Here is a 57,341-nt window from a genome sequence, read left to right on the forward strand (position 1 = left end):
AGTTCTGAGCCGCTCCGACAGCATTGCTGCCGGGGCGGCTTTCCCCATGATCCGGATCAGCGGAATGGCGGTTCGTTAAAGGCGCGCAACTTGCGGCTGTGAAGGCGGTCGCCTTCCGAGCGCAGCAGGTCGCAGGCCTCAAGGCCGATCTTGAGGTGACCGGCGATGGCTTCCTCGTAGAAGCGGTTGGCCTGTCCCGGCAGTTTCAGTTCGCCGTGCAACGGCTTGTCGGACACGCACAGCAACGTGCCGTAAGGGACGCGGAAGCGGTAGCCTTGCGCACTGATCGTGGCACTTTCCATGTCGATGCCGATGGCCCGCGAAAGGCTGAAACGATGCGCCGATGCGGCGTAGCGCAATTCCCAGTTGCGATCGTCGGTCGTGACGATGGTGCCAGTGCGCATGCGCTTCTTCAGGTTCGATCCGCCTTCGCCGCTGACCGTCTCGGCTGCCGTGGCCAGCGCCTGCTGGACTTCTGCAATGGCCGGGAGGGGAATCTCGGGCGGCAGTACCGGGTCGAGCACGTGATCGTCGCGCAAGTAGGCATGGGCCAGCACGTAGTCGCCGATGCGCTGGCTTTCGCGCAGGCCGCCGCAGTGGCCGATCATCAGCCAGGCTTCGGGGCGCAGTACGGCCAGGTGGTCGGTGATCGTCTTGGCGTTCGAAGGGCCGACGCCGATGTTGACGAGCGTGATGCCCGAGCGGTCCTCGCGGATCAGGTGATAGGCCGGCATCTGGTGGCGACGCCATGCCGTGTCCGACAGGCGCTGGCGGGCATTGTCCACCGCCGCGTCAAGATAGAGCCCGCCGGCTCCCGAAAGGGCGACATAGCCGTCGCTCCCGATCATCCGACCTGCCCAATCAACGAATTCATCGACATAGCGGTGGTAGTTGGTGAAGAGGATGAAGCGCTGGCAGTGTTCCGGGCTGGTGCCGGTATAGTGTGCCAGGCGTGCCAGGCTGAAGTCTGTGCGCAGACCGTCGAACAGCGCGAGCGGAAGCGGATCCTCGGGCGCGAAGAAGTCGATGCCGTCGGCGATCTCGTCACCGATCATCGCCAGATCGGTGCTCGGGAAGTGGCAGGCCAGTTCCTGCGGCGTGACCTGCCCGACCGAAATCCCGTCGAGGACATAAGGGAAAGGGATTTCCTGTGCCGAGCGCGAGACTTCGACCTCGATCTCGTACTCGCCGTCCAGCAGTGAGAGCTGTGTCGAAAGATAGTCGCGGAACAGGTGGGGCCGGGTGATCGTGGTAACGTAAGTGCCGGGCTGTGCAAGACGGCCGAACGCCCGTGAATAGACGGCGCCGCGTTCCTTGCCGCCATAGGTGATCCGCAGTTCCGGATAGCACCATTGCCGGTCAGCACGGCGCTCCGGCGGGGGCAGGGTTCCGGTCTTGACGAAGGCTTCGATGTCGGATCGGAGGCAGGCGATGGCGGCCTCGTAAGTGCGATTCAGGTGTTCAAGGGTCTGTTTTATCTTGTCCATTGCCCAAAATTACGCCGTTGGTGTTGCAGCACAAGGGCACTTGGACAGGTCCGCCATGCATAATGGCTGCGCGCAAAAGGAAAGGCCCCCGCTTCGTTGCCGAAGCGAGGGCCTTCAAACCTTGTGACGCGTAGTCGTCGAAGGTCAGGCTCAGGCCTGCTCTTCGCCTTCTGCCGCAGCCGCCTCTTCGGCTTCCTCGGTCACGATCTCGCCGGGCTCGGCATTCGGATCGTAAGCCTCGGTGAAGCCTGCGGTGTCCTGTTCGAACATCGCAGCCATGACGTCGACGCCCTGCGACTGCAGTTCGGCTTCGTCCGGCGAGCGGGCAACGTTCACCTTGACGTTGACAGCGACTTCCGGGTGGAGGCTGACGCGAACGTCGAAGATGCCGAGCGTCTTGATCGGGCGTTCGAGCACGATCATCTGCTTGCTGACTTCGGCGCCGTCGGCGTTGAGGGCTTCGACGATGTCACGCACCGAGACCGAACCGTAGAGCTGGCCCGAGTTCGACGAGGCGCGGATCAGGACGACCTGCTTGCCTTCGACGTTCGACGAGTGCTGTTCGGCGGCCGAACGCTTTTCGGCGTTCTCGGCTTCGATCTTCGCGCGGTTGGCTTCGAAGACCTTCTTGTTGGCGTCGTTGGCGCGCAGCGCCTTCTTGTTCGGCAGCAGGTAGTTGCGCGCGAAGCCGTCCTTGACGGAAACGACGTCGCCGATGTTGCCGAGCTTTTCGACGCGTTCGAGGAGGATGATATCCATGGGGCTAACCTCCCTTACTTGACGATGAAGGGCAGCAGGCCGATGTGCCGGGCGCGCTTGATCGCCTGGCTCAGTTCACGCTGCTTCTTGGCGGAAACCGCAGTGATGCGGCTCGGAACGATCTTGCCACGCTCGGACATGAAGCCCTGGAGCAGACGGACGTCCTTGTAATCGATCTTCGGCGCGTTCTTGCCCGAGAAGGGGCAGGACTTGCGGCGACGGAAAAATGCACGTGCCATGGATCAGTTCCCCTCGCGTTCGCGGCGGCGACGGTTGTCGCGGTCCGACTTGCGCATCATGACCGACGGACCAGCTTCATGCTCGTCGACGCGGATGGTCATGTAGCGGATGACGTCTTCGTTGATGGCGGTCTGACGCTCGAGCTCGGCGACGGTGTCGCCGTTGGCTTCGATGTTCAGCATCACGAAGTGAGCCTTGCGGTTACGCTTGATCTTGTACGCGAGGTTCTTGAGGCCCCAGGTCTCGGTCTTGGTGACCTTGCCCTGGTTCGACTCGACGATCTCGGTAGCGGCGGCGGCCAGCGCATCAACCTGCGACTGGCTGAGATCCTGGCGCGCCAGGAAAATGTGCTCGTAAAGCGGCACAGCAGCGTCCTTTATCTGTCCTAACCGATCGCTGGCTTGTCCGCGGGATTGCGGGGCCCCTCCGGCTTTCTTCAAACTTCCACGCGATCCTTGGCGGAATGGCGCGGAAGCGGGGCCCTTAGCCGATCTGCGGGCAATTGCAAGCGCAATAGGCAAAATCCGCCTCATCATGCCGGCGTCTTCGCGGCAATGCCTGTCGGCTCAGCTCATTGCCAGCACGAGGTTCCTGACCTGGGGATAGACCTGCCGTTCCCAGCGCGAACCGGAAAAGATGCCGTAGTGGCCGACGCCGGGCTGCAGGTGATGGCGCTTGAGGTGCGGGCGTAGGCTGGAGCACAGGAAATGCGCGGCGGCGGTCTGGCCGACGGCGCAGATGTCGTCACGCTCTCCCTCCACGGTCAGCAGGGCGGTCTTGCGGATGGCTGAACAGTCGACGAGGCGGCCGCGGTGTTCCAGTTCACCTTTCGCGAGCAGGGCTCGCTGGAAGACCTTGTCGATGGTTTCGAGATAGAATTCGGCGGTGAGATCCAGCACGGCGAGATATTCGTCGTAGAATTCGACGATCTTGTCCGCTTCCAACTGCTCCAGGTCGGCGATGTGCTGGTAGAGCTTGCGGAACTGTCCGAAGTGGCGGTCCTGGTTCATCGCCATGAACGCCGAGAGCTGGACGAAGCCGGGATAGACCTTGCGCCCGGCACCCTTGTAGCGCCACGGGACCGGGTAGATCAGGTTGTCCTCGAACCAGGAATAGGGGTGGCCGGTCGCCAGTTCGTTGACGACCGTCGGCGATTCGCGGGTGTCGATCGGGCCGCCCATCAGCGACATCGAGCGGGGCTGGCAGGGGTCGTCGTTCTGGGCCATCACCGCCACGGCGGCGAGAACCGGGACGCAGGGCTGGCAGACGGCAAGGACATGCGCGCCCTGGCCCAGTTCCTGAAGGAAGCGGATCACGTAGTCGACATATTCGTCGAAGCCGAACGCGCCATCGCTTACCGGAACGTCGCGGGCATTCTTCCAGTCGGTGATGTAGACGTCGTGATCGCGCAGCAGGGTTTCGATCGTGCTGCGCAGAAGCGTAGCGAAGTGGCCGGACAGCGGCGCGACGACGAGGATCTTGGGTTGCGGCGCGACGACTTCGTCCTTGGCGAAGTGCAGCAGGTTTCCGAAGGGCAAGTCCAGAGCCACTTCCTCGCGCACCGACACCTCGCGATTGCCGGAGATAATTCGGCTGATGCCGTAAGGCGGTCGATGATGGGTAATCGCGGTCGTGTTGAACACTTCCGCAAGTGCGAAGAGGCGCCGCGTCATCGGTTCGGCTGACGCATGTCCGAGGAACCTGTTGCGGAAGCTGGTGGCCAGCAGCGAACCCATGCGCGCCGGTGCAAGAATGTCGCAATACGCCTGGTAAGCATGGTAAAGCATTGCTTGCGTCTACCCCCTTTAGCGATGCCCGGACCCTTTCTGGCTCCGGAATCGCATTCGCGCTGGATTCATGCTGCGCTGCATCATAAACATATGCAAGCGAAAGCAGGCATTGGAGGCGGCGACCATGAACGAGACAGCCCCGACGACAGCGAAACTCACTATCTCCAGCAAGACCTATTCGGCATGGTCGTTGCGCGGTTGGCTTCTTTGCCGACTGGCCGGTCTGGAGGTGGAGGAACGCAAGGTCGCAAACGATGCGGCGAACCGCGCGGAACTGCTGCTTCTGTCACCCTCGGTGCTGGTGCCCCGGCTCAATTACAATGGTGCAAGTGTCTGGGATACCCTGGCAATTGCGGAGTTCCTGAACGAGCAGTTCCCCGACGCGGGGCTCTTGCCGGAGGACCCGATCGCAAGAGCCCTGTGTCGCTCGATCTCGGGTGAAATCCATTCGGGGTTCAGCAATCTTCGCTCTGCCTTGCCGATGAACCTGAAGGTCAGGCACGAGAGCTTCCCGGTGTTTTCGGGGGCGAGGCCGGACATCGAGCGAATCGAATCGATCTGGCTGGATTGCCTAGAACGTTTCGGCGGTCCGTTCCTGTTCGGCGAGCATCCGACCATGGCCGATGCGATGTACGCGCCCGTCGCGACACGCTTCATCACTTACGCCGTCCCGCTCGCGCCCGAGTGCGAGGCTTACTGCCGCACGATCGCGGAGTGGGCGCCCATGCAGGAATGGATCGCGGCAGCGAAGGCCGAGCCGGAGGAAATGGAAGAACTCGAAGTCGAGTTCTGAGGCCGCAGGCAGTACGCGCGGATTGCACCGGCACTGCGCCCTTCAAATGCCAATTGGCCCGACGGACGTCATTTCCGCCGGGCCTCTTGGGGACCGTGAATATGGTCTTGTTCTTAGCCCTTGAGCAGCGACATCACGCTCTGCTGGGCCTGGTTGGCCTGGGCGATCATCGCGGTCGAAGCCTGCGAGAGGATCTGCGCCTTGGCCATCGCGGTGGTTTCGGCCGAGTAGTCGGCGTCTTCGATCCGCGAACGGGCGTCGGAGAGGTTGGTGACGTTGGCGGTCATCGTGTTGACGGCCGATTCAAGGCGGTTCTGCGAGGCACCGAGGTTGGCGCGGTAGGTCGAGACTTCGTCCATCGCGGTGTCGAGGCTTGCGAGTTCGGTGCCGGCCAGCGTAGTCACGTTGACGGTGAGGGCGGCGGTCATGCCGGCGCCGGCGTTGACGTTGCCGAACGTCAGGTTGATCGTGTCAGTGGCATTGGCGCCGGTCTGGATCGTGACTACACCGGCGGTTCCTGCGGTGCCGTCGAACAGCTTGTTGCCGTTGAATTCGGTGTTGGTCAGGACTCCGGTAATCTGGCCCTGAAGCTGCGTGACTTCGGTCTGGATGCGGGTGCGGTCGTCGGCCGAATAGGTTCCGTTCGAAGACTGGACCGTCAGTTCGCGGACACGCTGCAGCATGTTGGTGACTTCTGAAAGAGCGCCGTCAGCGGTCTGTGCCATCGAGATGCCGTCGTTCGCGTTGCGGATGCCCTGGTTCATGCCCTTGATCTGCGACGTCATCGAGGTCGAGATCGCGAGGCCGGCGGCGTCGTCCTTGGCGGAATTGATGCGCTTGCCGGTCGACAGGCGTTCCATGGCGGTGCCGAGCATCTTGTTGGCGGAATTCGAAGCATTGGTAGCGCGAATGGCGCTGATATTGGTGTTGATGACAGACATGACGTTTTCCCCAGATTGTGTCGTATCGGGTCCGCCTCAGTGGCGCTCCCTGGACATGGGGAAGGACGGTCGTTTCCATTGGACATTAAGGGGGCGTGGCAAGATTTCTGTCACAAGCGCAGTCCTCGAGCGCGACCGGGTCTTCAAAAAGCCCATGGTTCCGTGGCTTGCGCGCCTTTTTCTTGATCCTTGCAGCTTCTGCGGACATGCACGCGTTCTCATGCTGGAAGCAGCGACACGAAGGAAATAATCCAAGATGGCTACTGGCCTGGTTGCCCTGCTCGACGATGTATCGGTCATTGCCCGCGCTGCGGCAGCCTCGCTCGACGATGTCGGGGCAGGGGTCGCCAAGGCCGGCAGCAAGGCGGCGGGCGTCGTCATCGACGATGCGGCCGTGACGCCGGGCTATGTCACCGAGTTCACGCCTGACCGGGAATTGCCGATCATCTGGCAGATCACCAAAGGCAGCCTGCGCAACAAGCTGTTGATCCTGCTGCCGATCGCACTGCTGCTCAGTGCGTTCCTGCCGTGGGCGATCACGCCGATCCTGATGTTGGGTGGTCTCTACCTCTCCTTCGAAGGTGCCGAGAAGGTGATCGAGAAGCTGGGCGGGATGCAGTATGGCGAGACGCTGGAGACCCCGGTCGAGGATATCGCAGCCTTCGAAAAGGCGCGTGTCTCCGGCGCGATCCGCACCGACCTGATCCTGTCGGCAGAGATCATGGCCATTGCTCTCTCGGAAGTGGCGGACAACACGTTTCTCACCCGCGCAGCCGCGCTGGCGGTCGTGGGCGTGGTGATCACGGCTGTCGTCTATGGTGCCGTCGCCCTGATCGTGAAGATGGATGACATCGGCCTGCACCTCGCGCGCAAGGACAGCAGCGCGGCGCAGAGCGTCGGAAGCGTGCTCCTCAAGGCCATGCCCAAGGTACTGGCTTTGCTCAGCACGGTAGGGACGCTGGCAATGTTGTGGGTCGGCGGGGGAATCGTTCTGCATGGCCTCGAAGAGCTCGGCCTTGGTTATCCCGCGCATCTGGCTCACGGGCTGCAGCACAGCGTCCAGGCCGCGAGCGGTGCGCTCGGTGGGGCACTGGGCTGGGTCAGCTATGCCCTTGCGTCATCGGTGGTCGGCCTTGTCCTCGGCACGGTGATTGCCGTGGTCCTGCACCTGATCGCAAAGGCGCGCGGTACCGCGCACTGACTTGCGACGCCGCTTGCCCCTGTCAGGGCAGGCGGTTGAGAATGTCGCGCGCGAAAGCGGTCAGGGTATCGTCGCGCGCGCCCATCACGACGATGCGGTCGCCCGGGCGGGCCATTCCGACGATGCGATCCGCACAATCGCTGCGGGCCGGGACGTGCTCTGCCTTTCCGCCGGCTTCGCCGATCAGCCGCACGATGCGCTCGCTGCCCTGCGAGCGGTCGACGGTTCCGCCGAAATAGACCGGATCGCACAGGATCGACACGTCGTCAGGGCCGAGCTTGGCCGCGAGCACTTCGGCCAGTTCCGCGCCCATCTGGCGCAAGGGGCCGTAGCCATGCGGCTGGAAGAAGGCGATTACACGGCCCGTGTGCGCCTTGAGCGTTGCCAGCGTGGCCGAAACCTTGTCCGGATTGTGCCCGAAGTCGTCGATGACGGTGATCCCGGAAGGGGAGGTACCGACGATGTCGAACCGGCGCGCCAGCCCCTCGAACGATCCGAGTGCTGCCACGGCCTGTGCCATCGGCACCCCGCAGGCATTCGCAGCGGCTATCGCGGCCAGCGCGTTGTAGAGATTGTGGCGTCCCGGCACCTTGAGCCTGAGCGCATGGGCAGACCCGTCGCGGCGGTCGGTGATCGTGGCGGAAAGCGCGGTCGCATCCTCGACGATGCCTTCTGCAAGGATCTGCGCTTCAGGTGAGGTGATCCCGAAGGTCACCGACTGGCGGGCCCGTGGTGCCAGCGCGGCAGTCTCGGCATCGTCGAGATTGATCGCGGCGGTCTCGGCATGGGCAAGGAAATCGCCGAAGAGCTGGCGCAGCTCATCGAGGCTCTTGTGGTCGAGGCTGACATTGCCGAGCACCGCGACCTTGGGCCGATATAGTGCGATCGAGCCGTCGCTTTCGTCGACTTCGGAGACGAAGACATCGCCCTGACCCACTCGGGCGCTGGCAAAGGGCGCGTCGGGCGAGGCGAAGTTCTTCATGACCGCGCCGTTCATGATCGTCGGGTCTCTGCCGGCCTCGGTCAGGATCCACCCGGTCATGCCGGTGACGGTCGACTTGCCGCTGGTCCCCCCGATTGCGATTCCCGCCGGAGCAGCGTTGAACAATGTCGCCAGCAGTTCGGCCCGGCTCATGCGCGCGCAGCCCAGTTCTTTGGATCGCACGACTTCGGGAACGGTATCCTCGACCGCGGCGGAGGCAACGAGAGTCTGCGTGCTGGATCGCATGCCGCTGCCGTCCTGCGGGAACAGGATGAAGCCCAGTTCTTCCAGCCACGCGAATTTCTCCGGCGTGCGTCCCTGGTCGCGGCTGCGGTCCGAGCCTTCGACCTCGGCGCCAAGACCCTTGAGAATCAGGGCCAGCGGAAGCATGCCCGACCCGCCGATGCCGCAGAAAAACCAGGGATGGGCCGTGAGGGCGTTCGTGTCTGTCATGTGCGCTTCGGTATGCGGCCTTGCCCGTCCTGACAACCTCGATAGGAAGGGGACATGACCCGCATCGCAGTTTGTGCACCGTCCACCCCGATCACCCACGAGGACGCAGAACGCGTCGCGGCTCTGGCTGCCGTGGAATTCCCCGATGTGGAACTGCATGTGCACCCGCAGTGCTTCGAAGTCGAAGGCCATTTCGCCGGCAGCGACTCGCGGCGTCTCGATGTCCTGGTGGAATGCGCGAACGATCCGGGATTCGATGCCGTCTGGTTCGCGCGCGGCGGATACGGGGCGTGCCGGATTGCCGAAGATGCGATCGCCCGCTTCACCCATGTCGCCGAGGCCAAGACCTGGTTGGGATATTCCGATGCCGGCTACCTGCTGGGCGCGCTCTATCGCGAGAAGATAGGGAGGCCCGTGCACGCGCCGATGCTTGCCGACATCCGGCGGGAAGGGGGCGAGGATGCGGTCCGCCGCACGCTCGGCTTCCTGGGGGGAGACGCATCGGGGCTCGAACCTTCGCTGGAGAGCCATCCGACCGTAGCCTTCAATCTCATGACTTTATCCATGCTGTGCGGCACGCGGCTGATGCCGGGCTTGGCCCGCCATATCGTGATGGTCGAGGAGGTTTCCGAGTATCTCTATGCCGTCGACCGGCTGTTCTTTCACCTCACGGCGCATATGGGCGGCATCGCGGGCCTTCGCCTCGGGCGGGTAAGCGACGTTCCCGAGAACGACCGGCCCTTCGGTTGCGATGCAGAGGCGATTGCCCGGCACTGGTGCGAACGCCATGCGATCCCGTTCCTGGGAGCGGCCGACATCGGACACGACGCAGCCAATAAGATAGTTCCCTTCGGTTGAAGAGAAGCGCAGCATCGCTCCCGACAAGAATACCGAGGAGAGACGATGCCGAACCTTCCGATCCGCCAGATCGCCTATTTCGTGCCCGATATCCGTGCCGCCGCCCTGGCACACAGCCAGACCTTCGGTTCCGGGCCCTACTTCGTTGCCGATCACATCCCGCTGACCCGGGCCGTACACCGCGGTGTCGAGCGCGAGCTCGATCATTCCAGTGCCTACGGCCAGTGGGGCGAAGTGATGATCGAGTTCTGCCAGCAGAACAATCCGGGGCCTTCGGCCTTTCACGACGTCTATCCCGAAGGGTCGGGACAGGGCGGCATGCACCACGTCGCGCTGTTCGTGGACGACGTTGCGCAGGCGGCGGCCGAATTTCAGGCGCAGGGCCATGAAATCGCCCTCGACGCCGCGATGACCGATGGCTTCCGCTATGTCTTCGTCGATACCGTCGAGCGTTATGGCCACATGCTCGAACTTTATCAGCCGGTAGCGTCGCTTACGGGTTTCTATGACTACGTTCGCAAGTGCGCCGGAGACATGGCGAAGGGCGTGATCCGCGAGATTTCCTTCAACTGATGTGAGCCACAAGGGGGTTGCCCTCAGGGCCCTGTGACAATAAGCGCTGCCGCTTTCCTCGTCAGGACAGCTTCCACGCAGGAGCCTTGGCCGCAAACCCGCGAGGATGGAGGACACTGAAGATGCGTGCTTTTGTTTTTCCGGGGCAGGGCAGCCAGAAAGTCGGCATGGGCGCAGAGCTCGCCGAAGCCAGCGCGATTGCCCGCGAGGTTTTCGAAGAAGTCGACGACGCGCTCGGCCAGGGCCTGTTCAAGATCATGACGCAGGGCCCCGAAGAGGAACTGACCCTCACCGAAAATGCCCAGCCGGCGATCATGGCCAATGCCATTGCCGTGCTGCGCGTGCTGGAAAAGGAAGGCGGGATCACGCTGGCGGACAAGGCGGACTTCGTCGCCGGTCACTCGCTCGGTGAATATACCGCGCTCTGCGCTGCCGGGGCGTTCAGCCTTGCCGACACCGCGCGCCTGCTCAAGCTGCGCGGACAGTCGATGCAGGCTGCCGTGCCGGTCGGCGTGGGCGCCATGGCCGCGCTGCTTGGCGCTGACATCGAGAAGGCGACCGCACTGGCCGAAGCCGCTGCCGAAGGCGAAGTCTGCGCCGTTGCCAACGACAACGATCCGACCCAGGTCGTGATCTCGGGCCACAAGGGTGCGATCGAGCGCGCTATCGGCCTCGTCAAGGATTTCGGCATCAAGCGCGGTATCGCGCTGCCGGTTTCCGCGCCGTTCCACTGTCCGCTGATGCAGCCGGCTGCCGATGCCATGGCCGAAGCCCTGGAAAAGACCGCGCCGGGCACCCTGAAGGTCGCGCTCTTCGCCAACGTCACGGCCGGTGTCGTCACCGATCCCGCTGAAGTGCGCCGCCTGCTCGTCGAGCAGGTCACCGGTCGCGTGCGCTGGCGCGAAAGCGCGATTGCGATGAAGGAAGCCGGCGTCGAGAATTTCGTCGAAATCGGCGGCAAGGTCGTCGGCCCGATGATCAAGCGTTCGGCCGGTGAAGTCGAAGTTGCCTCGGCCACCTCGATGGCCGAGATCGAAGAACTGGCAAAGGTATTGTGAAATCGTCGTCCCGGGCTTGACCCGGGACCGCTGGCGGTTCGAAGAGACTACGGTCTGCCGAATGCGCCGGCGATGCCGGTCCCGCGCCCGAACGCAGGGGCGGGACGACGTCTCAAGGAGTTTCATCAATGTTCGATCTTCACGGTATGACTGCTCTTGTAACCGGCGCCTCGGGGGGCATCGGTTCCTCGATCGCCCGCGCGCTGGCCTCGCAGGGCGCCCGCCTCGTGATTTCCGGCTCCAATGCCGAAAAGCTGCGCGTTTTCCGCGATGAGCTGGACGAGCATACCCCGCAGCACCTGCAGGAAGTCGACCACGTCGCCATCGCCTGCAACCTGTCGAACCCCGAAGACGTCGAGAAGCTGGTTCCGGCCGCGCTCGACACGCTCGGCAAGATCGACATCCTCGTCAACAATGCGGGCATTACGCGCGACAATCTCGCGATGCGCATGAAGGACGAGGAGTGGGATGCGGTGATCAAGGTCAACCTCGAATCCACCTTCCGCCTGATGCGCGCGGTGACCAAGCCGATGATGAAGGCCCGCTTCGGCCGCATCATCAACGTCACTTCGGTCGTCGGCACCACCGGCAATCCGGGGCAGATGAACTATTGCGCGGCGAAGGGCGGCATCACCGCCATGTCGAAGAGCCTCGCGCAGGAACTTGCCAGCCGCAACGTGACCGTGAACTGCATCGCGCCGGGCTTCATCCGCACCGCAATGACCGACGTTCTGCCCGATGCGCAGAAGGAAGCGCTCAACGCAAAGATCCCGATGGGCCGCATGGGCGAGGGCGACGACATCGCCGCCGCGACCGTGTTCCTGGCTTCGAAGGAAGCGGGCTACGTCACCGGCCAGACACTGCACGTCAACGGCGGCATGGTGATGGTCTGATGAATGATCGGGCGATGAAGGGGGCGTGTCAGACTTCCCCGTCGTCGCCCACGATCCTGGCCTCGAGCTGACCGGCCAGGGCGCGCGCGGCGACCAGCAGCGGGTCGTCGCTGCTTTCCGGTGCGGTGAAGTGGATCGACCCGTGCGGAGACCACCACAGGACCCGCAGCCAGCGGTTGCAGTCCTTGCGGAAGATCTCGGCATCCCCGCCCCGGTTGGGGATGGTCACGTTTTCCTTGGTCAGTGGATTGCGCACAGAGGCATCGCCCACGCACAGGCGCACGCCATCGACATTGTCGATGGCCTCGGTCCATTCCTTCAGAGTGATCGGGTGCGCTTCCCCGTCTGGTGCCTCGCGTTCGATGCGCAGGAAGTTGGCCAAGTCACTCCTTTCCCGGTTGCCCGGTTCGCTCTCGATGCGGTGTGAGTGGTACATGTGACCTATTGGATGCCGGGGCAACCCCGTCCTGCATCGGGACCAGGGATCGGAGTAAAGCGGCCAAGGTCCGAAAATCGCGGGAAAACTCCGCATTTATCCCCAGATTCGCCGGAATGCCCGCACTTGATGCTTGCCGCTTCGCTGCGGTGCGTTAGAGATATTCGTCCTGAAATTCGGGATCACCCGATCCCTAGGCCTAGCAAGGGGGACCTGAGGCTATCATGAAGGCCACGATCGAACGTTCCACGCTCCTGCGTTGCCTGTCCCACGTGCAGTCAGTCGTTGAGCGGCGCAATACCATTCCCATTCTCTCGAACGTGCTGATCGAGGCAGCCGCGGGTGGTTCACTGCGGATCATGGCGACCGACCTGGACATCCAGGTGGTTGAGAACCTGAACGCGGTCTCGGTCGACACGCCGGGAGCGATCACGGTTTCCGCGCACCTTCTTTTCGACATCGCGCGCAAGCTGCCCGAAGGCAGCCAGGTGAGCCTCGACGCTGCCGACAACCGCATGGTGGTGAAGGCCGGGCGCAGCCGCTTCCAGTTGCCGACCCTGCCGCGCGACGACTTCCCGGTCATCGCCGAAGGCGAATTGCCGACGAGCTTCGAGATCCCTGCGGCAACGCTGGCGCAGATGATCGACCGGACCCGTTTCGCGATCTCGACCGAGGAAACGCGCTACTACCTGAACGGCATCTTCCTGCATGTCTCGGACGAGGAACTGAAGGCCGCGGCAACCGACGGTCACCGTCTCGCCCGCTTCACGATCAAGCGTCCCGACGGCGCAGAGGGCATGCCGGACGTGATCGTGCCGCGCAAATGCGTGGCCGAACTGCGCAAGCTGCTGGAAGAGGCGCTGGACACCAATGTCCTGATCGACCTTTCGGCCTCGAAGATCCGCTTCACACTGGGCGGTGAGAACGGCGTCGTCCTGACCAGCAAGCTGATCGACGGCACTTTCCCGGACTACACGCGGGTCATCCCGACCGGGAACGACAAGCTGCTCCGGGTCGATCCGCGCACCTTCTTCGAAGGTGTGGACCGCGTGGCAACCATTGCCACCGAAAAGACCCGAGCGGTGAAGATGGCTCTGGAACCCGATCGCGTGACGCTTTCGGTGACCTCGCCCGACAACGGCACCGCGGCCGAAGAAGTGCCGGCCGAATATGCGTCGGAAGGCTTCGAGATCGGCTTCAACGCCAATTACCTCAAGGACATCCTCGGCCAGATCGAAGGTGACAGCGTCGAAATGCATCTGGCCGATGCCGGTGCGCCGACGCTGATCCGTCAGGACGAAAAGAGCCCGGCGCTCTACGTCCTGATGCCGATGCGTGTCTGACCGCAGGGTTCATGAACAAGACAAGAGGGCCGGAGCGAAAGCTTCCGGCCCTTTTCCTTTTCGGGCATTTGACAGGATCGCTCTCGGGCCACAGCCACCCTGCGACACGGTAGCTGGAGATGAATGGGGAAGATGGGGAGGGAAGCGAAGCCCGGTGAAGCGATCGACCGGCGGGCATGGCGTCTCATTCCGGTCGTGCTCCTGCTTGTTATCTTTGCCATCACAGTCTTTCGTTCCACTGCGGGTGCAGCGCTGCTACCGGGCCTCGATCGGGGCGCAACCTCCAGTCCGACGCCACCTGCGACAGCGGATCGGATGAGCGGATCGCGAGGCGTATCGAAAGGATTTTCGCGGCCGTGCCGCCCCCGGTGACGCCCGAGCACGCCGCGCCGGACGACGAGATGATTGCAAAGAAGCGCAGTGCCGGGCGCGAGGCGGAAAAGGACCTGCGCGATTCGAGGAGGCCCGTGGAATAGCTCCACGGATCTCCTGCGCATTAGAACCTACGGCTTGCTGGCTGCTGCGATCATCTTCTCGACCGCTACGAACTTCTCGCGCGGTGAACCGTCGCGGGCATTGGCGACTTCGGCCTCGTCGATCTTCTGCCAGTCGGTGAACTTCATGTAATTGATGCCGCGCTGGGCAGCGAGCGCGTCGAAACCGGGACGCCCTGCCTTGCCGGTGCCTTCGCCGATGTCCTCGGCGACTTTCTCGATGATGGCAAAGCCGTCGGGGCGATTGGTGCCGATCGTCCCGGTCGGCCCGCGCCGCGCCCAGCCTACGCAGTAGAGGCCGGGGGAAATCCGTCCCTCCTCGTTCGCGAAGCGACCGTTGCGCTCATCGAAGGGCACGTCTGGGATCTTGGAGGTCTGGTAGCCGATGCAGGCGACTACCAGTCCGGCAGGAATGCGATAGGTTTCGCCGGTTCCGATGGCCTTGTCGCCATCGAGGCGGGTGCGCTCCACCTCGATCTCCTCGGCGCGTTCGGTCCCGATGATCGCCTTGGGCGAGGCGAAGAAGTCGAACTCGACACGCACCTGATCGGGCTTGCACTCCCCCTGGTCGGTGCCGGCGAAGCTGCGCAGGTGCCCCACCGACTTGCGCTGGCCGGGCTCGAGGGTGGCGTCCTCGCTCTCGTCGGGAAGGTCGGCGGCTTCGACCCGCGGGCATGCCCGTTCGAGGTGGCCCAACTCGCCCAGTTCCTTGGGCGTCATCGCGATTTGGTGCGGTCCGCGCCGACCGAGAATGACGATGCGTCGGATCTTCGAGGCGTCGAGCGCAGTCAGGGCATGGGAGACGATGTCGCTTCCCGCGAACTCCGCCTGCGACTTGGCGAGAATGCGCGCAACGTCGAGCGCGACATTGCCGTTGCCGATGATGACGGCGGTGTCGTGCGATAGGGCGGGGTCGAGATCGGCAAAGTCGGGGTGGCCGTTGTACCAGCCGACGAAAGAGGCGCTGCCGAAGACGTTGGGCAGGTTTTCGCCCTCGATTCCCAGCTTGCGGTCATTGGGTGCGCCAGTGGCGAGGATGACTGCGTCGTAAAGCGCCTGCAGTTCGCTGATCGTCAGATCGCGTCCGATCATCACGTTGCCGACGAAGCGCACGTTGTCGGTCAGCGCTGTCGCCTCGTAGCGGCGCGATACACCCTTGATCGACTGGTGATCGGGCGCAACGCCGCTGCGGATCAGACCGAAAGGAACGGGCAGGGTGTCGAAAATGTCGACCCTGACGTCTTCTCCCCACTGCTTGAGCGCCGCTTCCGCTGTGTAGTAGCCGGCAGGCCCGGAACCGACGATCGCAATATGCCGCATGAATGAGTCTCCCAGGGTGTGCGGAAGCTGTCCCGCTGCTTTGTGCCGAAGCAAGCATGCCCGGGGGGCAATCGGCAAGAGAAATCGCCAAGAAACCCCGCTTTTGAGCGCCTGATTTGCCGCAATAATGCAACGGTTTGGCCGGTGGGTCGGACCTGCGCCTACGGGTGATGACTTAACCGTTTCGCAATGCCCCTCACGGCATAGACTCATCATGGCATCCAAGGGGCTTCCGACATCGCTGGAAAAGGTGCGGTCCAGTGCGCGCGCGGTGCGTTCGCAGGGCGCCGATGGCGGATTCGCGAAGCGACCCGATTCGCCGCAGCCGGTCGAAAAGACGGAAGCAGGCAACTTCGCGCTATTCCGATCCGACTTGCCGAGCAGCGATCCCCTGCATTTCTTCATCGCGGCCCGCTGGGAGCTGATGGGCCCGGTCATGCTGATGATGATGGTGGCGATGGGGCTGCTGTCAGCCAGCTACCCCGGCCTGTTGCCATCTGCGTGTGGCCTTGTAGCCATACTGCTCTGCCTAGCCTCGCCGATCTTCGCGCGCTGGGAGCAGGCCCTGCATCACACGGCCTGGCAGCGTTACCCGCTGATGCTCCTCGCCGTGGCCGCGCCCATGGGCATCTTCGGTTTCGGAACGGTCCGCTGGAGCCAGTACAGTCCGGACTTCGATCTGGCGCTCATGGTCAATTCGTTCGTCATTCTCATGCTTGTGGCGGCCGCCCTGCTGCAAGGGCGGACGACTTCGATCATCGGTGCGACGCTGGCCCTGTGGAGCAGCGGGACTTTCGTCTCACGCTCGTTCGGCGCCGTCCTCCTCCTCGCATTGGGCGGTTGCCTGGCCCTCTATCTCGGCATTCGCCAGAGTCGCATCGCAAGGCGTGAAGCCGACAGGCTGGCCGAGCGGGAAAAGGAGCAGCGCCGCGCCGAGGAACTGCTCAACGAATACGAACAGACCGGGCAGGGCTGGTTCTGGGAAACCGACCGGCGCGGGCAGATCGTTTATGTATCTCCGCGCATCGCCCAGCTCGTGGACAAGCCGTTGGAGGAACTGGAAGGTCGACCCTTTACCAGTCTCTTCCTGCTCCAAGGACAGCAACAGGAAAGCGAGCGCACGCTTGTTTTCCACCTCTCCACCCGGTCCTCGTTCCAGGACCTGTCGGTGCGCGCTGCGACCGATGAGGAGGAAGAACGCTGGTGGTCGATCAGCGGGCGGCCGGTGCTCGACCAGTTCAACAATTTCATGGGCTTTCGCGGATCGGGCACCGACCTGACCGAGACGCGCAAGTCGCAGCAGCACGTGACCCAGCTGGCCCGATTCGATTCGCTGACCAAGCTGGCGAACCGCTTCCAGATGTCCGAGTGGCTGGAGAAGCTGCTCAATTCGCCGCGCATCGACAGCCGCAGCTGCGCGGTCTTCCTGCTCGATCTCGACCGTTTCAAGCAGGTCAACGATACCATGGGCCACCCCGCCGGCGACGCCCTTCTGGTGCAGGTGGCGGACCGCCTGCGCTCGACCGTCGCGAACATGGGCCGCGTCGGCCGTCTCGGCGGCGATGAGTTCCAGGTCCTGCTTCCCGGCCATCACCAGCGCGAGGGTCTGGCGCATCTGGCCCGGCGGATCATCGAGAACCTGTCACAGCCCTATTCGATCGAGGGCAGCCGTGTCGTCATCGGCGCATCCTTAGGCATTTCCGTATGTCCGGACGACGGCACGACATCGGAGGCGATCATCCGCAATGCGGACCTCGCCCTCTATGCCGCGAAGGGCGGCGGGCGCGGGCGGCATCACTTTTACGACGAGGACCTGCACAGCGACGCGCAGGAGCGCCAGCAGCTTGAGCAGGACTTGCGCGACGCCATTGCCGAAGGCGCACTGGAACTGCACTACCAGCCACAAGTGCGCACGACGACCGAACAGATCACCGGGTTCGAGGCGCTGCTGCGCTGGAATCATCCCAAGCATGGCTACATGTCCCCGGCCAAGTTCGTGCCGATCGCCGAGGAAACCGGCCTTGTCGCCCAGATCGGCGAGTGGGCCCTGCGCACGGCCTGCCGCGATCTGGCTACCTGGCCCGATGACGTGCGCGTCGCCGTCAATGTGTCGCCGCTCCAGTTCGCCAATCCCGCGCTGCCGGCCATCGTCACCAGCGCCATCGCTTCCTCCGGCATCGCGCCGGGGCGCCTCGAACTCGAGATCACCGAAAGCGTCTTCCTGGGCGACGACAAGTCGACCGAGGCGATGTTCTCATCGCTCAAGGGCGTTGGCGTGCGGCTTGCGCTGGATGACTTCGGTACCGGCTATTCCTCGCTCGGCTATCTGAAGAAGGCGCCTTTCGACAAGATCAAGATCGACCAGAGCTTCGTGCGCGGTGCCACTGTCCCTGGAAGCCGCAACGGGGCGATCATTGCTTCGATCGTCAGCCTTGCCGAAGCGCTCGGCATGGAAACGACGGCTGAAGGGGTCGAAACGCTCGACGAACTGGAACTCGTGCGCGAGCTGGGCTGCAGCCATGTACAGGGCTACATCTACGAACGCAGCCTGACCGCCGAGGAGGCCACCCGCCGCCTCGAAGAAGGTCTCATCGCCGTGGCCAAAGGCCCGCGCTCGGCGCGTGCCGCGCGCCAGACGATGCTGCGCAAGGTCGTGCTCGACCACGATTCCCACAGCTACCACGCGACGATCCGCAATATCTCGCGCACCGGCGCGCTGGTGGAGGGGCTGTGGAACGTTCCGGCAGGCACGCGCTTTGCGATTCACCTTGCCGATAACTGCATCGTCGTGGCCGAAGCGCAGTGGTGCAAGGAAGACCGGATGGGCGTGAAATTCGCCCGTCCGCTGGAAATAGATGCCAAGGGAGCCGTCGTGTTTACCCCGCCGCGCCTGCCGCGCGACAAGAAGGAAACGGGAGTCCTGCGCAAGGCAGGCTGACAGGTGCGAAAAGCGCTGCTAACGGCGCACTCATGACCGAACTCTCGCAGATCCGAAATTTCTCGATTATCGCGCATATCGACCATGGCAAGTCGACGCTTGCCGACCGGCTGATTCAGTTCACCGGGGGCCTGACCGAGCGCGAAATGTCCGCCCAGGTGCTGGACAACATGGACATCGAGAAAGAGCGCGGCATCACCATCAAGGCGCAGACGGTGCGTCTCAACTACACCGCCAAGGACGGCGTGACCTATGAGCTGAACCTCATGGACACCCCGGGCCACGTCGACTTTGCCTATGAGGTCAGCCGCAGTCTTGCCGCCTGCGAGGGCGCGTTGCTGGTCGTCGATGCCGCGCAGGGGGTAGAGGCGCAGACGCTTGCCAACGTCTATCAGTCGATCGAGCACGACCACGAGATCGTCCCCGTCATCAACAAGATCGACCTTCCCGCGGCAGAGCCCGACAAGGTCCGTGCCGAGATCGAGGACATCATCGGCATCGACGCGTCGGAAGCGGTGCTCGCCAGCGCCAAGTCCGGCATCGGTGTGGAAGAAACGCTCGAGGCCATCGTCCAGCGCATTCCCGCCCCGCAGGGCGACCGTGACGCGCCGCTCAAGGCTCTCCTGGTCGATTCCTGGTACGATCCCTACCTCGGTGTCGTCATCCTCGTGCGCGTCATGGACGGCTCGATCCGCAAGGGACAGCAAGTCAAGTTCATGCAGGGCGGCACCGAGCACCTGATCGACCGTGTCGGCTGCTTCACCCCCAAGCGCATCGACCTGCCCGAACTCGGCCCCGGCGAGATCGGCTTCATCACCGCGCAGATCAAGGAAGTGGAGCAGGCCAAGGTCGGCGACACCATCACCACGGTGAAAAACGGTGCGACCAAGGCGCTGCCCGGCTACAAGGAAGTCCAGTCGGTCGTCTTCTGCGGCCTGTTCCCGGTTGACGCGGCGGACTTCGAGAAGCTCCGCGAATCGATCGGCAAGCTGCGCCTCAACGACGCCAGCTTTACTTACGAGATGGAAACGAGCGCGGCGCTTGGCTTCGGCTTCCGCTGCGGCTTCCTCGGCCTGCTGCACCTGGAGATCATCCAGGAACGCCTTAGCCGCGAATACGACCTCGACCTCATCACCACGGCGCCCAGCGTCGTCTACCGTATCCAGCTGTCGCATTCGAAGAACGAAGATGCGCAGACGATCGAACTGCACAACCCGGCCGACTATCCCGATCCCAACCGGATCGAGGAAATCGAGGAGCCGTGGATCAAGGCGGTAATCTATACTCCTGACGAATACCTGGGGCCGATCCTCAAGCTGTGCCAGGACCGTCGCGGCATCCAGAAGGACCTCACTTACGTCGGCGGCCGCGCGCAGGTGACGTACGAGCTTCCGCTCAACGAAGTTGTGTTCGACTTCTACGACCGCCTCAAGTCGATCAGCCGCGGCTATGCGAGCTTCGACTACGAGCAGATCGGCCTGCGCCCCGGCGACCTTGTGAAGATGAACATCCTGGTCAACAACGAGCCGGTCGACGCGCTCAGCATGATCGTCCACCGCTCGGTCGCCGAGGAACGCGGCCGCGGCATGTGCGAGCGGCTGAAGGACCTGATCCCGCGCCACCTTTTCAAGATCCCGATCCAGGCCGCGATCGGTGGTAAGGTGATCGCCCGCGAAACCATCGCCGCGCTGCGCAAGGACGTTACCGCCAAATGCTATGGCGGCGACATCAGCCGCAAGAAGAAGCTTCTGGAAAAGCAGAAGAAGGGCAAGGCCCGCATGCGCGAATACGGCAATGTGAGCATCCCGCAGGAAGCCTTCATCGCCGCGCTGCGCATGGGCGAGGAGTAAGAAGACCGGGTCTCGTCCAAAGGAGGAGACCCCGAGCTTCGCCGGGATGGCTGCAAGGTCTCGACCCCGGCTCTGTTGCAGCGTTGAGGCCATTGTCCTTGCAGTGACGCATGTACCGCTTCGCGCCGTGCACCGCTTCTGATAGAGAACGTCTATCTGAAGCGATCGGAACGGACGAATGCAGTTGAGGGCATTGCGCTATTTCGTGACGCTGGCGCGCGAAGGGCACTTTGCGCGGGCGGCGGAGGCTTGCGGGGTGACGCAGCCGACGCTTTCGTCGGCTCTGGCTGCGCTTGAGGACCAGCTTGGCAAGCGTCTCGTAGAGCGCGACCGGCGCTTCATCGGTCTGACCCAGGAGGGCCGCGCGATGTTGCCCTGGGCGCAACAGTTGCTCGCCGCGCACGAAGGCATGGTCCATGCGGTCGAGGCGCTCGACGGGCCGTTGCATGGTGAGTTCCGCCTGGGCGTGATACCGGCAGCAACGCCCAGCGTCGGTGCGTTTTCCGAGGCGTTGCTGCGCTTGCATCCGGGCATGACGATCTCGGTGCGCTCGCAGACTTCGCGTGAGATCGTGCGCGCCATCGAAGCCTATGAGATCGACGCCGGGATCACTTATCTCGACCATGAAAGTCCGGCCAATGTCATCAGCGTGCCGCTCTATGCCGAACGCTATGTATTCGTAACCGCGGCCGGTGAACGCAGCCCCGCGCCCGGGCCGGTCTCATGGGGGCAGATCGAGGGCTATCCCCTCTGCCTGCTACACCAGGGCATGCAGAATCGGCGTATTCTCGACACGCTCATGAGCGGGCAGGGCGTCTCGGTGCGGCCGCGGGCGACGGCGGACGGTTATGTTGCACTGCTGGCGATGGTGCGTTCCGGCGGCCTCGCGACGGTCATGCCCGAGCGCTATGTCGGGCTGATCGAAGGAGCCGGCTGGGCCAGTGTCCATCCACTGGCGATGGATGCTGCGGTCAGCCGGATCGGGGTGATCGTCGGAGATCGCGCGCCGCTCGATCCGGTGGCGAATGCCGCGCTGGGCTGCGCACGGTCCATTGCAGGAGTGGACGGAGTTTGATTGATATTGTCTATCAGGCATTGCTCTAATCAATTTGACCGGCTTTGCCCGATGTCGCAGCGTGGCGGCAAAGAGAAAGATGCCATGACAGATATTGCCGGGATACAGACCGCTATCGACCGCTTCATGCAGTCGGATATGCGCGGCGCTCTGCTGCCGCTGCTGCACGCGCTGCAGGAGGAGTTCGGCCATGTCGATCCGGCCGCCGTGCCGTTGATCGCCGATGCTCTCAACCTCAGCCGCGCCGAAGTGCATGGCGTGATCAGCTTCTACCACGATTTCCGGACCGAGCCGCCGGCGCGCCATGTCGTCAAGTTGTGCCGCGCGGAAAGCTGCCAGTCGCGCGGCGGTGCGGCCATCGAGGCGCAGCTGTCGCACCAGCTCGGCGTCGCCATGGGCCATTCCCGCAAGGACGGACAGGTCGCGCTTGAGCCGGTCTACTGTCTCGGCCTGTGCGCCATCGGCCCCAATGCGCTCGTCGACGACCGGCCGGTTGCCCGGATCGACAGTGCCCGTGTCGTGGCCATTGCCAACGAGGTGGAAGCATGACCCGCGTCTTCATCAGCAAGGACATGGCCTCCGTGGCGCTCGGCGCAGACGCTGTGGCGCAGGCGTTCGCCAAGGCAGGCTGCGAGGTTGTGCGCACCGGCTCGCACGGTCTCTTTGCCATTGAGCCGCTCGTCGAGGTAGAGACGTCAGAGGGTCGCGTGGCCTATGGTCCGGTCGGCCCCGATGACGTCGCTGCCGTTCTGGATGGCAGCCATGGAACGCGCATCGGTGCCATTGCCGATCATCCCTTCTTCGTGCGCCAGCAGCGCTTCACTTTCGCGCGCTGCGGCGTGACCGATCCGCTGAGCCTTTCCGACTATGGCGTCCATGGCGGCTGGAAGGGGCTCGAGGCGGCCACTGCGCTTTCTGCGCAGGATGTCGTCGATGCCGTCAAGGCTTCGGGCCTGCGCGGCAGGGGCGGCGCAGGCTTTCCCACCGGCATCAAGTGGCAGACCGTTCTCGATACCCCGGCGGACGAGAAGTTCATCGTCTGCAACGCGGACGAGGGGGACAGTGGCACCTTTGCCGACCGCATGCTCATGGAAGGCGATCCCTATTGCCTGATCGAGGGCATGGCTATTGCCGGACACGCGGTCGGCGCAGGGCGCGGCTACATCTACATCCGTAGCGAGTATCCCTTCGCGATCGAAGCCATGCGCGAAGCCATTGCCCGTTCCGCATCCAGGATCGCGCCGTTCACGCTGGAAGTGCGCGTCGGCGCGGGGGCCTATGTCTGCGGCGAGGAGACCGCGCTGCTCGATTCCATCGAGGGCAAGCGCGGGCAGGTGCGAGCCAAGCCACCTTTGCCCGCTATCGAAGGACTCTGGGGCAAGCCCACGGTCATCAACAATGTCCTGAGCCTTGCCGCCGTGCCCTTCATCCTCGCCGAAGGGGCGCAGTCCTATGCCGATGTCGGCTTCGGCAGGTCGCGCGGCACGATGCCGATCCAGATCGCCGGAAACGTCAGGAACGGCGGGCTCTACGAAGTCGGCTTCGGCGTGACGCTGGGCGAGCTGGTGAATGGGATCGGCGGCGGCACGGCCAGTGGTCGTCCGGTCCGCGCGGTGCAGGTCGGCGGACCGCTGGGCGCCTATTTCCCGCCCTCGATGTTCCATCTGCCCTTCGACTACGAGGCTTTCGCGCAGGCGGGCGGGTTGATCGGCCATGCCGGGATCACCGTTTTCGACGACAGCGTCGACATGGCGCACATGGCGCGGTTCGCCATGGAGTTCTGCGCAGTCGAAAGCTGCGGCAAGTGCACGCCCTGCCGCATCGGCTCCACCCGCGGCGTCGAACTGATCGACCGCATCGTCGCCAAGGCTCCGCGCGCGGCAGGCGCGCTGGAAACCATGCCGCAGATCCGCAACGCCAGCCGCGCGGCCCGCACGCACGACGAGGAAGTCGAACTGTTGCGCGACCTTTGCGACACCATGAAGCACGGTTCGCTCTGCGCACTGGGCGGCTTTACGCCCTACCCGGTCCTGAGTGCGCTAGACCATTTCCCCGAAGACTTCGGCGGCGGCGATGCGCTGCGCGAAGCGGCGGAGTAAGACCTGATGACGTTTACCCGCGAAAAGGATTTCGGCACTCCGGCTGCAAGCGGTGAGGCGGTATCGCTCACCATCGACGGCCAGGAACTCACCGTTCCCGCTGGCACCTCGATCATGCGCGCGGCCGCCATGGTTGAGACCGACATTCCCAAGCTCTGTGCCACTGACAGCCTCGAAAGCTTCGGCTCTTGCCGCCTTTGCCTGGTCGAGATCGAGGGGCGCAACGGTTACCCGGCTTCGTGCACGACCCCGGTTGCGCCCGGCATGGTCGTGCGCACGGAGACCGACAAGCTGCGCAAGCTGCGGCGCGGGGTGATGGAACTCTACATCTCGGACCACCCACTCGATTGCCTGACCTGCAGCGCCAACGGCGATTGCGAGTTGCAGGACCAGGCAGGTGCGGTCGGCCTGCGCGACGTGCGCTTCGGGTACGAGGGTGAAAACCACCTCGAAGGCTGTAAGGACGAGAGCAACCCCTATTTTACCTTCGATCCGGCCAAGTGCATCGTCTGTTCACGCTGCGTGCGCGCCTGCGACGAGACACAGGGAACCCTGGCGCTCACGGTCGACGGGCGCGGTTTCGCCAGCAAGATCGCGGCAAGTCAGGACGAGGATTTCCTGTCGTCCGAATGCGTCTCCTGCGGTGCCTGCGTGCAGGCCTGCCCGACGTCGGCACTGATCGAAAACACCGTGATCGAGAAGGGTACGCCTGATCGGGCGGTGGTGACGACCTGCGCCTATTGCGGCGTGGGCTGCACCTTCCGCGCCGAGATGCGCGGTGAGGAACTGGTGCGTATGGTGCCGTGGAAGGACGGCAAGGCGAACCACGGTCACTCCTGCGTCAAGGGCCGCTTCGCCTGGGGCTATGCCCGCCACAACGACCGCATCGTCAATCCCATGGTGCGCGGTTCGGTCGACGAGCCATGGCGCGAGGTGTCCTGGGAAGAGGCGATCGGCCACGTCGCCCGCGAATTCCGCCGCATCCAGAATGCCTACGGCACCCGCTCGATCGGCGGCATAACCTCCAGCCGCTGCACCAACGAGGAAACGTTCCTCGTCCAGAAACTGGTGCGACAGGGCTTCGGCAACAACAATGTCGATACCTGCGCGCGCGTCTGCCATTCGCCGACCGGCTATGGCCTGAAGACGACTTTCGGCACTTCGGCGGGCACGCAGGATTTCGACAGCGTGCAGCATGCCGATGTGATCCTGGTGATCGGTGCGAACCCGACGGACGGCCATCCGGTCTTCGCCAGCCACATGAAGCGGCGCCTGCGCCAGGGGGCGAAGCTGATCGTCATAGATCCGCGCCGCATCGATCTTGTCCGCTCGCCGCATATCGAGGCTTCGCATCACCTGCCGTTGCGGCCGGGCACCAATGTCGCGATGCTCACGGCGATGGCGCATGTCATCGTCACCGAGGGCCTCGTCGACGAAGCCTATGTGCACGAGCGGTGCGACCGCGATGCCTATGCCGAATGGGCCGAATTCGTCTCCGATCCTTCGCGTTCGCCCGAAGCGATCGAGGAACTGACCGGCGTTCCCGCGCAGGAAGTGCGCGCGGCTGCCAGGCTCTATGCCACCGGCGGCAATGCCGCGATCTACTATGGCCTTGGCGTTACCGAGCACAGCCAGGGCTCCTCGACGGTCATGGCCATCGCCAACCTCGCCATGGCGACGGGCAATGTCGGCAAGGAAGGCGCCGGCGTGAACCCGCTGCGCGGCCAGAACAACGTGCAGGGCGCCTGCGACATGGGCAGCTTCCCGCATGAGCTTTCCGGCTACCGCCACATCTCGGATGCAGAAACCCGGGCGCTGTTCGAAAAGGACTGGGGCGCCACCCTCGATCCCGAGCCGGGCCTGCGCATTCCCAACATGCTCGATGCCGCGACCGACGGCACCTTCAAGGGGATCTTCATCCAGGGTGAGGACATCCTCCAGTCCGATCCCAACACCAGGCATGTTGCAGCGGGCCTTGCGGCAATGGAATGCGTCGTCGTGCAGGACCTCTTCCTCAACGAAACGGCGAACTACGCGCATGTCTTCCTGCCCGGCTCGACCTTCCTCGAGAAAGACGGGACCTTCACCAATGCGGAGCGCCGCATCCAGCTGGTGCGCAAGGTGATGGAGCCGCTCAACGGCTATGCCGACTGGGAAGTCGTGCAGCTTGTCGCCAATGCCATGGGGCTGGGTTGGGGCTACACGCACCCATCGCAGATCATGGACGAGATCGCGCGCCTGACGCCGACTTTCGCGGGCGTGAACTATGACGCGCTGGAGCAGCGCGGATCGGTACAGTGGCCGATGAACGAGGCCGCGCCGGATGGCACGCCGATGATGCACATCGATCACTTCGTGCGCGGCAAGGGCATGTTCGTCGTCACCGATTATGTGCCGACCGACGAGCGTACCGGACCACGTTTCCCTCTGCTACTGACCACGGGGCGCATCCTCAGCCAGTACAACGTCGGCGCGCAGACACGGCGTACCGCCAATGTCGACTGGCATGCCGAGGACAGGCTGGAAATCCACCCGCACGATGCCGAGAACCGCGGCGTGCGCGACGGGGACTGGGTTTCGCTGCGCAGCCGCGCGGGGGAGACGACCCTGCGCGCCAAGATCACCGACCGCGTGGCCCCGGGCGTGGTCTATACCACGTTCCACCATCCTGACACGCAGGCCAACGTCATCACCACCGACTTCTCCGACTGGGCGACCAATTGCCCCGAATACAAGGTGACCGCGGTGCAGGTCACGCCATCGAACGGTCCGTCGGACTGGCAGAAGAGCTATCGCGAGCTGGCAGAAGCGAGCCGCCGCATCGAAACCGCCGAGCCTGCGGAGTGACCCGGCGATGATGAACACGCGCGAACACCTGATCTACATGGCAGGCCAGATCTTCCGCAACTTCGCCTCCAGGGGCGAGGAGGCAGCAGTCTCGGCGACCGCAGAGCATCTCGTGCTCTACTGGGACCCGCACATGAAAGCGCAGGCGCTGGACATACTGGACGACCCGGAGATCGATCTTCCCGAGCCGGTGCGTGCGGTCTTCGGGAAACTGCGCGTCGCGGCCTGAAGTTTCACTGGACAGGGATTGGTAAGAGACCGCACGCGGTGCCTGTACCGGCACCCCGCCAATCAGCCTTCCACGCGTTCGACCGGGATGATCCGGTCTGCCAGACGTTCCACTTCGGGCCGGTCGTGGCTCACATAGAGGATCGGCAGCGCCAGTTCGTCGCGGACGCGTTCGATCAGCCGAAGGATCTCCCCGCGCCGTTCGGCATCGACCGATGCCAGGGGCTCGTCGAGCAGCAGGAAGCGTGGGCCGGACAGCAGGGCTCGGCCGATCGCCACGCGCTGCGCTTCGCCTCCGGATAGCGTCGCGGGCATGCGGTCGAGCAGGTGGCCGATGCCCAGAAAGTCCAGTGCGGTTTCGAACGAGAGCCAGCGTTCGTGGTACGCGGCGAGCTTCCAGCCGAACTCGAGGTTTGCTCGAACCGATTTGTGCGGGAAGAGACGCAGGTCCTGAAACACATAGCCGCAGCGGCGCTGCTCGGGGTGCAGGTTGATCCGCTCTGCCTTGTCGAACAGGACTGTCCCGGAGACCGCTATCCGGCCTGAGAGCGGTCGCACGAGACCTGCTATCGCATCGAGCAGGCTCGTCTTGCCCGCGCCGGAGGGGCCGAACAGGGCCGTCAGTCCCTTGCCGGTCTTGAACGTGTAGGACAGCCGCGAAGAACCCCGCCGGATAGTGACGTCGACGTCAAAGGACATGGCGCACCTTTCCCTGGCCGCTGCGCCGCGCGAGCCATTCGGACAGGACCAGTGCGCCGACCGACAGCAGGACCGACAGGACCGCCAGGCGCACGACCTGCAGTTCCGAACCCGGGATCTGCAATGCGCTGTAAATGGCAAGCGGAAGCGTCTGCGTCTCGCCGGGAATGTTCGAGGCGAATGTGATCGTCGCGCCGAACTCGCCCACCGAGCGGGCGAGGCCAAGGACAAGGCCGGCCAGAATGCCGGAGGAGGCAAGGGGCAGGGTGATCGATGCGAACGTGCGCAGGCGACTGGCTCCCAATGTCCGCGCGGCGCTTTCGAGGCGGGTGTCCACGGCTTCGAGCGAGAGGCGCATCGCGCGCACCATCAGCGGCAGGGCCATCACCGCGGCGGCGAGCGCCGCGCCAGTCCAGCGGAACAGGAAGGTAAGTCCCAGATACTCGGAAAAGAACCGGCCAAGCGGCGCATTGGTGCCGAAGGCCAGGAGCAGCAGCCAGCCCGTCACCACCGGCGGCAGGACCAACGGGAGGTGGACGAGGGCATCGACGAGGACCTTTCCGGGGAAGCGCCAGCGCGCCAGCATCCAGGCCAGCGCGAAGGCCAGCGGCAAAACGGCCAGTATCGCCACCGTGCTGACTTTCAGGGAAAGCAGCAGGACTTCCCACTCCTGCGGGCTGAGTGAAGTCATGACCCGGATGGCTTACTGCGTGCCGAAACCGAAGCGGCGAAAGATGGTCTTGCCTTCGCTGGACAGAAGGAACCGGCGGAAATTCTCGGCATCGGGATTGCGCGAAGCCTTGAGGACCGCGACCGGGTAGCTGATCGGATCATGCGACGTTATCGGGAAAGTGCCCACGGCGCGTACCTTGGGGTCGGCCTGCACGTCGGTTGCATAGACAATGCCCAGCGGGGCAGCTCCCCGGCTGACGAGGGCAAGGGCCGCGCGCACATTTTCTGCCGGGGCGAGCTTGCCCGAAACCGAATTCCAGACGCCGAGATTGGTCAGCGCCTGCCTGGCATAGATACCTGCCGGAACCCCGCGCGGGTCGGCCAGGGCCAGACGGCCGTTTCCGAGCGCCTTGTCCAGCGCAAAGCCGGGTGCGACCGCGATCTTGAGCGAACTGCTGCGCGGCGCTGCGATGACGAGGACATTGCGCAGGAAGGAAACCCGCGTGCGCGGACGCAGAAAGCCCTTCTGTTCCACCTCGTCCATCCATGCCTCATCTGCAGAGATGAAAAGGTCCGCGTTTGCGCCGGCCTCGATCTGGCGAGCAAGGGCCGAAGACCCGGCGAACGAGATCCGCGGGCGGGCATGCCCCTTGGCCGCCCAGCCGTCTGCGGCGGCGTTCATGGCTTCCTGCAGGCTGGCTGCGGCGAGCACGAGTGGCCCGGTCCTGGCACCTGCTGCATGGGCAAGCGGTGCGGCCACAAGCAGGGCGAAAGAAAGGATCAGGCCGATCAGGCGAGAGAAGACAGTCAATTCAGGGATCTCCGCGAGTGCTATATACGATGATATATGGCGTGTCCCGAATGGCAAGTGCGTCCTGGTGATCGGGGCTGGGCGCAGACGGATAGTGAAGTGATTCTCGCGAGGACACGCTGTCCCGGCAGGTCGGAAGGAAAATTATCGGGAGAGACTTGGAAAAGCGTTTCTCGAGAACCTGCATCTGCGGCTGATCGACTTTGCCCGTTCGGAATTATTGCCGTGCGGCACCGGGGCGAAGTTGGCGGAGGTGACTAGACGCAAGATGCAGCCAATTCGGCCATGCTCTGGCGATGCTGCATCGCGTTAACGCAGGTTAGCGCATCGCAGGATTGTGTGGCGATGGCGGCACGAAATGTCCGATCCCGGGAATGTCCTTTGCCTCGAGCCTTTCTATGTGAAACGTCAAGGCTACAATCGGCAAGTTCTGGTAAATTCCCGGCGTATCTGTTATAAGTGAAATGTCGCTTGGGAACGAACCAACAAGAACAACAAGGTCCAAGTGCATTTGGGGGCAATATCGATCCGTTCAGTCCAATGACGGATCGCAAGGTCGGCAAATTGGAAACGCCGACCGTTTGAGTGGGGATGCTGAATGAAGGTCGCAGACGAAAGATTTATGGGATTCGAAGCCGGGAACGACCGCAAGAGCGGGCGAGCCAGCCGCTTTGCGTGTTCCGCGCCTGAAGACATGGAAGGCGAGAGTGAACACGATGCACGCGGATTGGTACTTGCCATAGCGCTCTGCGTAGCTTGCTGGGCCGCGCTGGGATATTTCCTGCTGGGCTGATCGGCAGCCGGTCAAGACCGGTTTCGGATCGAAGAGGCGCCAACGGCGATCAGCCGGTTGGCGCCTCTGTGCTTTTGGGGGCTTCGGACGTGTCGGGCAGCCAGCCGCCGGCCGTCGCAGCATAGAGCCGCGCCACGTTCTGGTACTGGCTGGTCCGAGCCTCCAGCAACGCAAGATTGGCCCGCTGAAACGTGCGGTTGGCGTCGAGAACCTGAAGCACGCCGCTGTTGCCTACTTCAAAACTGCGCCGTGACAGGTAGAGCGAACGGTCTGCGACTTGCGCTGCATCCACGCGCGCGGCCAGTTCGCGGCTGTCATTGCCCAAGGCGGACAGGAGGCCGGACACCTGGCCGAAGGCTTCGGTTACGACTTCGCGATACTGGGCGGCTGCTGCCTGTGCCTCGGCCTCGGCGCCGCGCTTGTTGGCCTTCAGGGTGCCGCCGTGGAAGATCGGCGCGGTCAGCCCGGCGAAGATGTCGAAGGCATTGAACTTGCTGCTGGTGATCCGGTCGGGCTGCGAGGTCGACTGCGTGATCGATGCACCCAGGGTGATGTCTGGGTAGAGATCGGCGGTGGCGACGCCGACGGCAGCAACCGCGGCGTGAAGCCGCGCTTCCGCTTCCAGGATATCGGGGCGCTTTCGTACCAGGGCGGAGGGCATGGCTACCGGGATCTTGCCCGGCAGGACAAAGTCGTCGAGGCTGAAATCGGTCGGCCCGAGCTGCGCCGGAGAGATTCCCAGCAATGTCGCCAGCATGGCGCGTCCTTGCGCCAGTTCCTGTTCGAGCGAGGGCAGGCTTGCCCGGTCGCCGGCAAGCTGGCCTTGCGCGCTGAGCACTTCGACAAGCGTTCCCGAACCGGCGTTCTGGCGCTTGCGGGTCAGGTCGAGATTGCGTTCGTCTTCTGCCAGCAGGCGGTTCTGCGTGGCGATCGTATCGTTGAGCGCAGCGATCGCCAGGACCTGGGTGACGACGCGTCCGGCGATCACCAGGTGCGCTGCCTCGGTGGCGCGTTCCTGCGCCTCGGCCTGCGCAGCGGCTTGCTCCAGTGCGCGGCGGTTGCGCCCGAACAGGTCGAGGTCGTACCGCACGCCTGCGCCGAGCGTATAGAGGTCGAATTCCGGATTCTTGATACCGCCCGAACCGAAGCGATCGGAAAGGCCGAACGCTGCCAGATTGACCTTCTGGTATTCGGCGCGGGCATTGGCATCGACCTGCGGCAGAGACCGCCCTGCGACGGCAGCGATGCGCTGGCGTGCCTTTTCCAGTGTCGCCCGGCTGGCGGCAAGGCTGTGATTTCCGCTCATGGCCTGCGCGACGAGCGCGTCGAGGCGCGCCGACTGGAAAGCCTTCCACCACTGCAGCTGCGGCCCGGCAGCGAGTTCGGCGTGTCCTTTGCCATCGCTGGCATAGCCAACTTCGGCCGACGGCGCTGGGGGGCGCGCGAAATCGGGGCCCACGCTCGTGCAGGCGCTGGCGAGGAGGAGCGGAAGCAGCGCCACGGTCTTGCGTTTCATGTCATTCCCCATGCGGTAGCGTTGCCGCGTCAACTTTGCCTGTCTGGCGGCCGCGCAGGAGCAGCACGAGTGGCATCGTGACAACGGTGGCCAGAAATATCAGGTGATAGACAGAGATGTCGCCGACCATGGCGGCCTGCCGCATGATCTGGGCTTTTATGCCCGCCAGGGCCTCTACCGAATTGAAATCGAAGTCGGGCCTCATGTACTGCATGATCGGATTGTCGGGCCTGACGCCCTGGACGAGGCTGTTCTGCGATTGCGCGGCGAAGTGGCTGTATTGAAACTGCAGCAGCGAAATGCCCGCTGCATTGCCGATATTGCGGGTCAAGGCATACATCGCCGTGCCTTCGTTGCGGAGCCGCGGCTGCAGCGTTGAGAACGCAACGACCGAGAGCGGTACGAACAGCAGGCCACTTCCCAGCCCCAGCACGAAGCCGGTCACCACCAGCGTACGCTCATCGACGAAGAGGTCTAAGTTCGAATACATCAGCATGCCGATGCTCATGATGATCATGCCCGTCAGCAGCAGGAACCGGGCTTCGATCAAAGCGACCAGTCGCGTTACCGCGATCATCGCGATCATGGCGCCCAAAGTGCGCGGCAGGCTGACCAGACCGGTCTGCATGGCCGAATAGCCGAGGAGCGACTGTGTCATGACCACGATCATCGGCATCGATGCGAAGGTCACCATGCCAAGGAGGGTGTTGACCAGGGTGCTGACGGCGAAATTGCGATCCTTGAACAGTTCGGGGCGAATGAACGGGTTCGCACTCGTCGCAAGATGGATTGTCGCAAGATATAGCGCGATGACGAGGATGAGGCCGTAGATCCTGATCTCGTTGGAATCGAACCAGTCGAGATGTTCGCCGCGGTCGAGCAGGAGCTGAAGTGCTGCCAGGGCAATGGATATCGTCAGAAATCCGAACTTGTCGAACGGCGGGCATTCCCGATTTTGACGGCGAACCAGGAAAACGAGCATGCCGATAAAGGCCAGAATGCCGAAAGGGACATTGATGAAGAACACCCAGCGCCAGCTCAGGGTGTCGGTAAGATAGCCGCCCAGCGTTGGACCGATGATCGGACCGGCCAGAGAGCCAATCGTGAATATCGCCATGGCCTTGGCGTGATCTTTGGGCGGATTGATATCGAGGAGGATGGCCTGACTGAGGGGCACGAGAGCCGCTCCGCAGCTGCCTTGCAGGAACCGGGCGAAGACGATCGTGCCAAGGTCCGTCGAAATTCCGCACAGCATCGAAGCCAGCGTGAAGCCGCCGACTGAAAAGAGCATGACGTTCTTGCGGCCCACGCGGCCGGCGAGCCATCCGCTGAGCGGCGTCGCGATTGCGCCCGCCACGAGATAGGAAGTCAGCACCCACAGCACCTGCTCCTGAGAAGCGGACAGGCTGGCCTGCATGTGCGGAAGGGCAACGTTGGCGATCGTGATGTCGACGAAGACCATCGTCGAGGCAATCATCGAGGGGATCGTGATGAGGATGCGCCGCGCCGGCGAAGGGTACTGGATGGGCTGTTCGGAGCTCACGACGGGGCCGGTCCTTCGCTGCGCTTACTGCTTGGCAGCAGGAGAGTTGGGCGGGCTGTCGGCCCTGAAAAGGTGGCGTTCGTGGCCGGTGTCGACTTCGACGCTGGCGCTCAGCCCGGCTCCGAGCGGCAGGCCATCGGGCAGGTGATCGATGGCGATCTGGACGGGCAGGCGCTGGACCACCTTGATCCAGTTGCCTGTCGCATTGTCGGCCGGGAGGACGGAAAAGCTCGATCCGGTGCCCGGGCTGAAGCTTTCGACGCGACCGTGCAATTCCAGGTCGGGATAGGCGTCGATCGTGATCGTGGCCGGCTGTCCCATGCGCATGTAGCGCAGTTGATCTTCCTTGAAGTTCGCCTGGACCCAATAGTGCAGCCCGGTCATCATGAAGACAGGACGACCCGGCGAGACGTAGTTGCCGGCCTGAAGCTGGTTTACCCGGGTGACCACACCGTCCTGCGGTGCACGCACGACGGCATCGTTGAGATTGATCCTGGCCTGAGCGAGTTGTGCAGCCGCCTTGCGCACGTCGGGCTGGCTGTCGATCGGGCCTTCCACCTGACCGGACAGCTCGGCGCGCAGGCTGTCCGCCTTGGCCTTAGCAGCGGCAATCGCATCGCGCGCGGTGCGCATGGCAGTCGTCGCCTGGTCGTACTGCGCCTTGGAAGAAATCCCTTCCGCCACGAGCGATTTCTGACGGGCGGCCTCGCTGGTTGCAAAATCGTAGCGCGCCTGCGCTGCGCTGACCTGCGAAAGTGCCTCGCGGTAATCGGCCCGGAGCGACTGCACATCGGTGCGCGCGGTAGCGAGGGTTGCTTCGGCTTCGGCGACTGCGGACTTGAAGCTGTTGGCTTCGATCCGGAACAGGACGTCGCCCTTACTGACGCGCTGGTTCTCCTTCACCTCCACCGAGATGACCTTGCCCGAAATGCTCGGGCTGATGGCGACCATGCCGGTTTGCAGCGAAGCGTTGTCGGTCGATTCGTAGCGGCCGCTCCAGAAATAGCCGACCAGAGCAATAAGCAGGACGATTGCCGGTCCGGCGATCATCAGGATCGTACGACGGCTGCGCTTGCGAGGCGGGACGACCGGCTCGGCTGCGCTGTCGGCTGATATGGTGCTCTGCGCGTTCATGCGACTTCCTGTCTCAATTTGCAGCAGGCTTATACTAAGCATGGATAGTATCTGCAACAGGAAGATCGGGCGATCCATGCGCCGTTGTCAGTGTCAGGGCTGGACCGGCTCCGTCGCTTCGCGGGCAGGCAGGCGCGATCGGGTCGGAAAATCGCCCGACCCGGTGATTTGCTTCGCTAATCCGTCAGGGCGGCAAATGGCCGCAAGCCGAGCTCAGCCGGCGAAGAAAGCCTTCACATCGTTCATGAACCGATCGAACTGGTCATGATGCAACCAGTGTCCGGCATCTTCGTACTCGATCAGGCGCGCAGTCGGGAAATGGTCCATGCGGCCATCGAGGGCGGGACTGGAAGCGAAGCTGTCCTTACCCCACAGCATCAGGATCGGACAGGTGATCGCTTCCCACAGGGAGATCACGTGCTCTCCCGGAAGGTCCACAACCGGCCAGATATTGAGGTAGTTGTCGAACTTCCAGCTCCAGGTACCATCCTCGTTCCGGCTCGCGCCATGAATGGTAAGGTGCCGGGCCTGCTCGACGGTAAGGAAGGAATTCTCCGCCTTCATCCGTTCGTAGGCATCGCGCAGCGTCAGGTACTTGCGCGGAGTGCGCCCGGCAGCCTGTCGCTTCTTGGAAATCCAGTCTCGCAGCCGTTCGGACGAGCAGTCACCCAGCATTTGGCGGCGTTCTTCAAGGTTCGGGCCAAGGCCCTCGATGTTGACCAGTCTCTCGACTTTCTCGGGATAGAGGCCGGTGAAACGCGTGGCGATGTTGCCGCCAAGCGAATGGGCCATGATCGTCACCTTGTCGTAGCCCAGCGTGTGGACGAGCTGGGCGAAGTCGTAGACATAGGCGTCCATCGCATAGTTGCCCTCGGACGACCAATCGCTGTCACCATGCCCGCGCAGGTCCGGGCAGATCACGTGCCAGTCGCGACGCAGTTCCTCGGCCACCCAGTCCCAGCTGCGACAATGATCGCGCCCGCCGTGCTGGAGAATCAGCGGCGGTGCCTCGGGATTGCCCCAGTCCACGTAATGCAGACGCAGGCGTTGTGAGACGAAGCGGTTCGATGTCGGTCCGAGTAGGCGTTCCATGGCTTTCAAGTGGAACCTCCAGGGCGCAAGGTCAATCGCGCTTCCGTTGCCCCCGGAGTTAGGGGCGCAGGTGTGCATTTGCGGGGATGAAACTAATCCTTGCGACGCTCAAGCTTGGCAAACCGGCCCCCTTGCTCCTATCTCCGGCAGCGAAAAGCTTTCCGCACAGGTTTCACACAAGAGGTTAGACGTGGCGACGACGCACAAGACCCGCATGCTCATTATCGGTTCCGGCCCGGCCGGACTTTCTGCCGCGATCTACGGTGCCCGTGCAGGCATGGAGCCGATCGTCGTGCAGGGCCTCCAGCCGGGCGGCCAGCTCACCATTACCACCGATGTCGAGAATTACCCCGGTTTCCGAGAGGTTATCCAGGGCCCCTGGCTGATGCAGGAAATGCAGGCCCAGGCTGAACATGTCGGCACCCGCATGATGTGGGACACGATCACGTCGGTCGATCTGTCGGGCGAGAAGTTCACGGCGCAGGGCGACAGCGGCGACGTTTACGAGGGCGACACGCTGGTCATCGCCACCGGCGCGCAGGCGCGCTGGCTCGGCGTTCCGGGCGAGCAGGAACTCTCGGGCAAGGGCGTCTCCGCCTGCGCCACCTGCGATGGCTTCTTTTATCGCGGCAAGAAGGTCGTGGTCATCGGCGGCGGCAACACCGCCGTTGAAGAAGCCCTCTACCTCACCAACCATTCAGAGGACGTCACCCTGATCCACCGCCGCGATTCCCTTCGCGCCGAGAAGATCCTGCAGGACCGCCTCTTTGCGCACCCCAAGATCAACGTCGTGTGGAACAAGCGCGTCGACAGCTTCCTGGGCGGCGGCGAGGGCGGTGGCCTGCGGGCGCTCAAGCTGATCGACACGGTGACCGGCGAGGAAAGCGAGATCGAGACCGAAGGTGCCTTCGTCGCCATCGGCCACGCCCCCGCGACCGAACTGTTCAAGGGGCAACTCGCCATGGACGATACGGGCTACCTGCTCGTCGAGCCGGGTACGCCCAAGACCGACGTCCCGGGCGTATTCGCCTGCGGCGACGTGATGGACCACGTCTACCGCCAGGCGATCACCGCTGCCGGCACCGGCTGCATGGCCGCGCTCGACGCCGAGCGCTTCCTCGCCGAAAAGGAATTCGCCGAGGCGGCCAAGGTCGAAGCCTGAGCCATTTCTGATTGCCTCCCCGTTTCCCATGAGGAAGCGGGGAGTGCCGGCAGGCGGTTCGGCACGTTCGGCCGCCTGCAATTGCACGCCCCGCCAGACCGCTGATCGTCTGAGGTCGTTCGGGGTGAGGGCGGTCGAAGGCGCTACTGTGCCTCCAGCACCGCGATAACCTGTTCCACCAGCCAGTCTTGCGCATGAAGCTCTACGTAGCTGTGGGTCGCATCGGGGCAGATCCGGATGCGGGTGTCGCTCTTGTTCCACTTTGCAAGGAACGCCTGTCCGGTCCGGTCGCGCGCGGCGACCAGAAAGCGGATGCAGCCCCGATAGGTCGCAATGCCCTCGGCCATCTCGGCGGCAAGACCGGATAGCCCGGCCGATGCAGGGCGCGCGGCCGACAGGAGACTGCGCAGGAGCTTGCCGATCGAGACCTTGCCGGTCAGCAGGCGGCGGATTGCGGCAGGATCGGTGAGGCGGCGGCGATAGTGGTCGCGGACCACTTCGGCGGGTTCGTCGCGCGCATCGTTGTCGATCGTCCACGGGTTGGACAGCACCATCGCATCGATCCCCGCGCCGCGCGTCAGCATCAGCGCACTGGCGGCATCGCAGTTGCCGAAGGCGACGATCTTGATGACCTGCGGGCATTCGCGGCGCAATGCTGCGAGGGCCGCGGCTATGTCTGGCGCACTGGAGCGGAATTCGCCATTCACTCCCTCGCTGTCCCCGACGCCACGGCGATCGAAGCGCATGACGGGGTAACCGCGGCCAGCAATCCGGGCAGCGAATTTGGCCTGTCCGTTCCATGCCCCGGCGCGCACTTCGTTGCCGCCGCTGACGAGGAGCAGGGCGACGGTGCCGGGCGCATCGTCCAGCGTTGCGGCCAGCCGGGCGCCTTCGCATTCGAACAGGAAATGGCGTCGGTTCATTCCGTGGCGCCCCAGGTCAGGATCGCGGCGAGGGCGTCGGCCTGATCGGGGTCTTCACCCGGTTCCGCGCGCAGCCACAGACCGCTACCGCCGATTTCGGCCTGTTCGATCAGTCTTGCCGTATCCGTGGCGATCGTGGGCTCGAATTCCCGCCAGAATTCTGGCGAGAGGGGATAACCGGCAAGCTCGATGCCCTGCTCCCTGGCGCGCTTGGCCAGATCTTCTCGGCTTTCCTCGCGTCCAGCCTCACGGCTCGCGAGAATTCGCGCACGCAGCATCTGGCGCAGGATCGAGGCGGCCTTCACCGGGGCATAGTGCCAGGTTGGAAGGCCGTCCGGCGTGAACATGCAGCCACCGCGAATGCCCAGAACGTGGGTCGCGCGAAACTGCTTTGCAGCAGCGTCCATTGCGCTGCGCCAGGCTGTGGGCACCTGCCGGTCGAGCTGTTGCAGGCTCTCGTTGCAACCGGGAAGGTCCGGCAGAATGCAGTCGATCCCGGCCGAGTCGAGGCGGCGCATCGTCTCCACCGTCAGGCGACGCAGCTTGTTGCCTTCATCGAACAGCGCCGGGACTATCAGCAACCGCGTTTTGCGATTGCGATCGAAGCTGAGGGCATGTTCGTCGACGAAGCCACCGGCGGGCAGCGGACAGGGCCAACTCGCCGGTGTCACCGCCGGATCAGGCCTCGGCGCGCTTGGACTTGGTGAATTCGAGCAGGCCGCCGAAGGTTTCGAGCATTTCGCCGTCGATCTCGTCGTCTTCGATCACGATGTCTAGGCGGTCCTCGATCTCGGTCAGGAGCCCGGCAACCGCCATCGAATCGAGTTCGGGCAGGTGACCGAACAGGCCCGTTTCGGCATCGAACGTGTCGGCCTGTCCCTGCGCGAGTCCGAGGACATCCGTCAGGATGCGACGCAGCAGCAGGTCGGTATCGTCTTGCATGGCCCCCTCAACAAAGCGTTGTACTTTGGCCAGCGGCTCTAGCCGCCCTTCGCACTTGCGGCAAGACGTCGCAGGCCGATCCGCGCGACGATGAGCCAGTTGTGCGGATCGAAGGGGCGAAACATGTCCAGTCGGTAGCGGGGCCGCACCTGTTCCATCCAGTCGCGCTTGTAGGGATCGTCGCCGGTACCGAAGTCTACCAGCGTCACCCGGTCGACGTCGATGACGTGCCGGAACAGCGCCGCGCTCAGGATGGAGCCGGGCGAAAGCGGCTTGGCGCTCTCGCGGTGGGCCAGCTTGTGAATGAAAGCTGTCTTGCCTTCGACCGTCCACATCTGCGCGGCGATGGCCGGGCCTTCGGGATCTTCGGCGGCCCGGGCGATGCCGAGACGCAGGCGACCTGCTTCGCCTTCGGCCTGTGCAAAGGCGCGCAGGAAGGTCGGAGATCCTTCTTCGGGCTTCCAGCTTTCGGCATAGATCGCCTCGTATTGCTCCCAGGCCAGCGCATCGAAGCGGGTGAGAACCTCGACGGCAACTTTCTTCGTCTTGCGCTTGAGCGTCGTGCGGAGCTTGCCGGGGCGCCCGGCGATATAGTCGTCGTAGCTGCGGCCCGAGATTGCGAGGACATGATTTGTGTCGCTGGCCTCGCGCATGACCAGCCAGCCGGCCTTGCGGAAGGCGGATTCGACGCGCGATGCAGAGTCGTCCTCGTCTGGCAGTCCGGAGAGCGTCAGGCGGCGCGCCTTTCCGGCCAGATCGTGGGCGATTTGGGTGAGCAAGCCTTCAGCCTGCGGTACCGGCGAAAGCACCGGTCGGAACCGGAAAGTGTACCAGTTCGCCAGTGCCGAGAGGTGGCCGCCATTGCCGGTGAGCGGCAGGACGGCCACCGCATCGCCTTCGCGCGCTACGGCGATCGTCGGTGCGATGGCGCAATGCTTGCCAAGCGCTTCCCACCATGCAAGGCGATCGAAGGGCGCGGACTGGCATTCCGGCGAGAGCAGCCTTGCAAGCTGTGCGTCGGATTGCAGTTCCTTAAGATCGGAGTGATATTCGATCTTTACCACGATACCTTCCAGAACCTCGCGGGAGCAGTTCCACCAAAATGCGCGGCAAGAGCGAAAATCCGGTCCTTCCGCTCGACCATCTCGTCCTTCGCGGGGACGATGCGGCCGATGCTCTCGTGCTGCGCGAGGGCGTTCTTAACTACAAGGACTTAAGAACGCGTGTCTCTCGTCTTGCTGCCTGGCTGGCGCAGGAAGTGCCGCAGCAAGGCGCGCGCGTGGCGAGCTGGGCGGCCAAGGGCGAACTGACCTGCCTGCTGCCGCTTGCTGCAGCGCGTGCCGGACTGGTTCACGTGCCGGTCAATCCGCTGCTCAAGCATGCGCAAGTCGCGCATATCCTTGCGGACAGCGGCGCGGCCATGTTGATCGGAACGCCTGCGCGCCTCAAGACGCTGGGTGAGGGCGATGTCCCTCACGAATGCCGCGTTATCGAGGAGCCTGCGGCCTTGGCCGCGGCGGCGGACCTTGGGGGGCACATGGGGCCCTCGAGCGTCGATCCGCAGGCGCTGGCTGCAATCCTCTACACCAGCGGATCGACCGGGCGACCCAAGGGCGTCATGCTCAGCCATGCCAACATGTGGCTGGGGGCAGAGGCCGTGGCCGATTATCTGGGGCTGGCAGGCGATGACCGCACCCTGGCGGTGCTGCCGCTCTCGTTCGACTACGGGCAGAACCAGCTGTTCTCGACATGGTATGCGGGCGGCTGCGTCATCCCGCTCGATTACCTGCTCCCACGCGACCTGGTGAAAGCGGTCGAGCGCCACGGCATCACGACGCTCGCGGCGGTCCCGCCCCTCTGGGTGCAGGTCAGCGAACTCGATTGGCCGGCAGAGACCGCCGGAAAGCTGCGCCGCCTGACCAACAGCGGCGGTGCGCTTACCGTCGATCTGGTCCGCCACTTGCGTGCGCTGTTCCCGCAGGCCCGGCTTTTCCCGATGTACGGGCTGACCGAGGCGTTCCGCTCGACCTATCTCGATCCTGCGCTTGTCGACACGCACCCCACCTCGATGGGCACGGCGATTCCCCATGCCGAGATCCTCGTCATCAACGATGCGGGCGAACTGGCCGCTGATGGCGAGGAGGGGGAGCTGGTCCATTGCGGGCCGCTCGTCGCGCAGGGTTACTGGCAGGATCCGAAGCGCACGGCCGAGCGCTACAAGCCGGCGCCCGCAAGCTCTTCCTATGGCGGCACCGCCGTCTGGTCGGGCGACCGGGTACGGCGCGAAGCGGACGGACTGCTCTATTTCGTCGGGCGCCGCGATGCGATGATCAAGAGCGCGGGCAACCGCATCAGTCCGCAGGAGATCGAGGAAGCCGCGCTCGCCACCGGCCTCGTTGCCGAGGCGGTGGCGCTCGGCCTTGCCGACGAACGGCTGGGTCAGGCGGTCCACCTGATCGTCAGGGCGGCCCCCGGCGCTGAAAACCCCGAACAGGAATTGCCCCGTAAACTCATGCAGGAACTGCCGAATTTCATGCAGCCCAAAGTCATTCACTGGCGCGCGGCCATGCCGATCGGCCCCAATGGCAAGATCGACCGCACCGGTCTGCAGACGGAGCTGGCGGCATGAAGGCGCTCGGTCCGATTCCCGCCGGGTTCACTTCCATCGACGGCGTGCTGGCTGTGGGCGGCAAACCGGTGACGCATTGGGTTGACCAAGCCGGCGGAACCCCGCTGTTCCTTTATTCGGCCGACCGCGTGCGCGACCGGGCTGCGGCGCTGCGTGCGGCGATGCCCGAGCGGCTGTCGCTGCATTACGCGGTGAAGGCCAATCCCTTTGCGCCGCTGCTTTCGGCAATGGCCGGCCTTGTCGATGGCTTCGACATTGCCTCTGGCGGAGAGCTGGAGATCGTGCGACGTGCCGGGATCGCGCTCGACAGGGTCAGTTTTGCAGGGCCGGGCAAGCGCGATGCGGAACTGGAAGCGGCGATCCGGGCCGGGGTGACGCTCAATCTCGAATCCGAGGGCGAGGCGGCGCGGGCACTGGCGATCGCAGGTCGGCTGGGCGTCACGTCGCGACTGGCGATCCGGGTGAACCCCGATTTCGACCTCAAGGGCTCGGGCATGAAGATGGGCGGCGGCGCCAAGCCGTTCGGCATCGATGCCGAGCGTGTGCCCGCTCTCGTGCGCGAAGTGATCGCCAGCGGTGCCGAATGGCGCGGGTTCCACATATTCGCAGGCAGCCAGGCGCTCTCCGCCGAGGCCATTGCCGAGACCCAGGGCCAGACCCTCGATCTGGCGGCGCGCCTTGCGCAGGAGAGTGGAGCGCCACTGCCGCACTGCAATCTGGGCGGAGGCTTCGGCATTCCCTATTTCCCGGGCGACGAACCGCTCGACCTGTCTTTTGTCGGCGCCCGGCTGGCCGAGCGCTTCGAGAAGCTGCCCGACAGCCTGCGCGAAACCCGTTTCTGCATCGAGCTGGGGCGCTATCTCGTCGGCGAATCAGGTGTTTACATCACGCGCATCGTCGACCGGAAAGTCAGCCACGGCGAAGTTTTTCTGATCACCGACGGGGGGTTGCATCATCAGCTCGCCGCCTCAGGAAACTTCGGAACCGTTGTGCGCCGCAACTATCCCTCGGCCATTGCCACGCGCTTCGGTGCAGAGGTCGAGGAGGAGGCTTCCATCGTCGGCTGCCTGTGCACACCGCTCGACAAACTGGCGGACAAGGGCGGGTTCCCTCGCGCTGACGTCGGTGATCTCGTGGCGGTGTTCTGTGCCGGGGCCTATGGTGCCAGCGCCAGCCCGGCCAGTTTCCTGGGGCAGGGACCGGCCCGCGAGCTGCTGGTCTGAAAAAGCCGTAAGGATTTAGGTATTTGCGCGTCCCTTTTTGGGACCTGCTGCCAATTGGCCTCTCAAGGCTAACGCTATGTTCACCCTTTTGACCGATAGCGGAAGCCGGATTTCGCCAGGTCCGCCGCTCTCGTGAGGATTGCGGCGGGTTGGCGCAGTGAGGGAAGTGCCCATGCCGTATCGCCGTCTGACCCGCCTGCTCGCCGTTTGCGCGCTTGCCGGCGTGACTCTCAGCGGATGTGCAGGCGGCGGTGCCGCGCCCGAGCTTCCCCCGGCCTCCTTTGTTGCAATGCAGGAAGGGCCGGGCGAGGAATATGTCATCGGCCCTCTGGATGAACTGACCATTTTCGTATGGCGCAATCCCGAACTGGGCGCGAAAGTGCAGGTCCGTCCCGACGGGCGCATCACCACGCCACTGATCACCGACATGCCTGCCGTGGGCAAGACCCCCTCGATGCTGGCGCAGGACATCCGCCTGCAGCTTTCCCAGTACATCGAGGACCCGCTGGTCTCGGTTATCGTCAACAAGTTCGCGGGAACCTTCAGCCAGCAGATCCGCATTGTCGGCGCGACCGAGAAGCCGGCGTCTATTCCCTACCGTGCCAACATGACCGTGCTGGACGCGATGATCGCGGTGGGCGGCCTGTCCGAATATGCGGCGGGCAACAAGGCGCACCTGATCCGCTTCGACAAGTCGACCGGCAAGCAGAAGGAATATGCCCTGAGGCTGGGCGATCTGCTGAAGAAGGGGGACAGCAAGGCCAACGTCATGCTCAGCCCCGGTGACGTCATCATCATCCCCGAAAGCATGTTCTAAGAGGGGCCGGCGCACGCGATGAACTCTCTCTACGAAGAGCTGCTGGCCGCAATCCACAGCGTCTGGCACCGGCGCTGGATTGCCCTGGGCATTGCCTGGGGCATCTGCCTGTTGGGTTGGCTGGTCGTGGCGCTGATCCCCAACAGCTACGAATCGCGCGCGCGCATCTTCATCCAGCTCGACGACGCGCTGGCCGAACAGGTGGGCATCGGCGTTGCCGACAAGAAGCGTGACATCGAACGCATCCGCCAGACCCTCACAAGCGCGGTGAACCTTGAAAAGGTCGTGCGTTCGACCCGCATCGGCGACACGATCGAAGCACCCAAGCAGATGGAAGCGGCGGTCCTCGCCCTGGCCAAGAACGTCAAGGTTATCAGTCAGCAGGACAACCTCTTCGAGATCACCGCGACCGCCAATTATTCGTCGTTCTCCGATGCGGAAAACGCCAAGCTTGCCCAGAATATCGCCCAGAAGCTGATCGATATCTTCCGCGAGGAAAACCTGTCGGGCAATCGCGGCGAGATGGTCGAGACGCTGGAGTTCGTGAACCAGCAACTCGCCCAGCGCGAGAAGGAACTCGAATCGGCCGAGCAGAAGCGCACAGCGTTCGAGGCCGAGCATCCCGAATTCGCTCTTGGCGGGGCGGCCAGCGCACAGCGCCTTGAATCCTCGCGCGCCGAACTGCGCGGCGTGGAGGCCGATCTCGCCGCCGCACAGGCCGCGCTTGCCGCCATCGACGGCCAGCTTGCCGGTACGCCCAGGACCATCCCCGGGGGTAGCGCCGGCGGTGCATCGGCGGCTCTGGCACAGGCCCAGTCGAACCTTGCAGCCCTGCGCGCCCGTGGCCTTACCGAAGAGCATCCCGACGTGATTGCCGCGCGCAACCAGATCGCCTCGCTCAAGGGACCGGCGGCGCAGGAAGCGGCCAACGGGGTCGGTACGCCGAACCCGGCCTTTACCTCGCTGCAGTCGATCCGCGCCGAACGCCAGGCCAATGTGCAGGCGCTGATTTCCCGCAAGGCCGCATTGCAGTCCGATCTCGCCGGGCTGACCGCGCAGGCGATCCAGAACCCGGAATTCGCCAGCCAGGCCCAGCGGATCAACCGCGACTATGACGTCCTGCGCTCGCAGTACGACAAGCTCCTGCAGGACCGCGAGGAACTGCGCCTGCGCGGCGAAGTGAAGACCGAGCGCGAGGCCGTGAAGTTCGAAGTCGTCGATCCGCCGACGACGCCGCGCGCCCCGGTGGCGCCCAACCGCCCGATCCTGCTGCTGGGCGTGCTGGTCGTCGGCATCGGCGGCGGCTGCGCGGGTGCCTTCGCGCTCAGCAAGGTGCGCTCCGTCTATGCGACGGCAGCGGGTCTGGAGCGTTCGATCGGCCTGCCGGTGCTCGGCGCGATCTCTCAGAACCTGACCGATGCGGCCCGTGCGCTGCGCAAGCGCCGCCTCAAGTATTTCTACGGCGCCAGTGCCGCGCTCTGCGGGCTCTTCGTCGTGCTGCTCGCAGTCGAATTCATCCAGCGCGGCATGGTGGCCTGAAGGGAACGAGCGATGACCGAGCACTCCCGCATCCCGCTTCCCGGCAAGGCCGCTCCCGGTGGATCGCTGATCGAGCGCGCCACCGGTGGCCTCGCTCTCAACAGCCTGATCGCCAAGCCCGCGCCGATCCCGCCCGAGGTGGCGAGCAGGATCCCCAAGCCGGCGCCGCCCGCAGTCGAGCAGCCTGCAGTACAGCCGCCAGCAGAACGGTCGCCTGCCGCGCAGGCTGCGCAACCAGACCCTGCCGTCGAGGTACCTCAACCAGCCGCGCAAGTGGCTGCTGCCCCGCAATCGCCTCCCGCTTCGCAGGAACGCACCGAATTCCGCGGCGTTCATCATCCCGTCGACCGCAATCGCCTGCGCGATCAGGGCCTGATCGTGCCCGAAGGGGCGGTGACCGCGAGCCTTGAGGAGTTCCGCATCGTCAAGCGGCAGCTGCTCCTCCAGTGCGCCGACTTGCGCCGCCAGAACGCAGGACCCGTCGCACAGCGCCTGCTCATCAGTTCTCCGCACCCGGGCGAGGGCAAGACCTACTGCGCGCTCAACCTCGCGCTTTCCATCGCGGCCGAAAAGGAAAGCGAAGTCCTTCTCGTCGATGCCGATTTCGCCAAGCCGTCGATTCTTTCCGCGCTCGGACTGCCCGGCGGTCCGGGGCTGATGGATGCGCTGATGGACGAGAGTATCGACGTTGCCGATTGCGTGCTGGGCACGGATATCCCGGGCCTCTGGGTGCTGCCGGCTGGTGACACCTCGAACACCGACAGCGAATACCTTTCCAGCTCGCGAACCCGCCGTGTGCTCGATCGCCTGACGCAAGGCGCACCGAACCGCGTGGTGATCTTCGATTCGCCGCCCGCGCTGGCAGCTTCGCCCGCCGCGGAGCTGGCCAAATACGTCGGTCAGGTCGTGGTGATCGTACGCGCGGATCGAACCGGGCAGGGGGCGCTAGAAGATGCGATCTCGCTCCTCGGTGCCTGCCCCAATGTGCAGCTTCTTCTGAACGCGGCGCAATTCAGCCCGAGCGGCCGTCGTTTCGGCACTTACTACGGATATCAGGGATGACGGCGAAGCGACGCCTCCGGACCGGCTTGACCGGCCTGGCGACGATGGCGGCGCTGGCGGCCCTGTCGCTGCCTGCCGCAGTGCACGCGCAGACGCTTGGCTACGAAGGCGTCGGCGGGGGCGGGATGGACGGCGACCAGGCATCGGACGGTGCAGGCTCAGACACGTATTCCCCGCCAAAGGCGAAGGCGCGTGGCGGTCGGGGAGGCGGCCAGCGCCGCTATGCGATTCAGCCCTATATCCAGGTCGATCAGATCGTCGACGCGGAGCTTTCGCCGGGCGATGACGTGCTCACTTACACGCAGGTTGCGGTCGGGGTCGATGCCAGCATCGTCGGGCAGCGCAATGCGGTTTCCGCCTCCGTGCGTTACGCGCGTCAGATCGGCTGGAGTGGCAAGGCGCGCGATGGCGATACCATCAGTGGACTCGTAAGCGGTTATGCCACGGTAACGCCAGGCGTGACGCTGGAGGCAGGTGCGCTTGCGACCCGGGTCAGCGTTGAAAACGGCGGCTCTGCGCTGGGCAGCAGTCTGGTTGGCGGCGACTCCTCGTCCAACATCTATTCTGTCTATGGCGGACCTTCGGTGGCAACCCGGGCCGGTGACGTTTCGATCAATGCCAACTACCGCGCCGGTTACACCAAGGTCGACCGGCCCAATGCCTACATTGGCGACGCTGGCGGCGCATCGGGCGATATTTTCGACGAGAGCGTCTCGCACGTTGCCGATGTCGAGGCGGGCGTGGCGCCTTACGAGATCCTGCCCGTTGGCTTGGCCGTCGCGGGCAGCTTCTATCAGGAGGACATCTCCAACCTCGATCAGCGCGTGCGTGACATGCAGGCGCGCGCCATGGTTACGGTGCCGGTCAGCCGCACGGTCCAGGCCGTCGGTGCGATCGGGTACGAAGACGTCGAGGTGTCCAGCCGCGATGCCGTGCGCGATGCAGACGGCAACCCGGTGATCGGCAGGAACGGTCGCTTCAGGACAGACAAGAGCGCGCCGCGCCAGATCGCCTATGACGTGGAGGGCCTGATCTGGGATGTTGCGGTGATGTGGCGTCCCAGCCGGCGCACGTCGCTTTCGGCCCATGTCGGGCGACGTTACGGGGCGACCAGCTTCGGCGGTACTCTCGCCTATGCGCCGAACGACCGCAGCCAACTGAGCGTGGCAGTCTATGACAACGTCGCCGGCTTCGGTGGCCAGCTCAACCGCTTCCTCAACGATCTGCCCGATGATTTCGAGGCGGTGCGCGATCCGATCACGGGAGAACTGCGCGGCTGTGTCGATTCGCTCGAAGGCAGCAATTGCCTTGCCGGTGCACTCGGTTCGGTGCGGTCGGCCACGTTCCGGTCGCGCGGGGTGACGGCAAGTTATGCGATGAAGCTGGGACGCCTCAATGCAGGCGTGGGTGCCGGTTACGATCGCCGCAAGTTCATCGCCGCCGAGGGGACGGTTCTGGCCTCGGCCAACGGCCTCATCGACGAAAATTACTGGTTGGCGGCCTATTTGAGCGGTCGGCTCGGCCCCGATGCCGGCTGGAGCACGAATGTCTATGCCAACTGGCTTTCGAGTTCCGGCCCGCTGGGCGGCGACGTTGCCGGTTATGGCGCCACGGCGGCCTACTACCGCCTGCTGACGCAGCGCTTGCGGGCTACCGCGGCGCTCGGGATCGACGGGACGACCCGCAACGATCCCTCCATTGACGATATCTGGACCGCATCGGCCCTCGTCGGCCTGCGGTACAATTTCTGAAGTCCTAAGGAGGACGAGAGATGTTCGACGATTTCTACGGGTTCGAAAGCCGCCCGTTCCAGCTTACGCCCGACCCGGCGTTCTATTTCGAGAGCCGGACGCACCGCAAGGCGCTGTCCTACCTCGGCTATGGCCTCGCCCAGGGGGAAGGCTTCGTTGTCATCACCGGTGAAGTGGGTGCGGGCAAGTCGACGCTGGTCGCGCATCTCATGGCGACGATCGATCCCAGTCGCCTGACGGCGGCGCAGGTCGTCACCAGCGCGCTCGATGGTGAGGAGATCGTCCATGTCGTCGCACAGGCGTTCGGCCTGCCGGTTGCCGGGCACGACAAGGCCTCGGCGCTGGGTGCTATCGAGGGTTTCCTGCATGAAGAGGCGCGCCACGGTCGCCGCTGCCTGCTGATCGTCGACGAGGCGCAGAACCTTTCCGTCTCCGCGCTAGAAGAACTGCGCATGCTTTCGAACTTCCAGCTCGGATCGCATCCGCTGTTGCAGACGCTGTTGCTGGGCCAGCCGGAATTCCGCGCGACCCTGCTCGATAGCAGGGAACTGGAACAGCTGCGTCAGCGTGTCATCGCCACGCACCACCTCGAAGCGATGCAGGCAGACGAAGTGCAGGCCTATATCGAGCACCGCCTTGGTTGCGTGGGCTGGCAGGGCAATCCGCAGTTCGATGCGGAAGTTTTTGCCGGGATCTTCGAAGCGACGGGTGGCGTGCCGCGGCGGATCAACCAGTTGGTCAATCGCCTGCTGCTGCTGGGTGCGGTCGAGCAGCGTTCCGTGATCGATTTCGACGTCTTGTCACAGGTCCTTGCCGAACTGGATGCCGATGGGTCGATCTCGCTGGTAAGCCGCAAGGCTCCCGAGCCGGAAGTCGAGCGCAAGGGGCCTGCCATGCAGGTCGAGGCTGCCGAAACGGAGGGGGGCGAACGCGAAGTCCAGGTACAGGCCGAGCCCGTTCAGGCAGGCATCGATACCGAGGAAGTCGCCGCGGTGATCGAATCGGCGCTGGCTGATCGGGACGCGCAGATCACCGAACTGCAGCAGGCCGTGCTTGAACTCGCGACCGCAGCCGAAGCGCGCGAGCAGGAAGCTGCCGTCGCCAGTGAGGCGCGGGTCGCGGCTCTCGAAACGCAGCTTCAGGCGATGACCGGCCATGTTTCGGATCTCGAGGCGCGCCTTGCCGAGCATGACCGCATGCTGCGTCATACCCTGACGATGCTGATCGAGTGGATCGAAGGCGGCGAGGGCCAGCGCCGCGCCGCCTGATAGCCCCAGCCTTCGTTCGCGTCTGACCGGAGTGAGCCCGATGCCTGCCAGTCTCCCGATCAACGGTCTCTCGGTCGACGTCGAGGACTGGTTCCAGGTCGGCGCCTTCGAAACCGTCATTGCCCGCGAAAACTGGTCCACGCTGGCGGACCGCGTCGAGCGCAATTGCGATGCGATCCTTGCGATGTTCGCCGATGCCGGGGTGAAGGGCACCTTCTTCACGTTGGGCTGGGTGGCCGAGCGTCACGGTCCGCTGATGCGCCGCATCGCGGGTGAGGGGCATGAAGTAGCAAGCCACGGCTGGGACCATGAGCGCGTCTTCCGCCTTGGTGCTGAAGGTTTCGCACGCGATCTCGAACGCAGCCGCAAGGCCATCGAGGACGCCGCCGGTGTGGCCGTAACCGGCTACCGGGCACCGAGCTTCTCCATCGATGCGCGCACGCCCTGGGCCTTCGAAGTTCTGGCCGGACAGGGCTATGCCTATAGCTCCAGCGTCGCGCCGATCGCTCACGATCACTACGGCTGGCGCGAGGCGCCGCGCTTTACCTTCCATCCGCTGGCAGGCAGCGATTTCGTCGAGATTCCGGTCACGACGGCCACTTTCGCCGGCCGCCGTCTTGCCGCGGGCGGGGGCGGTTTCTTCCGCGTTCTGCCCTATGGCTTTTCGCGTTGGGCGATCCGGCAGGTGAACCGCGTCGAGGGCCGTCCGGCGGTCTTCTATTTCCACCCTTGGGAAATCGATCCGAACCAGCCGCGAGTCGAGAACGCTCCGCTTCGCTCGCGTCTGCGGCACTACACCAATCTCGATGTCATGGCGGCCAAGCTGCGCCAGCTCATCGACGAGTTCAGCTGGGGCCGCATGGACGAACTGGCCGCGCGCGAAGCTGGCAGGGCTTTGGCGCTGGCGGCATGAACGCGCCTTTCGCCCCGACCCGCGCGCAAGTGCGGCTGGCCGATCTGGCCGATCCGGATGAGGTCGCCCGGCTCGAAGGCTATGTCGCGGCGCATCCGCAAGGCACGCCTTTTCACCGTCCCGCCTGGTTCGTGGCGACTGCCCGTGCGACCGGCAACCGGTCATTCGCGCTGGTGCAGGAGCGGCACGGCGAACTCGTTGCCTTCCTTCCCTTGAGCGCGATCCATTCGCCCATCTTCGGGGATATGCTGGCCTCCAGCGGTTTTGCGGTCGGCGGCGGCTTGCTGGCGGATGAAGGCTCCGAACCCGGTGAAGTGCTGCGCGCCGCAGAGGAACTGGCGCTGCGTCTGTCCTGCCCGACTGTCGAGCTGCGCGGCGGCGTGCTTCCCGATGCGGGGCAGGGCTGGGCGCTCAAGACCGAATCGCACTGCAATTTCGCACGGCCTCTGGCGGCGGACGATGAGGCGGAACTGCTTGCGATCCCGCGCAAGCAGCGCGCCGAGGTGCGCAAGGCTCTGGCGAACGACCTGTCCGTCGAGATCGGCACGTCCGAGCGTGACCGGGCTGCGCATTATGCGGTCTTTGCCGAAAGCTACCGCAATCTCGGCACGCCGGTATTTTCGCGCGCGCTGCTCGACGCCGTTGTCGATGCCTTCGGCGAGGATGCGGACATCCTGACCGTGCGGCACGAAGGACGTCCCCTCGCCAGCGTGATCACGGTCTATCACCGGGGCGCTGCCATGCCCTATTGGGGCGGTGGCACATGGGAAGCGCGGCGCCTGCGCGCGAATGACCGGATGTATTATGAACTCATGCTCCATGCCCGCAGGCGCGGGTGCAGCACGTTCGATTTCGGTCGGTCGAAGACGCGAAGCGGAGCCTACCATTTCAAGCGCAACTGGGGCTTCGAACCCGAGCCGCTGACTTATGCCAGCTGGACCGCTCCCGGAGCCACCCCGCGCGAGGCCGACCCTGCCAGTTCCAAGTTGTCGCTCCAGATCGCGATCTGGCAGAAACTGCCGCTTGGCATCGCCAACCGCCTCGGCCCGCTGATCGCCCGGGGGATCGGCTGATGGGTGAAATCCTGTTCCTGTCCCACCGCATTCCGTTCCCGCCCGACCGGGGCGACAAGATCCGCTCGCACCACGTTCTCAAGGCGTTGGCGGGCATGGCTCCGGTCCACGTCGCCACGTTTGCCGACGATGAGCAGGACTTCGCGAGCGAGTCTGACCTCGCTGCGATTTCGGAAAGCCACCTGCTGCTGCGCCGGATAAAGCCGCTGCCGCTTGCCGCTATCGAAGCCCTGTCGTGGGGCAGGCCGGTCAGCCTCACCGCCTTTCACGACCGCCGCCTGAAGGGGTGGGTGCGCGAAACCCTGCGCAAGCGTGACATCGACGTCATCTACGTCTTCTCCGGGCAGATGGCGCAGTACGTGCCCGACAGCTTCACCGGCCGCGTCGTCGCCGATCTGGTCGATGTCGATTCGGCCAAGTTCGAAGCCTATGGGGCGAACGCAAAGGGCCTGCGCAGCTGGATCGATCGTCGCGAAGGGCGCGTCCTCGGCGCGGAAGAAGCGCGCATCGTCCGCCGTGCTGACGCCAGCCTGCTGATCACTTCGCTCGAAGCCGAACTGCTGCGTTCGCGCCTGCCGCTGGATCTTGCTGGTAGTGCAAAGGTCCACGCGATGGGCAATGGCCTCGACAGCGCATGGTTCGACCCGGCCCTGGTGGAGCCCGAACCGCGCATCGTTCAGTCGGGCGGTCCGCGGATCATCTTTACCGGACAAATGGACTATGCGCCCAATGTCGCGGCGGTCCTGCGCGCTATCGATCGCATCATGCCTGCCGTGCGCGCGGCCTGCGGACATGCGACACTGCATGTCGTCGGCCGCAATCCGGTCGAGGCATTGCTTGCGCGCGACGGCGTGAACGGCACGCGGATATGGGGGCGCGTCGAGGATATTCGCCCGTGGCTCGCAGGTGCCGATCTTGCACTGGTGCCGCTGGACATCGCGCGCGGCGTGCAGAACAAGGTGCTCGAGGCAATGGCGATGGAACTGCCGGTGATCCTCACTCCGGGAGCGGCCAACGGCATCGATGCCGTCGACGGGCGCGATTTTCACATAGCCGACGGCGATGCCGCCATGGCCGGTGCGATCCTCGCCTTTTCCCAGAGCGCGGCGCGCAAGCAGGCCAAGGGTTCGGCTGCACGCCGTTGGATCGTTGAAAACGCAAGCTGGTCGGCCGCGCTGTCGCGCCTGCCTGAATACATCGGTCGTGCATGCCCACGCCTGAGCGACGTTGCCTGACATGCGCTCCTTCGCCGAAGTCCTCCATTCCGGAGGAGGCCCGATTCCTGCAAGCTGGCGCGGTCCGCTCCTGCGACTGGCAGGGGTCTGGCTCGTTCTTCTTGGCGCATTCGCCGCGGACTGGGCGGCGATGGTGCGGCAGTGGTGGGACATCTCTACCTACAACCATATCCTGCTGATCCCGCCGATCCTTGGCTGGTTGGTCTGGCAGCGCTGGGGCGAGTTGCGCAAGCTTGAGCCGCAGGCGTGGTGGCCGGGCCTGCTTCTGTTGGGAGCAGCCGCCTTCATCTGGTTGCTGGGGGCGATATCGGGACTGGATCTTGCGCGGCAGGCCGGGGCCATCGCCATGCTGGGCGCGAGCGTTCCGCTGCTGTTGGGCCCACAGGTGAGCGCAGGGCTGCTGTTCCCGCTGTGCTATCTCGCCTTCCTCGTCCCGCTGGGCGAGGAACTGGTGAACGTCCTGCAGATGATTACGGCCAAAATTACGGTCGGGCTCACGCACCTGAGCGGCATTCCCGCTGTTATCGACGGCGTGTTCATCGATACCCCGGCTGGCCTGTTCGAGGTGGCCGAAGCCTGCTCGGGTGTGAAGTTCCTGATCGCGATGGTCGCATTCGGCGTTCTGGCCGCCAATGTCTGTTTCGTCAGTTGGCCGCGCCGGATCGCCATGGTCGGAGCGTGCGTGGTCGTGCCGATCCTCGCCAATGGCGTCAGGGCATGGGGCACGATCTATGCTGCGCAGTGGTTTGGCGCAGACGTCGCGGCAGGCTTCGATCATATCGTCTATGGCTGGTTCTTCTTCGCCATCGTGCTGGGGCTCGTCATCCTCGGGGCCTGGCGGTTCTTCGACCGTCCGCCGGCCGATCCCATCATCGATGCCGAAGCGATCCGCGGCCATGCGGTACTGGCACGCCTTTGCGCAATGCAGGTGAGTTACACCTTCGCTCTGCTCGGCCTTGTTGCCCTGTTGCTCTTGGCGCGCGGCTGGGCCTTTGGAGCCGACCGGATCGCTGCGCCCCTGCCGGCGCAAATTCACCTTCCAGAAGTCTCCGGCTGGAGCCGCGCGGACTATGCACCAGCGATCTGGTGGGAACCGCAAGCGTCAGGGGCGGAGCACCGCCTGCTAGGCCGCTATGTCGATGGCGAGGGCGGCAAGGTGGACGTCTTCCTCGCGCTCTATGCCTCGCAGGGGGAAGGACGCGAAGCCGGCGGCTTTGGGCAGGGCGCGCTGATGCCGGACAGCGCCTGGGCATGGCAGGGGCCGGGCAGGGCCTTCGCCAGCGGCAGGAGCGAACGGCTGCTCGGTGCCGGCAAGGTCGAGCGGCTGGCCGTCACCTGGTATCGCAACGGAGACCTGCTGACAGGAAGCAATGCGCGTCTCAAGCTGGCGGTGATCGGCAATCATCTTCTCCTGAGGGCACGCCCGACGACGATGCTGATCGTCTCCGCCACGGATACGCCTGACCAGCCCGCTGCCGAGGCCATATCGCGCTTTGTGTCATCCACCGGACCGCTGGACGCGTGGATGGACCGCGTCGCCCAACTCCGGTAGGTACCCGTCTGCATGTGCGGCATTGCCGGTATCTATCATCTTGAAACGCCCAAGCCCGTCGACCCCGCAAGGGTCGAGGCGATGTGCGACGCCATGGTCCATCGCGGGCCAGACGGCCACGGCGTATGGACGGCGCCGGGCGTAGGGTTGGGTCATCGACGCCTGTCGATCATCGACCTTGCCGGCTCGCCCCAGCCGATGGCGTCGAGCGACGGCCGCGCGATGCTCGTGTTCAATGGTGAGATCTACAACTACCGCGAGCTGCGCGAGGAACTGCGCAAGGCGGGCGCGATGTTCCACACCGATGGCGACAGCGAAGTCATTCTCGCTGCGTGGCAGCGCTGGGGCCCGGAATGCGTCAGCCGCCTGCACGGGATGTTCGCCTTCGCCCTTTACGACTGCGAGGCGCGCACGCTGTTCCTCGCTCGTGACCGTCTGGGCGTGAAACCGCTGTTCATGGCGCCCTTGAGCGACGGAAGTCTGGCGTTCGGCTCCGAACTCAAGGCGCTTCTCGCCCATCCGATGCTGCGGCGGGAAGTCGATCCGCTCGCTGTGGAGGATTACCTGGCCTGGGGCTACGTGCCCGACAGCAGCTCCATGCTGAAGGGCGTGATGAAGTTGCCCGCTGGCCATTCGCTGCTCCTGCAGCACGGCAAGGCGATGCCTGACCCAAGGCAGTACTGGGACGTTTCCTTCACCGAGCGTCGCAAGGGCAAAGTGGAGGATCTCGAGGCCGAATTGCTGCACCTGATGCGGCAGGCGGTGACCTCGCGCATGGCAGCGGACGTTCCGCTCGGGGCATTCCTCTCGGGCGGGGTCGACAGTTCGAGCGTGGTGGCCCTGATGGCGGAGACATCTTCGCAAGCCGTGCGCACCTGCTCCATCGGCTTCGATGTCGCTGCGCTCGACGAGACGGCCTACGCGAGTCAGGTCGCGCAGCGCTATGGCACCGATCACCAGGTCCGGCAGGTCTCACCGGACGACTTCGGAATGATCGATGCACTGGCGGGCATGTTCGACGAGCCGTTCGCCGATGCCTCGGCGCTGCCGACATGGCGCGTTTGCCAACTGGCGCGCGAAAGCGTGACCGTTGCGCTGTCCGGCGACGGCGCGGACGAGGCGCTTGCGGGCTATCGCCGGCATCTGTTCCAGTACGGAGAGGATCGCATTCGCGCGCTTGTGCCGCAGGCGGTGCGCGCACCGGTCTTCGGAACGCTGGGAGCGATCTATCCCAAGGCTGACTGGGCGCCGCGCCCGCTGCGGGCGAAGACGACACTGCTTTCGCTGGCCGGCGATTCCGCGGAAGGTTATGCGCGTGCGATCGGTTTTACCCCGCCGGAACTTCGCGACAGTCTCTACTCGCCCGAATTCCTCCGCCTGCGTGGGGATTATCGTGCCGAGGCGCCGCTGCTGGACCTGATGCGCCGCGCGCCGGCGCGCTCCGGACTGGACCGGGCGCAGTATGCCGATCTCAAGGCGTGGCTGCCGGGAGACATCCTGACCAAGGTCGACCGTACGAGCATGGCTGTCAGTCTCGAAGCGCGCGAGCCCTTGCTCGATCACCGGCTGATCGAATTCGCCGCCAGCCTGCCCGAATCGATGCGCGTGCGCAGCGGGCAGGGCAAGTGGCTGATGAAGCGCACGATGCAGCGATTCCTGCCGGACGACATCCTCTATCGCCCCAAACAGGGCTTCGTGACGCCGATTGCCCAGTGGTTTCGCGGTCCGCTGGCCCAGGTAGCCCGGGATGTCTGCTCCAGCGCACAGCTGGCCCGGACCGGCTGGTTCGACAGCCGCCGCCTGACGGGTCTGGTCGATGCCCATCTTGCGGGAACTTCTGACAATTCCCGGCTGCTCTGGCAGTTGTTGATGCTTGAGAAGGCATTTACCAAGTTGGGTATTGCCTGAACCCGCCTGCGCGCTGGATAAACCGGTCTTGACCTGCCTGTGTAAAAGCCGGGAATTAACTACACCCAATCTTAGGACATTTACTCTAGGCCATCCCTGAGAAGCGTCATTGAAGGACGTGTATGAAGGTCAAGGTCTACGATTCTCGGACGAAAAATGCGGGGGATTCCCGCGGTGCTGACGTGCACCCGACGTCCGTGAATGCCGTGGAACGAAGGGTGAGGCCGAAATGACCGATCTCAAGGCCCGTTTCCGCAAGTTCTGGAGCAATGCCCGCTTCCGCATCGTCTTCTGGGCGACGCTGACCGGCGTACTGTGCGGTGTCTCGGGCGTTGGTTTGCCGGTCGAGGATGTGCTGTCGAACCTCAGAAATTACCTCAGGATTCATCCGTCTAAGGGTGAAATCGCGATGGTCCTGCAGGACACGAACACGCTTAATGCCTTGGGCGCGATGGACGTGTCACGTTCGAATGACGCCGTAGTCGTCGATGCGCTCTTCAAGGCTGGGGCGAAGCGCGTGTTTTTCGATCGAGCGCTGAGCTATTATGCTGACAACAAGGGCAACGATGAGTTTGTCGAAGTACTGAAGAAATATCCGAACAGGGTCTTTCTTGGTGCGATGCCAAGCAACAATGGCGTAGGCGGCAATTACGCTGCGTCGCTACCTGTTCGTCAGTTCCGCAAAGAGGCGCATGTTGTCTCTTTGCTGGCCCTGTTCCATCCTTTCAACTTGAACATGAGTATACCTTTTTCATCGGATAGTCCGATGGGACAAATTCCCAGCATGTCGGTCGCAATTGCAGGATTGAAAGATTATCCTGATGGCGTTTTTCAGCCAGACTATTCTATAGATTACAAGACGATACCGACCTCGAGCTATATCGATGTAATTCGAGGGAAGCTCGATGTCAGTTTGGTCAGCGGCAAAGATGTAATTATCGCACCTGGCGCGATCAGTTATAACGATATCCATCCGTTGCCGGGGCAGGGCTACGCTCCGGGCGGATATGCACATGCAATTGCTGCAGAGACCCTCAAACGCGGATTGCCGGTTCAGTTGGGATGGCTTCCGCCATTTCTGCTTGTATGCGTCATCATCGTCTCTGGCCTGGGCCGAGGGCGAGTTTTCGATGTATATCGCTTTAGCGGCCTGACTGTGGTCCTTATCGCGGCTCCTTTCGTCCTTAATTACATTAGTGTACAGGTTGCGATCTTCCCAGCCTTGGCGACAGCTGCGGTGGCAGTCTTCCGCATGCGAAACCTTGATCGTGTCGAAGTGGCTGGCGAGACCAACGCAGGATCGGGACTTCCTAGCGTTCAGGCGCTGCGCAACTACGAAGCGATGTCCACCAAGATTCTGGTTGCTCTCAAAATCCGTAACTACGGCGCTATAATCGGAAGCTTCGCCGAGCATGTCGAGGCGCAGGTTGCGCACGAAATTGTCCGGCGAATCCGCATCAGCGATCATGACGTTACCGTCTATCACGAAGGCGGCATGTTCCTGTGGCTGTCCAATATTCGCAGCACTTTCGATCTGTTCGAGAACCTCGAGGGCCTGCATCGCATTGTCCAGAACGGCATCCAGGTCAGCGGCATGGACATCGACCTGTCGTTCAACTGCGGCATCGATTCCGAGTTCGACCGGACAGTCTCGAGCCGTGTCGCGAGCGCCATGCAGTCGGCCGAGGAAGCGGTTCGCAATGACGAACTGGTCTATCAGCATGACAGTCGCCGGCACGAGGCGCAGTGGGAGCTCTCGCTGCTGACCCAGTTGGACCGGGCCATCGACAATGGCGAAGTCTGGGTGGCCTATCAGCCCAAACTCGATGTGAAGACCAACCGTATCGCCGGAGCGGAGGCACTCGTTCGCTGGACGCATCCCGAACGCGGGCCGATCAGCCCGGACAAGTTCATCCGCATAGCCGAGGAATTCCATCGGATCGAACGCATCACGCGCTTTGTCGTCAACGAAGCGGTGCGTTCAGCCGTAGACCTTGCGCAGATGGGATACGACTTCTCGATGTCGGTCAATATCTCGGCCCAGCTCCTGCGCAATCCGGGCCTTCCGGGAATGATCTCGGAGATTCTGGCTGCCCACGGTCTGCCTCCCGAGAAGCTGGTCCTTGAAATCACCGAGACCGATCGTCTCGATCGCAGTTCGCGCACCTTCCAGATGCTTCAGCGCCTGGTCCAGTCAGGACTGCGCCTGTCGATCGACGATTTTGGCACCGGTAACGCGACGATCGACTACTTGCGTTACCTTCCGGCCTCGGAGATCAAGATCGACAAGGTCTTCGTTCAGGCCATGGAGGCCAACAAGGAAGACTATCTGCTCGTCCAGTCGATCATCGAAATGGCCCATTCGCTCGACCGCATAGTGGTCGCGGAAGGGGTCGAGACAGGGACTGCGCTCGAAATTCTCAAGG

General features: G+C 64.0%; 50 protein-coding genes (2 of these 50 cut by a window edge). 30 read left to right on the forward strand and 20 right to left on the reverse strand.

Annotated features, from left to right (window positions below; translation table 11 throughout):
• Position 1 carries a 1-nt sliver of a M2 family metallopeptidase gene (locus tag B5483_RS02780; RefSeq protein ID WP_054947794.1) on the forward strand. The gene continues 1,826 nt to the left of window position 1, outside the view, so only 1 of the gene's 1,827 nt is visible here; the start codon falls outside the window, past its left edge; only part of the stop codon is in view: it crosses the left edge, with 1 base visible at position 1.
• Positions 2-56: 55 nt separating this feature from the next.
• On the opposite strand, the gene B5483_RS02785 is transcribed toward B5483_RS02780, so the two are convergent.
• The 5 genes from B5483_RS02785 to B5483_RS02805 form a co-directional block, all read right to left on the reverse strand.
• Positions 57-1,487: an AMP nucleosidase gene (locus B5483_RS02785; protein ID WP_079729398.1), complete on the reverse strand. Its 1,431-nt coding sequence runs from the start codon at positions 1,485-1,487 to the stop codon at positions 57-59.
• A 150-nt stretch (positions 1,488-1,637) separates the two neighbouring features.
• A complete protein-coding gene (gene rplI / locus B5483_RS02790; protein WP_054947792.1) occupies positions 1,638-2,246 on the reverse strand; it encodes a 50S ribosomal protein L9 in 609 nt (202 codons plus the stop codon).
• Positions 2,247-2,260: 14 nt separating this feature from the next.
• The gene (gene rpsR, locus B5483_RS02795; RefSeq protein WP_039284546.1) at positions 2,261-2,485 is read right to left on the reverse strand and encodes a 30S ribosomal protein S18; all 225 of its coding nucleotides are present in this window, start codon (positions 2,483-2,485) and stop codon (positions 2,261-2,263) included.
• 3 nt (positions 2,486-2,488) lie between these two features.
• The gene (gene rpsF / locus B5483_RS02800) at positions 2,489-2,851 is read right to left on the reverse strand and encodes a 30S ribosomal protein S6 (protein ID WP_007011157.1); all 363 of its coding nucleotides are present in this window, start codon (positions 2,849-2,851) and stop codon (positions 2,489-2,491) included.
• A gap of 201 nt (positions 2,852-3,052) precedes the next feature.
• Positions 3,053-4,273, reverse strand: a complete 1,221-nt coding sequence (locus B5483_RS02805) for a polyhydroxyalkanoate depolymerase (RefSeq protein WP_079729399.1) — start codon at positions 4,271-4,273, stop codon at positions 3,053-3,055.
• Positions 4,274-4,400: 127 nt separating this feature from the next.
• On the opposite strand from B5483_RS02805, the gene B5483_RS02810 reads away from it, so the two are divergent.
• On the forward strand, positions 4,401-5,069 hold the full coding sequence (locus B5483_RS02810; protein ID WP_054947823.1) for a glutathione S-transferase: 669 nt from the start codon (positions 4,401-4,403) through the stop codon (positions 5,067-5,069).
• Between the two features lie 113 nt (positions 5,070-5,182).
• On the opposite strand, the gene B5483_RS02815 is transcribed toward B5483_RS02810, so the two are convergent.
• Positions 5,183-6,010 (reverse strand): flagellin N-terminal helical domain-containing protein, encoded by an 828-nt coding sequence (locus tag B5483_RS02815; protein ID WP_054947790.1) that lies wholly within the window; start codon positions 6,008-6,010, stop codon positions 5,183-5,185.
• A gap of 256 nt (positions 6,011-6,266) precedes the next feature.
• Here B5483_RS02815 and B5483_RS02820 point away from each other — a divergent pair, with 256 nt between their 5' ends.
• Complete coding sequence (locus tag B5483_RS02820; RefSeq protein ID WP_079729400.1) at positions 6,267-7,211, forward strand: DUF808 domain-containing protein; 945 nt, start codon at positions 6,267-6,269, stop codon at positions 7,209-7,211.
• Between the two features lie 22 nt (positions 7,212-7,233).
• Here the strand turns inward: B5483_RS02820 and B5483_RS02825 are convergent, their stop codons facing one another.
• A complete protein-coding gene (locus tag B5483_RS02825) occupies positions 7,234-8,646 on the reverse strand; it encodes a glutamate ligase domain-containing protein (RefSeq protein ID WP_079729401.1) in 1,413 nt (470 codons plus the stop codon).
• A 54-nt stretch (positions 8,647-8,700) separates the two neighbouring features.
• Between B5483_RS02825 and B5483_RS02830 the strand changes: the two genes are divergently transcribed.
• The 4 genes from B5483_RS02830 (at position 8,701) to fabG (ending at position 12,028) form a co-directional block, all read left to right on the forward strand.
• Entirely contained in the window at positions 8,701-9,504 is an 804-nt protein-coding gene (locus B5483_RS02830) for an LD-carboxypeptidase (RefSeq protein ID WP_079729402.1), read from the forward strand.
• A gap of 45 nt (positions 9,505-9,549) precedes the next feature.
• Positions 9,550-10,077, forward strand: coding sequence for a VOC family protein (locus B5483_RS02835; RefSeq protein ID WP_054947786.1), 528 nt, complete (start codon positions 9,550-9,552; stop codon positions 10,075-10,077).
• A gap of 122 nt (positions 10,078-10,199) precedes the next feature.
• Complete coding sequence (gene fabD / locus B5483_RS02840; RefSeq protein WP_079729403.1) at positions 10,200-11,135, forward strand: ACP S-malonyltransferase; 936 nt, start codon at positions 10,200-10,202, stop codon at positions 11,133-11,135.
• Positions 11,136-11,263: 128 nt separating this feature from the next.
• Positions 11,264-12,028: a 3-oxoacyl-[acyl-carrier-protein] reductase gene (fabG, locus tag B5483_RS02845; protein ID WP_054947784.1), complete on the forward strand. Its 765-nt coding sequence runs from the start codon at positions 11,264-11,266 to the stop codon at positions 12,026-12,028.
• Between the two features lie 28 nt (positions 12,029-12,056).
• Here the strand turns inward: fabG and B5483_RS02850 are convergent, their stop codons facing one another.
• Positions 12,057-12,464 (reverse strand): hypothetical protein, encoded by a 408-nt coding sequence (locus B5483_RS02850; RefSeq protein ID WP_231634778.1) that lies wholly within the window; start codon positions 12,462-12,464, stop codon positions 12,057-12,059.
• Positions 12,465-12,688: 224 nt separating this feature from the next.
• Between B5483_RS02850 and dnaN the strand changes: the two genes are divergently transcribed.
• Positions 12,689-13,807 (forward strand): DNA polymerase III subunit beta, encoded by a 1,119-nt coding sequence (dnaN, locus tag B5483_RS02855; protein ID WP_054947783.1) that lies wholly within the window; start codon positions 12,689-12,691, stop codon positions 13,805-13,807.
• A 503-nt stretch (positions 13,808-14,310) separates the two neighbouring features.
• On the opposite strand, the gene B5483_RS02865 is transcribed toward dnaN, so the two are convergent.
• Positions 14,311-15,621, reverse strand: coding sequence for an FAD-dependent oxidoreductase (locus B5483_RS02865; RefSeq protein ID WP_054947821.1), 1,311 nt, complete (start codon positions 15,619-15,621; stop codon positions 14,311-14,313).
• Positions 15,622-15,835: 214 nt separating this feature from the next.
• Between B5483_RS02865 and B5483_RS02870 the strand changes: the two genes are divergently transcribed.
• From B5483_RS02870 to B5483_RS02900, 7 genes are all read left to right on the forward strand, one after another.
• The gene (locus B5483_RS02870) at positions 15,836-18,559 is read left to right on the forward strand and encodes an EAL domain-containing protein (protein WP_079729405.1); all 2,724 of its coding nucleotides are present in this window, start codon (positions 15,836-15,838) and stop codon (positions 18,557-18,559) included.
• A 32-nt stretch (positions 18,560-18,591) separates the two neighbouring features.
• The gene (gene lepA, locus B5483_RS02875) at positions 18,592-20,409 is read left to right on the forward strand and encodes a translation elongation factor 4 (protein WP_054946455.1); all 1,818 of its coding nucleotides are present in this window, start codon (positions 18,592-18,594) and stop codon (positions 20,407-20,409) included.
• Positions 20,410-20,587: 178 nt separating this feature from the next.
• Positions 20,588-21,484 carry a LysR family transcriptional regulator gene (locus B5483_RS02880; protein ID WP_079729406.1) on the forward strand — a complete coding sequence of 299 codons (897 nt, stop codon included), beginning with the start codon at positions 20,588-20,590 and terminating at the stop codon, positions 21,482-21,484.
• 84 nt (positions 21,485-21,568) lie between these two features.
• Positions 21,569-22,033 carry a formate dehydrogenase subunit gamma gene (locus B5483_RS02885; protein WP_079729854.1) on the forward strand — a complete coding sequence of 155 codons (465 nt, stop codon included), beginning with the start codon at positions 21,569-21,571 and terminating at the stop codon, positions 22,031-22,033.
• Complete coding sequence (locus B5483_RS02890; protein WP_079729407.1) at positions 22,030-23,583, forward strand: NADH-ubiquinone oxidoreductase-F iron-sulfur binding region domain-containing protein; 1,554 nt, start codon at positions 22,030-22,032, stop codon at positions 23,581-23,583. The genes B5483_RS02885 and B5483_RS02890 overlap by 4 nt, the downstream gene beginning before the upstream one ends.
• A 6-nt stretch (positions 23,584-23,589) precedes the next feature.
• Positions 23,590-26,430, forward strand: a complete 2,841-nt coding sequence (fdhF, locus tag B5483_RS02895; protein WP_079729408.1) for a formate dehydrogenase subunit alpha — start codon at positions 23,590-23,592, stop codon at positions 26,428-26,430.
• Between the two features lie 10 nt (positions 26,431-26,440).
• Entirely contained in the window at positions 26,441-26,659 is a 219-nt protein-coding gene (locus tag B5483_RS02900; protein ID WP_245828798.1) for a formate dehydrogenase subunit delta, read from the forward strand.
• Positions 26,660-26,721: 62 nt separating this feature from the next.
• On the opposite strand, the gene B5483_RS02905 is transcribed toward B5483_RS02900, so the two are convergent.
• The 3 genes from B5483_RS02905 to modA are packed head-to-tail and all read right to left on the reverse strand — an operon-like array spanning position 26,722 to position 28,840.
• Complete coding sequence (locus B5483_RS02905) at positions 26,722-27,357, reverse strand: molybdenum ABC transporter ATP-binding protein (protein WP_054946460.1); 636 nt, start codon at positions 27,355-27,357, stop codon at positions 26,722-26,724.
• Positions 27,347-28,048, reverse strand: a complete 702-nt coding sequence (modB, locus tag B5483_RS02910) for a molybdate ABC transporter permease subunit (RefSeq protein WP_054946461.1) — start codon at positions 28,046-28,048, stop codon at positions 27,347-27,349. The genes B5483_RS02905 and modB overlap by 11 nt, the downstream gene beginning before the upstream one ends.
• Before the next feature lie 12 nt (positions 28,049-28,060).
• Positions 28,061-28,840 carry a molybdate ABC transporter substrate-binding protein gene (gene modA, locus B5483_RS02915; RefSeq protein ID WP_079729410.1) on the reverse strand — a complete coding sequence of 260 codons (780 nt, stop codon included), beginning with the start codon at positions 28,838-28,840 and terminating at the stop codon, positions 28,061-28,063.
• A gap of 622 nt (positions 28,841-29,462) precedes the next feature.
• Between modA and B5483_RS02920 the strand changes: the two genes are divergently transcribed.
• Positions 29,463-29,633, forward strand: coding sequence for a hypothetical protein (locus B5483_RS02920; RefSeq protein ID WP_231634669.1), 171 nt, complete (start codon positions 29,463-29,465; stop codon positions 29,631-29,633).
• A gap of 49 nt (positions 29,634-29,682) precedes the next feature.
• On the opposite strand, the gene B5483_RS02925 is transcribed toward B5483_RS02920, so the two are convergent.
• From B5483_RS02925 to B5483_RS02940, 4 genes are all read right to left on the reverse strand, one after another.
• On the reverse strand, positions 29,683-31,149 hold the full coding sequence (locus B5483_RS02925) for an efflux transporter outer membrane subunit (protein ID WP_245828799.1): 1,467 nt from the start codon (positions 31,147-31,149) through the stop codon (positions 29,683-29,685).
• Position 31,150: 1 nt separating this feature from the next.
• A complete protein-coding gene (locus B5483_RS02930; protein ID WP_079729412.1) occupies positions 31,151-32,692 on the reverse strand; it encodes an MDR family MFS transporter in 1,542 nt (513 codons plus the stop codon).
• 24 nt (positions 32,693-32,716) lie between these two features.
• Positions 32,717-33,826 carry an HlyD family secretion protein gene (locus B5483_RS02935; protein ID WP_079729413.1) on the reverse strand — a complete coding sequence of 370 codons (1,110 nt, stop codon included), beginning with the start codon at positions 33,824-33,826 and terminating at the stop codon, positions 32,717-32,719.
• 213 nt (positions 33,827-34,039) lie between these two features.
• Positions 34,040-34,918, reverse strand: coding sequence for an alpha/beta fold hydrolase (locus tag B5483_RS02940; protein WP_079729414.1), 879 nt, complete (start codon positions 34,916-34,918; stop codon positions 34,040-34,042).
• A 190-nt stretch (positions 34,919-35,108) separates the two neighbouring features.
• Between B5483_RS02940 and trxB the strand changes: the two genes are divergently transcribed.
• Positions 35,109-36,080 (forward strand): thioredoxin-disulfide reductase, encoded by a 972-nt coding sequence (gene trxB, locus B5483_RS02945; RefSeq protein WP_054946466.1) that lies wholly within the window; start codon positions 35,109-35,111, stop codon positions 36,078-36,080.
• 143 nt (positions 36,081-36,223) lie between these two features.
• On the opposite strand, the gene B5483_RS02950 is transcribed toward trxB, so the two are convergent.
• Genes B5483_RS02950 through B5483_RS02965 form a run of 4 tightly spaced genes read right to left on the reverse strand, consistent with a single transcriptional unit; the run spans position 36,224 to position 39,009 of the window.
• Positions 36,224-37,003, reverse strand: coding sequence for a hydrolase 1, exosortase A system-associated (locus B5483_RS02950; RefSeq protein ID WP_079729415.1), 780 nt, complete (start codon positions 37,001-37,003; stop codon positions 36,224-36,226).
• Entirely contained in the window at positions 37,000-37,674 is a 675-nt protein-coding gene (locus B5483_RS02955; RefSeq protein ID WP_079729416.1) for an alpha/beta hydrolase family protein, read from the reverse strand. Before B5483_RS02955 ends, B5483_RS02950 begins: the two co-directional genes overlap by 4 nt.
• A gap of 7 nt (positions 37,675-37,681) precedes the next feature.
• Positions 37,682-37,945 (reverse strand): acyl carrier protein, encoded by a 264-nt coding sequence (locus B5483_RS02960; RefSeq protein ID WP_007011125.1) that lies wholly within the window; start codon positions 37,943-37,945, stop codon positions 37,682-37,684.
• 38 nt (positions 37,946-37,983) lie between these two features.
• A complete protein-coding gene (locus B5483_RS02965) occupies positions 37,984-39,009 on the reverse strand; it encodes a GNAT family N-acetyltransferase (protein ID WP_245828800.1) in 1,026 nt (341 codons plus the stop codon).
• Positions 39,010-39,047: 38 nt separating this feature from the next.
• Between B5483_RS02965 and B5483_RS02970 the strand changes: the two genes are divergently transcribed.
• From B5483_RS02970 to B5483_RS03030, 13 genes are all read left to right on the forward strand, one after another.
• Positions 39,048-40,574, forward strand: coding sequence for an acyl-CoA ligase (AMP-forming), exosortase A system-associated (locus tag B5483_RS02970; protein WP_079729418.1), 1,527 nt, complete (start codon positions 39,048-39,050; stop codon positions 40,572-40,574).
• The gene (locus B5483_RS02975) at positions 40,571-41,797 is read left to right on the forward strand and encodes a pyridoxal-dependent decarboxylase, exosortase A system-associated (RefSeq protein WP_079729419.1); all 1,227 of its coding nucleotides are present in this window, start codon (positions 40,571-40,573) and stop codon (positions 41,795-41,797) included. Before B5483_RS02970 ends, B5483_RS02975 begins: the two co-directional genes overlap by 4 nt.
• A 172-nt stretch (positions 41,798-41,969) precedes the next feature.
• Positions 41,970-42,614, forward strand: a complete 645-nt coding sequence (locus B5483_RS02980; protein ID WP_054946472.1) for an XrtA/PEP-CTERM system exopolysaccharide export protein — start codon at positions 41,970-41,972, stop codon at positions 42,612-42,614.
• An 18-nt stretch (positions 42,615-42,632) separates the two neighbouring features.
• A complete protein-coding gene (locus B5483_RS02985; RefSeq protein ID WP_079729420.1) occupies positions 42,633-44,153 on the forward strand; it encodes an XrtA system polysaccharide chain length determinant in 1,521 nt (506 codons plus the stop codon).
• 12 nt (positions 44,154-44,165) lie between these two features.
• A complete protein-coding gene (locus tag B5483_RS02990; protein WP_079729421.1) occupies positions 44,166-45,215 on the forward strand; it encodes a P-loop NTPase family protein in 1,050 nt (349 codons plus the stop codon).
• Positions 45,212-46,966 (forward strand): preprotein translocase subunit YajC, encoded by a 1,755-nt coding sequence (locus tag B5483_RS02995; protein WP_079729422.1) that lies wholly within the window; start codon positions 45,212-45,214, stop codon positions 46,964-46,966. The genes B5483_RS02990 and B5483_RS02995 overlap by 4 nt, the downstream gene beginning before the upstream one ends.
• A gap of 20 nt (positions 46,967-46,986) precedes the next feature.
• Positions 46,987-48,234, forward strand: a complete 1,248-nt coding sequence (locus B5483_RS03000) for an XrtA/PEP-CTERM system-associated ATPase (RefSeq protein ID WP_079729423.1) — start codon at positions 46,987-46,989, stop codon at positions 48,232-48,234.
• A 40-nt stretch (positions 48,235-48,274) separates the two neighbouring features.
• Positions 48,275-49,147 (forward strand): XrtA system polysaccharide deacetylase, encoded by an 873-nt coding sequence (locus B5483_RS03005; RefSeq protein WP_079729424.1) that lies wholly within the window; start codon positions 48,275-48,277, stop codon positions 49,145-49,147.
• On the forward strand, positions 49,144-50,220 hold the full coding sequence (locus tag B5483_RS03010) for a FemAB family XrtA/PEP-CTERM system-associated protein (protein WP_079729425.1): 1,077 nt from the start codon (positions 49,144-49,146) through the stop codon (positions 50,218-50,220). The genes B5483_RS03005 and B5483_RS03010 overlap by 4 nt, the downstream gene beginning before the upstream one ends.
• Complete coding sequence (locus B5483_RS03015) at positions 50,220-51,455, forward strand: TIGR03087 family PEP-CTERM/XrtA system glycosyltransferase (protein WP_079729426.1); 1,236 nt, start codon at positions 50,220-50,222, stop codon at positions 51,453-51,455. The genes B5483_RS03010 and B5483_RS03015 overlap by 1 nt, the downstream gene beginning before the upstream one ends.
• 1 nt (position 51,456) lies before the next feature.
• Entirely contained in the window at positions 51,457-53,007 is a 1,551-nt protein-coding gene (gene xrtA, locus B5483_RS03020; protein ID WP_079729427.1) for an exosortase A, read from the forward strand.
• Positions 53,008-53,019: 12 nt separating this feature from the next.
• The gene (locus B5483_RS03025; RefSeq protein ID WP_079729428.1) at positions 53,020-54,915 is read left to right on the forward strand and encodes an XrtA/PEP-CTERM system amidotransferase; all 1,896 of its coding nucleotides are present in this window, start codon (positions 53,020-53,022) and stop codon (positions 54,913-54,915) included.
• A gap of 337 nt (positions 54,916-55,252) precedes the next feature.
• Positions 55,253-57,341 carry the 5' portion of an EAL domain-containing protein gene (locus tag B5483_RS03030; protein ID WP_245828801.1) on the forward strand. The gene runs 104 nt beyond the window's last position, so only the first 2,089 of its 2,193 coding nucleotides appear in the window; the start codon lies at positions 55,253-55,255; its stop codon lies off the right edge, out of view.

The sequence above is a fragment of the Novosphingobium mathurense genome (assembly GCF_900168325.1).
Lineage (GTDB): Bacteria > Pseudomonadota > Alphaproteobacteria > Sphingomonadales > Sphingomonadaceae > Novosphingobium > Novosphingobium mathurense.

Bases quoted from the DNA above. Each gene is read 5' to 3' on its own strand.
- B5483_RS02785 (WP_079729398.1), bottom strand. From the start codon at position 1,487: ATGGACAAGATAAAACAGACCCTTGAACACCTGAATCGCACTTACGAG.
- rplI (WP_054947792.1), bottom strand. From the start codon at position 2,246: ATGGATATCATCCTCCTCGAACGCGTCGAAAAGCTCGGCAACATCGGC.
- rpsR (WP_039284546.1), bottom strand. From the start codon at position 2,485: ATGGCACGTGCATTTTTCCGTCGCCGCAAGTCCTGCCCCTTCTCGGGC.
- B5483_RS02805 (WP_079729399.1), bottom strand. From the start codon at position 4,273: ATGCTTTACCATGCTTACCAGGCGTATTGCGACATTCTTGCACCGGCG.
- B5483_RS02810 (WP_054947823.1), top strand. From the start codon at position 4,401: ATGAACGAGACAGCCCCGACGACAGCGAAACTCACTATCTCCAGCAAG.
- B5483_RS02815 (WP_054947790.1), bottom strand. From the start codon at position 6,010: ATGTCTGTCATCAACACCAATATCAGCGCCATTCGCGCTACCAATGCT.
- B5483_RS02820 (WP_079729400.1), top strand. From the start codon at position 6,267: ATGGCTACTGGCCTGGTTGCCCTGCTCGACGATGTATCGGTCATTGCC.
- B5483_RS02825 (WP_079729401.1), bottom strand. From the start codon at position 8,646: ATGACAGACACGAACGCCCTCACGGCCCATCCCTGGTTTTTCTGCGGC.
- B5483_RS02830 (WP_079729402.1), top strand. From the start codon at position 8,701: ATGACCCGCATCGCAGTTTGTGCACCGTCCACCCCGATCACCCACGAG.
- B5483_RS02835 (WP_054947786.1), top strand. From the start codon at position 9,550: ATGCCGAACCTTCCGATCCGCCAGATCGCCTATTTCGTGCCCGATATC.
- fabD (WP_079729403.1), top strand. From the start codon at position 10,200: ATGCGTGCTTTTGTTTTTCCGGGGCAGGGCAGCCAGAAAGTCGGCATG.
- fabG (WP_054947784.1), top strand. From the start codon at position 11,264: ATGTTCGATCTTCACGGTATGACTGCTCTTGTAACCGGCGCCTCGGGG.
- B5483_RS02850 (WP_231634778.1), bottom strand. From the start codon at position 12,464: ATGTACCACTCACACCGCATCGAGAGCGAACCGGGCAACCGGGAAAGG.
- dnaN (WP_054947783.1), top strand. From the start codon at position 12,689: ATGAAGGCCACGATCGAACGTTCCACGCTCCTGCGTTGCCTGTCCCAC.
- B5483_RS02865 (WP_054947821.1), bottom strand. From the start codon at position 15,621: ATGCGGCATATTGCGATCGTCGGTTCCGGGCCTGCCGGCTACTACACA.
- B5483_RS02870 (WP_079729405.1), top strand. From the start codon at position 15,836: ATGGCATCCAAGGGGCTTCCGACATCGCTGGAAAAGGTGCGGTCCAGT.
- lepA (WP_054946455.1), top strand. From the start codon at position 18,592: ATGACCGAACTCTCGCAGATCCGAAATTTCTCGATTATCGCGCATATC.
- B5483_RS02880 (WP_079729406.1), top strand. From the start codon at position 20,588: ATGCAGTTGAGGGCATTGCGCTATTTCGTGACGCTGGCGCGCGAAGGG.
- B5483_RS02885 (WP_079729854.1), top strand. From the start codon at position 21,569: ATGACAGATATTGCCGGGATACAGACCGCTATCGACCGCTTCATGCAG.
- B5483_RS02890 (WP_079729407.1), top strand. From the start codon at position 22,030: ATGACCCGCGTCTTCATCAGCAAGGACATGGCCTCCGTGGCGCTCGGC.
- fdhF (WP_079729408.1), top strand. From the start codon at position 23,590: ATGACGTTTACCCGCGAAAAGGATTTCGGCACTCCGGCTGCAAGCGGT.
- B5483_RS02900 (WP_245828798.1), top strand. From the start codon at position 26,441: ATGAACACGCGCGAACACCTGATCTACATGGCAGGCCAGATCTTCCGC.
- B5483_RS02905 (WP_054946460.1), bottom strand. From the start codon at position 27,357: ATGTCCTTTGACGTCGACGTCACTATCCGGCGGGGTTCTTCGCGGCTG.
- modB (WP_054946461.1), bottom strand. From the start codon at position 28,048: ATGACTTCACTCAGCCCGCAGGAGTGGGAAGTCCTGCTGCTTTCCCTG.
- B5483_RS02920 (WP_231634669.1), top strand. From the start codon at position 29,463: ATGGGATTCGAAGCCGGGAACGACCGCAAGAGCGGGCGAGCCAGCCGC.
- B5483_RS02925 (WP_245828799.1), bottom strand. From the start codon at position 31,149: ATGAAACGCAAGACCGTGGCGCTGCTTCCGCTCCTCCTCGCCAGCGCC.
- B5483_RS02935 (WP_079729413.1), bottom strand. From the start codon at position 33,826: ATGAACGCGCAGAGCACCATATCAGCCGACAGCGCAGCCGAGCCGGTC.
- B5483_RS02940 (WP_079729414.1), bottom strand. From the start codon at position 34,918: ATGGAACGCCTACTCGGACCGACATCGAACCGCTTCGTCTCACAACGC.
- B5483_RS02950 (WP_079729415.1), bottom strand. From the start codon at position 37,003: ATGAACCGACGCCATTTCCTGTTCGAATGCGAAGGCGCCCGGCTGGCC.
- B5483_RS02960 (WP_007011125.1), bottom strand. From the start codon at position 37,945: ATGCAAGACGATACCGACCTGCTGCTGCGTCGCATCCTGACGGATGTC.
- B5483_RS02970 (WP_079729418.1), top strand. From the start codon at position 39,048: ATGCGCGGCAAGAGCGAAAATCCGGTCCTTCCGCTCGACCATCTCGTC.
- B5483_RS02975 (WP_079729419.1), top strand. From the start codon at position 40,571: ATGAAGGCGCTCGGTCCGATTCCCGCCGGGTTCACTTCCATCGACGGC.
- B5483_RS02980 (WP_054946472.1), top strand. From the start codon at position 41,970: ATGCCGTATCGCCGTCTGACCCGCCTGCTCGCCGTTTGCGCGCTTGCC.
- B5483_RS02985 (WP_079729420.1), top strand. From the start codon at position 42,633: ATGAACTCTCTCTACGAAGAGCTGCTGGCCGCAATCCACAGCGTCTGG.
- B5483_RS02990 (WP_079729421.1), top strand. From the start codon at position 44,166: ATGACCGAGCACTCCCGCATCCCGCTTCCCGGCAAGGCCGCTCCCGGT.
- B5483_RS02995 (WP_079729422.1), top strand. From the start codon at position 45,212: ATGACGGCGAAGCGACGCCTCCGGACCGGCTTGACCGGCCTGGCGACG.
- B5483_RS03000 (WP_079729423.1), top strand. From the start codon at position 46,987: ATGTTCGACGATTTCTACGGGTTCGAAAGCCGCCCGTTCCAGCTTACG.
- B5483_RS03005 (WP_079729424.1), top strand. From the start codon at position 48,275: ATGCCTGCCAGTCTCCCGATCAACGGTCTCTCGGTCGACGTCGAGGAC.
- B5483_RS03010 (WP_079729425.1), top strand. From the start codon at position 49,144: ATGAACGCGCCTTTCGCCCCGACCCGCGCGCAAGTGCGGCTGGCCGAT.
- B5483_RS03015 (WP_079729426.1), top strand. From the start codon at position 50,220: ATGGGTGAAATCCTGTTCCTGTCCCACCGCATTCCGTTCCCGCCCGAC.
- xrtA (WP_079729427.1), top strand. From the start codon at position 51,457: ATGCGCTCCTTCGCCGAAGTCCTCCATTCCGGAGGAGGCCCGATTCCT.
- B5483_RS03025 (WP_079729428.1), top strand. From the start codon at position 53,020: ATGTGCGGCATTGCCGGTATCTATCATCTTGAAACGCCCAAGCCCGTC.